The organism is Paraburkholderia sediminicola (genome assembly GCF_902859805.1).
GTDB classification, from domain to species: Bacteria; Pseudomonadota; Gammaproteobacteria; order Burkholderiales; family Burkholderiaceae; genus Paraburkholderia; species Paraburkholderia sediminicola.
Genome location: NZ_CADIKC010000009.1, coordinates 345,146 through 402,816 on the forward strand (window position 1 = coordinate 345,146; position 57,671 = coordinate 402,816).

50 protein-coding genes and 3 tRNA genes (2 of these 53 running past the window's edge) are annotated in these 57,671 nt (G+C 63.1%); 25 read left to right on the forward strand and 28 right to left on the reverse strand.

The features are described from left to right. On the forward strand, positions 1–552 hold the 3' portion of the coding sequence (locus R8871_RS28610) for an SDR family oxidoreductase (protein WP_175053483.1). Its footprint begins 180 nt before the window's first position; 552 of the gene's 732 nt are visible here — the last part of the coding sequence; its start codon lies beyond the left edge, outside the window; the stop codon is at positions 550–552. Positions 553–702: 150 nt separating this feature from the next. Here the strand turns inward: R8871_RS28610 and R8871_RS28615 are convergent. Both R8871_RS28615 and R8871_RS28620 read right to left on the reverse strand, forming a co-directional pair. Next, a tRNA-Leu gene (locus tag R8871_RS28615) sits at positions 703–789 on the reverse strand. Between the two features lie 261 nt (positions 790–1,050). Then, positions 1,051–1,137: transfer RNA gene (locus R8871_RS28620), tRNA-Leu, on the reverse strand. 304 nt (positions 1,138–1,441) lie between these two features. Here R8871_RS28620 and rnr point away from each other — a divergent pair. Next, entirely contained in the window at positions 1,442–3,958 is a 2,517-nt protein-coding gene (gene rnr / locus R8871_RS28625) for a ribonuclease R (RefSeq protein ID WP_175053484.1), read from the forward strand. Between the two features lie 198 nt (positions 3,959–4,156). Continuing rightward, positions 4,157–4,903: a 23S rRNA (guanosine(2251)-2'-O)-methyltransferase RlmB gene (gene rlmB, locus R8871_RS28630; protein ID WP_175053485.1), complete on the forward strand. Its 747-nt coding sequence runs from the start codon at positions 4,157–4,159 to the stop codon at positions 4,901–4,903. Between the two features lie 61 nt (positions 4,904–4,964). Here the strand turns inward: rlmB and R8871_RS28635 are convergent, their stop codons facing one another. Continuing rightward, positions 4,965–6,203: a glycosyltransferase family 4 protein gene (locus R8871_RS28635; RefSeq protein WP_175053486.1), complete on the reverse strand. Its 1,239-nt coding sequence runs from the start codon at positions 6,201–6,203 to the stop codon at positions 4,965–4,967. A 295-nt stretch (positions 6,204–6,498) separates the two neighbouring features. On the opposite strand from R8871_RS28635, the gene rpiA reads away from it, so the two are divergent. Continuing rightward, positions 6,499–7,194 carry a ribose-5-phosphate isomerase RpiA gene (rpiA, locus tag R8871_RS28640; protein ID WP_175053487.1) on the forward strand — a complete coding sequence of 232 codons (696 nt, stop codon included), beginning with the start codon at positions 6,499–6,501 and terminating at the stop codon, positions 7,192–7,194. A gap of 77 nt (positions 7,195–7,271) precedes the next feature. Here rpiA and R8871_RS28645 read toward each other — a convergent pair whose 3' ends face one another. Further along, positions 7,272–8,570, reverse strand: a complete 1,299-nt coding sequence (locus R8871_RS28645) for a glycosyltransferase family 4 protein (protein WP_175053488.1) — start codon at positions 8,568–8,570, stop codon at positions 7,272–7,274. 176 nt (positions 8,571–8,746) lie between these two features. Here R8871_RS28645 and R8871_RS28650 point away from each other — a divergent pair, with 176 nt between their 5' ends. From R8871_RS28650 to R8871_RS28660, 3 genes are all read left to right on the forward strand, one after another. Continuing rightward, positions 8,747–9,964 carry a glycosyltransferase family 4 protein gene (locus tag R8871_RS28650; RefSeq protein WP_175053489.1) on the forward strand — a complete coding sequence of 406 codons (1,218 nt, stop codon included), beginning with the start codon at positions 8,747–8,749 and terminating at the stop codon, positions 9,962–9,964. A 219-nt stretch (positions 9,965–10,183) separates the two neighbouring features. Next, the gene (locus tag R8871_RS28655; protein ID WP_175053490.1) at positions 10,184–10,483 is read left to right on the forward strand and encodes a type II toxin-antitoxin system HigB family toxin; all 300 of its coding nucleotides are present in this window, start codon (positions 10,184–10,186) and stop codon (positions 10,481–10,483) included. Beyond that, complete coding sequence (locus R8871_RS28660; RefSeq protein WP_175053491.1) at positions 10,480–10,902, forward strand: helix-turn-helix domain-containing protein; 423 nt, start codon at positions 10,480–10,482, stop codon at positions 10,900–10,902. The genes R8871_RS28655 and R8871_RS28660 overlap by 4 nt, the downstream gene beginning before the upstream one ends. A gap of 91 nt (positions 10,903–10,993) precedes the next feature. On the opposite strand, the gene R8871_RS28665 is transcribed toward R8871_RS28660, so the two are convergent. From R8871_RS28665 to R8871_RS28710, 10 genes are all read right to left on the reverse strand, one after another. Next, positions 10,994–13,381 carry a polysaccharide biosynthesis tyrosine autokinase gene (locus tag R8871_RS28665; protein WP_175053492.1) on the reverse strand — a complete coding sequence of 796 codons (2,388 nt, stop codon included), beginning with the start codon at positions 13,379–13,381 and terminating at the stop codon, positions 10,994–10,996. Positions 13,382–13,404: 23 nt separating this feature from the next. Beyond that, positions 13,405–14,598: a polysaccharide biosynthesis/export family protein gene (locus R8871_RS28670; RefSeq protein ID WP_175053493.1), complete on the reverse strand. Its 1,194-nt coding sequence runs from the start codon at positions 14,596–14,598 to the stop codon at positions 13,405–13,407. A gap of 37 nt (positions 14,599–14,635) precedes the next feature. Then, entirely contained in the window at positions 14,636–15,589 is a 954-nt protein-coding gene (locus tag R8871_RS28675) for a glycosyltransferase family 2 protein (RefSeq protein ID WP_175053494.1), read from the reverse strand. Between the two features lie 2 nt (positions 15,590–15,591). Next, the gene (locus tag R8871_RS28680) at positions 15,592–16,977 is read right to left on the reverse strand and encodes an undecaprenyl-phosphate glucose phosphotransferase (protein WP_175053495.1); all 1,386 of its coding nucleotides are present in this window, start codon (positions 16,975–16,977) and stop codon (positions 15,592–15,594) included. A 45-nt stretch (positions 16,978–17,022) separates the two neighbouring features. Continuing rightward, positions 17,023–17,757, reverse strand: coding sequence for a Crp/Fnr family transcriptional regulator (locus tag R8871_RS28685; RefSeq protein ID WP_097392256.1), 735 nt, complete (start codon positions 17,755–17,757; stop codon positions 17,023–17,025). Between the two features lie 630 nt (positions 17,758–18,387). Continuing rightward, on the reverse strand, positions 18,388–21,012 hold the full coding sequence (locus R8871_RS28690) for a glycoside hydrolase family 2 protein (RefSeq protein ID WP_175053496.1): 2,625 nt from the start codon (positions 21,010–21,012) through the stop codon (positions 18,388–18,390). A 30-nt stretch (positions 21,013–21,042) separates the two neighbouring features. Next, a complete protein-coding gene (locus R8871_RS28695) occupies positions 21,043–22,104 on the reverse strand; it encodes a DUF1839 family protein (RefSeq protein ID WP_175053497.1) in 1,062 nt (353 codons plus the stop codon). Continuing rightward, positions 22,101–23,156, reverse strand: coding sequence for an amino acid--[acyl-carrier-protein] ligase (locus R8871_RS28700; protein WP_175053498.1), 1,056 nt, complete (start codon positions 23,154–23,156; stop codon positions 22,101–22,103). The genes R8871_RS28695 and R8871_RS28700 overlap by 4 nt, the downstream gene beginning before the upstream one ends. A gap of 1 nt (position 23,157) precedes the next feature. After that, entirely contained in the window at positions 23,158–24,456 is a 1,299-nt protein-coding gene (locus R8871_RS28705) for an acyl-CoA dehydrogenase family protein (protein ID WP_175053499.1), read from the reverse strand. Then, a complete protein-coding gene (locus tag R8871_RS28710) occupies positions 24,453–24,704 on the reverse strand; it encodes an acyl carrier protein (protein WP_115782767.1) in 252 nt (83 codons plus the stop codon). The genes R8871_RS28705 and R8871_RS28710 overlap by 4 nt, the downstream gene beginning before the upstream one ends. Positions 24,705–25,013: 309 nt before the next feature. On the opposite strand from R8871_RS28710, the gene R8871_RS28715 reads away from it, so the two are divergent. The 8 genes from R8871_RS28715 (at position 25,014) to R8871_RS28750 (ending at position 35,190) form a co-directional block, all read left to right on the forward strand. Continuing rightward, complete coding sequence (locus tag R8871_RS28715) at positions 25,014–25,547, forward strand: GNAT family N-acetyltransferase (protein ID WP_175053500.1); 534 nt, start codon at positions 25,014–25,016, stop codon at positions 25,545–25,547. Between the two features lie 103 nt (positions 25,548–25,650). Beyond that, positions 25,651–27,168, forward strand: a complete 1,518-nt coding sequence (locus R8871_RS28720) for an O-antigen ligase family protein (protein WP_175053501.1) — start codon at positions 25,651–25,653, stop codon at positions 27,166–27,168. Between the two features lie 11 nt (positions 27,169–27,179). After that, positions 27,180–28,358, forward strand: coding sequence for a glycosyltransferase family 4 protein (locus R8871_RS28725; RefSeq protein WP_175053554.1), 1,179 nt, complete (start codon positions 27,180–27,182; stop codon positions 28,356–28,358). Further along, positions 28,352–29,509, forward strand: coding sequence for a glycosyltransferase family 4 protein (locus tag R8871_RS28730; protein ID WP_407673225.1), 1,158 nt, complete (start codon positions 28,352–28,354; stop codon positions 29,507–29,509). The genes R8871_RS28725 and R8871_RS28730 overlap by 7 nt, the downstream gene beginning before the upstream one ends. A 15-nt stretch (positions 29,510–29,524) precedes the next feature. After that, entirely contained in the window at positions 29,525–31,900 is a 2,376-nt protein-coding gene (locus tag R8871_RS28735; protein ID WP_175053503.1) for an NHL repeat-containing protein, read from the forward strand. A 12-nt stretch (positions 31,901–31,912) separates the two neighbouring features. Further along, a complete protein-coding gene (locus R8871_RS28740; protein WP_175053504.1) occupies positions 31,913–33,040 on the forward strand; it encodes a glycosyltransferase family 4 protein in 1,128 nt (375 codons plus the stop codon). Further along, positions 33,037–34,008: a glycosyltransferase family 2 protein gene (locus R8871_RS28745; protein ID WP_175053505.1), complete on the forward strand. Its 972-nt coding sequence runs from the start codon at positions 33,037–33,039 to the stop codon at positions 34,006–34,008. The genes R8871_RS28740 and R8871_RS28745 overlap by 4 nt, the downstream gene beginning before the upstream one ends. A 24-nt stretch (positions 34,009–34,032) precedes the next feature. Continuing rightward, positions 34,033–35,190, forward strand: a complete 1,158-nt coding sequence (locus R8871_RS28750; RefSeq protein ID WP_175053506.1) for a glycosyltransferase family 4 protein — start codon at positions 34,033–34,035, stop codon at positions 35,188–35,190. Between the two features lie 64 nt (positions 35,191–35,254). Here R8871_RS28750 and R8871_RS28755 read toward each other — a convergent pair whose 3' ends face one another. The 4 genes from R8871_RS28755 to R8871_RS28770 all read right to left on the reverse strand — a co-directional run bounded on the left by R8871_RS28755 (position 35,255) and on the right by R8871_RS28770 (position 40,481). Continuing rightward, positions 35,255–36,715 (reverse strand): flippase, encoded by a 1,461-nt coding sequence (locus R8871_RS28755; protein WP_175053507.1) that lies wholly within the window; start codon positions 36,713–36,715, stop codon positions 35,255–35,257. Between the two features lie 153 nt (positions 36,716–36,868). Next, on the reverse strand, positions 36,869–37,969 hold the full coding sequence (locus tag R8871_RS28760; protein WP_175053508.1) for an acyltransferase family protein: 1,101 nt from the start codon (positions 37,967–37,969) through the stop codon (positions 36,869–36,871). A 21-nt stretch (positions 37,970–37,990) separates the two neighbouring features. Beyond that, a complete protein-coding gene (locus tag R8871_RS28765; RefSeq protein WP_175053509.1) occupies positions 37,991–38,926 on the reverse strand; it encodes a hypothetical protein in 936 nt (311 codons plus the stop codon). Positions 38,927–38,930: 4 nt separating this feature from the next. After that, complete coding sequence (locus tag R8871_RS28770; protein ID WP_175053510.1) at positions 38,931–40,481, reverse strand: MBOAT family O-acyltransferase; 1,551 nt, start codon at positions 40,479–40,481, stop codon at positions 38,931–38,933. Between the two features lie 242 nt (positions 40,482–40,723). Here R8871_RS28770 and R8871_RS28775 point away from each other — a divergent pair, with 242 nt between their 5' ends. The 7 genes from R8871_RS28775 (at position 40,724) to lepB (ending at position 48,970) form a co-directional block, all read left to right on the forward strand. Then, entirely contained in the window at positions 40,724–42,613 is a 1,890-nt protein-coding gene (locus R8871_RS28775; RefSeq protein WP_175053511.1) for an alpha/beta hydrolase family protein, read from the forward strand. Further along, positions 42,610–43,449, forward strand: a complete 840-nt coding sequence (locus tag R8871_RS28780) for a class I SAM-dependent methyltransferase (RefSeq protein WP_175053512.1) — start codon at positions 42,610–42,612, stop codon at positions 43,447–43,449. Before R8871_RS28775 ends, R8871_RS28780 begins: the two co-directional genes overlap by 4 nt. Positions 43,450–43,543: 94 nt before the next feature. Next, positions 43,544–45,166, forward strand: coding sequence for a mannose-1-phosphate guanylyltransferase/mannose-6-phosphate isomerase (locus R8871_RS28785; protein ID WP_175053513.1), 1,623 nt, complete (start codon positions 43,544–43,546; stop codon positions 45,164–45,166). Between the two features lie 100 nt (positions 45,167–45,266). Then, positions 45,267–45,845 (forward strand): flavin reductase family protein, encoded by a 579-nt coding sequence (locus R8871_RS28790; protein ID WP_246287817.1) that lies wholly within the window; start codon positions 45,267–45,269, stop codon positions 45,843–45,845. Between the two features lie 436 nt (positions 45,846–46,281). Next, positions 46,282–46,998 (forward strand): FadR/GntR family transcriptional regulator, encoded by a 717-nt coding sequence (locus tag R8871_RS28795; protein ID WP_175053514.1) that lies wholly within the window; start codon positions 46,282–46,284, stop codon positions 46,996–46,998. Between the two features lie 158 nt (positions 46,999–47,156). After that, positions 47,157–48,155, forward strand: coding sequence for a Gfo/Idh/MocA family protein (locus R8871_RS28800; protein ID WP_175053515.1), 999 nt, complete (start codon positions 47,157–47,159; stop codon positions 48,153–48,155). Positions 48,156–48,271: 116 nt separating this feature from the next. Next, positions 48,272–48,970, forward strand: coding sequence for a signal peptidase I (lepB, locus tag R8871_RS28805; protein ID WP_175053516.1), 699 nt, complete (start codon positions 48,272–48,274; stop codon positions 48,968–48,970). A gap of 27 nt (positions 48,971–48,997) precedes the next feature. On the opposite strand, the gene R8871_RS28810 is transcribed toward lepB, so the two are convergent. The 7 genes from R8871_RS28810 to R8871_RS28840 form a co-directional block, all read right to left on the reverse strand. Next, positions 48,998–49,657, reverse strand: coding sequence for an amino acid ABC transporter permease (locus R8871_RS28810; RefSeq protein ID WP_054034600.1), 660 nt, complete (start codon positions 49,655–49,657; stop codon positions 48,998–49,000). Positions 49,658–49,764: 107 nt separating this feature from the next. Beyond that, positions 49,765–50,559 (reverse strand): cystine ABC transporter substrate-binding protein, encoded by a 795-nt coding sequence (locus tag R8871_RS28815; RefSeq protein ID WP_093632562.1) that lies wholly within the window; start codon positions 50,557–50,559, stop codon positions 49,765–49,767. 118 nt (positions 50,560–50,677) lie between these two features. After that, entirely contained in the window at positions 50,678–51,655 is a 978-nt protein-coding gene (locus R8871_RS28820; protein WP_246287819.1) for a quinone-dependent dihydroorotate dehydrogenase, read from the reverse strand. A gap of 187 nt (positions 51,656–51,842) precedes the next feature. Then, entirely contained in the window at positions 51,843–52,664 is an 822-nt protein-coding gene (locus R8871_RS28825; protein WP_175053518.1) for an arginyltransferase, read from the reverse strand. A gap of 119 nt (positions 52,665–52,783) precedes the next feature. Next, on the reverse strand, positions 52,784–53,521 hold the full coding sequence (gene aat / locus R8871_RS28830; protein ID WP_054034598.1) for a leucyl/phenylalanyl-tRNA--protein transferase: 738 nt from the start codon (positions 53,519–53,521) through the stop codon (positions 52,784–52,786). 9 nt (positions 53,522–53,530) lie between these two features. Then, complete coding sequence (locus tag R8871_RS28835; RefSeq protein ID WP_175053519.1) at positions 53,531–54,076, reverse strand: NUDIX hydrolase; 546 nt, start codon at positions 54,074–54,076, stop codon at positions 53,531–53,533. 321 nt (positions 54,077–54,397) lie between these two features. Further along, positions 54,398–54,474: transfer RNA gene (locus R8871_RS28840), tRNA-Met, on the reverse strand. 270 nt (positions 54,475–54,744) lie between these two features. On the opposite strand from R8871_RS28840, the gene R8871_RS28845 reads away from it, so the two are divergent. Further along, complete coding sequence (locus R8871_RS28845; protein ID WP_154561343.1) at positions 54,745–55,242, forward strand: heme-degrading domain-containing protein; 498 nt, start codon at positions 54,745–54,747, stop codon at positions 55,240–55,242. Between the two features lie 10 nt (positions 55,243–55,252). Next, the gene (locus R8871_RS28850; protein WP_407673224.1) at positions 55,253–55,585 is read left to right on the forward strand and encodes a DMT family transporter; all 333 of its coding nucleotides are present in this window, start codon (positions 55,253–55,255) and stop codon (positions 55,583–55,585) included. Positions 55,586–55,599: 14 nt separating this feature from the next. Here the strand turns inward: R8871_RS28850 and R8871_RS28855 are convergent, their stop codons facing one another. Both R8871_RS28855 and R8871_RS28860 read right to left on the reverse strand, forming a co-directional pair. Next, on the reverse strand, positions 55,600–55,983 hold the full coding sequence (locus R8871_RS28855) for a hypothetical protein (protein ID WP_097393603.1): 384 nt from the start codon (positions 55,981–55,983) through the stop codon (positions 55,600–55,602). Between the two features lie 63 nt (positions 55,984–56,046). Next, positions 56,047–56,238 carry a hypothetical protein gene (locus R8871_RS28860; RefSeq protein ID WP_175053520.1) on the reverse strand — a complete coding sequence of 64 codons (192 nt, stop codon included), beginning with the start codon at positions 56,236–56,238 and terminating at the stop codon, positions 56,047–56,049. 264 nt (positions 56,239–56,502) lie between these two features. On the opposite strand from R8871_RS28860, the gene R8871_RS28865 reads away from it, so the two are divergent. Then, a complete protein-coding gene (locus tag R8871_RS28865; protein ID WP_054034595.1) occupies positions 56,503–56,787 on the forward strand; it encodes a DUF1488 family protein in 285 nt (94 codons plus the stop codon). A gap of 73 nt (positions 56,788–56,860) precedes the next feature. On the opposite strand, the gene R8871_RS28870 is transcribed toward R8871_RS28865, so the two are convergent. Beyond that, positions 56,861–57,671: the 3' portion of an NAD-dependent epimerase/dehydratase family protein gene (locus R8871_RS28870; protein WP_175053521.1), read on the reverse strand. The gene runs 200 nt beyond the window's last position; the window shows 811 of its 1,011 coding nt (coding positions 201–1,011); its start codon lies off the right edge, out of view; it ends in the stop codon at positions 56,861–56,863.

A 57,671-nucleotide genomic window follows, 5' to 3' on the forward strand; every position in this document is an offset into this window, starting at 1 on the left:
GTCGCCAATCTGGATGATCTTGATCGTCTCTATGAGAGCGTCAGCTCGACGGCGCGAAGAATCGACATCGTCTTCGCCAACGCTGGCATCGCTGAGTTCGCCACCTTGGACAATATTACTGAAGCGCATTTCGACAAACTGTTCAGTACCAACGTGAAGGGAGTGCTTTTCACCGTCCAAAAGGCTCTGCCGCTCTTGAACAACGGTGCATCGATCATTCTCACGGGCTCCGTCGCGAGCGCCAAAGGGACGCATGCCTTCTGGGTATACGGCGCGACCAAGGCCGCTATCCGCAATTTCGTGCGAGGATGGACTGTGGAATTGAAGGACCGTGGCATCCGTTCAAACGTCCTTAGCCCGGGGCCAATTGATACGCCGATCATTGACCAGCAACCCCCGGACGCTATTGCGAGAATTTTATCTACCATCCCGATGGGGCGCATGGGGCAAGTCGATGAAGTTGCCAAGGCGGCTTTGTTTCTCGCTTCGGACGATTCGAGTTTCGTCACGGGCATCGAACTTTTCGTGGACGGGGGTAGAGCGCAGATCTGAGCGATAGTGGAGCAGCCAGTTCTCGGTGCAGTTCGGCAGAATCCTCAAGGCGAGCCCGTTCGTTAGCGGAGCGCAAGGAAATTCTGGGCAACAAAAAACCCCGTGAAGCGCTAAGGCTTAACGGGGTGCTTTGTTTCACTTGAAGAGGGGTGGTGCCCAGGAGAGGACTCGAACCTCCACGGTGTTGCCACCGCTAGGACCTGAACCTAGTGCGTCTACCAATTCCGCCACCTGGGCACGTCTTCAAGCTAGACCGCTATTTTAGCGCGCTGATGCAGCGTGTCAATCCCTACATACAAACTGACTATCGCTTCATCAACCGCCCGGTTGGATCATTCAGCGAAGCAAAACTTCACTGCGCAATCACTGCCAACTCGCGTTGACGCAACCGTCCTGCCAACTACCTGACCCAATCGAAAAACCAGAACCGGACCACATAGCCTCACACAAAAAGTAAAGCCGCCGATGCGAAACATCAGGCGGCTTTACTTTTGAATCTGGTGCCCAAGAGAGGACTCGAACCTCCACAGTGTTGCCACCGCTAGGACCTGAACCTAGTGCGTCTACCAATTTCGCCACCTGGGCAGGTGATGAACAGCAAAGAACGCCATTATAGCGACAGATTCAGGGCTGTCAAGCGTTTCTCAAAACTCGCTTAAACATCGCCGCAGCGAGCCTGCGCGCGCCTCACAGCGACTATTGACGGGCCGCTTGGCGCACAAGACGGGTGTTAGAATGCCTCGCAGTAGTTCGTTGGCACGGTGCACACGCCCGTCGGACTCAGACTTGAACGAGCCGGACCCGAGCAGTCATTCCAGTGCAATCGCAAGTGCAACTTAAGCGCTACCCAAGCGCCTCTTAAGCCCAGCCACATCGCCGACCGACGTCCATGCAACGAGAAAAAATCATCGACAAGCCCTTGAGCAAATTCCCGTATCCGATCCCGAGCCGCGAAGAAATCCTGGGCGTCCTGCGCACGAGTGAAGCGCCGCTTGCCGCGAACGACATCGCCGAAGCCCTGTCGATCAAGCGCCAGGAGCGCGAAGGATTTTTCAAGCGCCTAGGCGCCATGGAGCGCGACGGCCAGATCCGGCTCGATCAGCGCAATCTCTATCAGCTGACCCATCCGTCGAACTTCGTCGCGGGCCGCGTGCAGGGTCATCGTGACGGCTACGGTTTTCTGATTCGCGACGACGGTCAGGACGATCTGTTCCTGCCCACCGGCGAAATGCAGAAGGTCATGCACAACGATCGCGTGCTCGCGCGCATTGTCGGCTATGACCGCCGTGGCCGGCCGGAAGGGCATATCGTCGAAGTCACGGACCGCGCCAACAAGCGCGTGATCGGCCGTCTGCTCAACGAGAACGGCGCGCTGATCGTCGCGCCTGAAGACAAGCGCATCGGCCATGACATCCTGATCGCGCAGAACACCAAGAAGGCCAAGGTCGGCCAGGTGGTGGTGGTCGAACTCACTGATTTCCCGAGCCGTCACTCGCAGCCGCTCGGCCGCGTGGTGGAAGTGCTCGGCGATATCGACGACCCCGGCATGGAAATCGAAATCGCGGTGCGCAAGTACGGCGTGCCGCACGAATTCAGCCAGTCCGCGCTCGACGAAGCGGCCAGGCTGCCCGACGAAGTCCGTCCGGTCGACGCGCGTCATCGCATCGATCTGCGCGACGTGCCGCTCGTCACGATCGACGGTGAAGATGCCCGCGACTTCGACGACGCGGTCTATTGCGAGCCGGTTCAGGTCGGCCGTGGCGAAGGCTTCCGCCTGATCGTCGCGATTGCGGACGTCTCGCATTACGTGCATCCGAAGAGCGGCCTCGACGCGGACGCGCTCGAGCGCAGCACCTCGGTGTACTTCCCGCGCCGCGTGATTCCGATGCTGCCGGAAAAGCTGTCGAACGGTTTGTGCTCGCTGAACCCGAACGTCGACCGTTGCGTGCTGGTGTGCGACATGATCGTCACCGCGCGTGGCGAAGTGAAGGCGTATCAGTTCTATCCGGGCGTAATGCACTCGGCGGCGCGGCTCACCTATACGGAAGTGGCCGCGGTGCTGAAAAACACCAAGGGCCCGGAGGCCGCGCGTCGCGCCGCCTTGCTGCCGCAACTGCAGAATCTGTATGGCGTCTACAAGTCGCTGTTCGCCGCGCGCCAGAAGCGCGGTGCGATCGACTTCGATACGACCGAGACGTACATCGTCTGCAATGCGCAGGGCAAGATTGAACAGATCATTCCGCGCACCCGCAACGACGCACACAAGCTGATCGAGGAATGCATGCTGGCCGCGAACGTCTGCGCGGCCGACTTCCTCAAGCGCAACAAGCACCCGGGTCTGTTCCGCGTGCACGCCGGGCCGACCGCCGAAAAGCTCGAGAATCTGCGCACGTTCCTGCGCGGTATGGGCCTTTCGCTCGCCGGTGGCGACAAGCCGCACGCCAGCGATTACGCCGCGCTGATGGCGCAGATTCGCGAGCGGCCGGACGCGCAGATGTTGCAGACCATGTTGCTGCGCTCGATGCAACAGGCTGTCTACAGTCCGGACAACATCGGCCACTTCGGTCTCGCGTACGAGGCCTATGCGCACTTCACGAGCCCGATTCGCCGCTATCCGGACCTGCTCACGCACCGCGCGATCTACGCAATTCTGCAAGGCCGCAAGTATCAGCCGGAGCCGCCGCAAGGCGTCGAGTTGAACACGGCGCTGTCGCCGCGTGCCCGCGCAATGCAGCAGGCCGACGAAGAAAAACACGGCGTTCGCAACAAGTCGAAAGACGTGGCGATCTGGGAAGAACTCGGTCTGCATTGCTCGGCGAACGAACGCCGCGCAGATGAAGCGTCGCGCGACGTGGAAGCGTGGCTCAAGTGCTACTTCATGCGCGACAAGCTGGGTGAAGAGTATGGCGGCATGGTGAACGGCGTAACGTCGTTCGGCATTTTCGTGCAACTCGATTCGCTCTTTATCGAAGGCCTCGTGCACGTCACCGAACTGGGTTCGGATTACTTCCAGTACGACGAGATCAAGAACGAATTGCGCGGCGAGCGCACCGGGATTCGTTATCGTCTGTCGGATCGGGTGCGGGTGCAGGTGAGCCGCGTCGACCTCGATGCGCGCAAGATCGACTTCCGCCTCGTGCGCGATACGCCGATCAAGCCGCCGGCAAGTCGTCCGGCTCTCGCCGACAAGACATCCGGCGAAAGCGGCGGTGCACGCGTGCGCTCGTTGCCGCCGGTGGATAACGGTGCAGGTGGCGCAGCAGCGCCAGGCGGACGGCGCAAGAAGGCCGCGCCGGCGCAAACCGCGGCCGTCAAGGAAGCGCGCGCGGCACGCGGTGCAGCGAAGAAACATGGCGGCGCGCCGGCCAAGTCGGCTTCGAAACCGCAGGCCCGCAAGAAGCGCTGAAGTCGTTTGACGGCTTGAACCGCGCGCATCGGGTACGTTCGAACGTACCGGTTGCGCGCGGTCTTCGTTTCATCGCAATCAAGCCAGGTAGCGAGACACCAGGTAGCAAGACACGCTACTCAGGCATCAAAGTAAGCAGGCTCGTATTCATCACAGCAGCGCGCTTTCAGGGCGCGCTCAATCAAAGGTTTGTCAGTCATGTCACGTCTCAAGGTTCTATACGGTTTCCACGCAGTGACCGCACGTATGCGGCACGATGCGTCGACGGTCGAAGAGGTTTATTACGACGCCACGCGCAAAGACCGTCGCATGACCGAGTTCCTGCACGCGGCGAAAGAAGCCGGAGTGCGTCTGATCGCCGCCGACGAAACGCGTCTGTGGGGCCTCTCGCATACCGAGCGGCACCAGGGCGTGGTGGCGCGTGCGGGCGATATGCCGCTCGCGCAGAATCTGGCCGAGCTGCTCGACGGCATCAACGGTTCGGCGTTGATTCTCGTGCTGGACGGCGTGACCGATCCGCACAACCTCGGCGCCTGCCTGCGCGTGGCCGATGCGGCCGGCGCGCACGCGGTGATCGCGCCGCGTGACCGCGCGGTGGGCTTGAACGCGACAGCTGCAAAAGTGGCGAGCGGCGCGGCCGACACCGTGCCGTACATCACCGTCACGAATCTGGCGCGCGCGCTGCGTGAGTTGAAGGACGCCGGCGTGTGGGTGGTCGGTACCGCCGGCGAGGCCACCAAGAGCCTCTACGAGACCGAACTCGACGGTCCGGTCGCACTGGTGATGGGCGCCGAAGGCGAGGGCATGCGCCGCCTCACGCGCGATACCTGCGACGTGGTCATGCAGATTCCGATGGCGGGTACAGTCGAGAGCCTGAACGTGTCCGTGGCGAGCGGTGTTTGTCTGTTCGAAGCAGTGCGTCAGCGCTCGGTGAAGAAGAAGTAAAGCGGAAATAAAGCGGAAGTAGGGCGCTGCACGCCCGCTCCGCCTTCGAATCCCCGACCCGTCAGCGCGCCGTGTGAGCGATGGCGAGCGTCATCTGCTTCAGATAGCCGTCGAGCGAGAAGTTGCACTGCGCATCGGCGAACGCCTGGTCGGCGAGACGCTGGGCAAACTCCGGCGCCGCGCGCAGCGTTTCAACCGCATCGACAAAGCCCTGCACGTCGCCGGGCTTCACGAGCCAGCCGTTCTTGCGATGCCGCAGGATTTCGGTGACGCCGCCCGCTGATGCCGCGACGACGGGCCTCGCAGCCGCCATGCCTTCGATGATCACGCGCCCGAACGGTTCGGGTTCCGTCGACGTATGCAGGATCACATCCATCGCTTTCATCCACGTCGGCATATCGTCACGGAAGCCGGCGAAATGGACACGGTCTTCTATGCCGAGCTGCTCGGCCTGGCGATGCAGACTCTGCGCATAGGCGTCTTCACCGAACAGCGCGGCGCCGACGAGCACAAGGTGTACGTCCGGCATGCGCGCCAGCGCGGCGAGTGCAATGTGCTGTCCTTTCCACGGCGCGAGACGCCCAAACAAACCGGCGAGCCAGGCCTTCTCCGGGAGACCGAGGCGGCGGCGCAGCATGGTCATGTCGCTGGCGTCGATTTGACTGAATTCACTGGCATCGATGCCGTTGTGGACGACCGGCACCGCGTCGGCGGAGAGACCGGTGAGCGCGATCAGCGAATTCGCCGACGCCCGTGAATTGGCGACCACATGATCGACTGCATGCCGCACGAGCCACTTCACGATAAACAGTTGCACGCGCCCGAAGTGTTCGCGCGACATGATGTCGTGCAAATGCCAGATCACGCGTTTGCGATGCAGCGGTTTGCCGAGCGCGCCGAGTACGAGTGCCTTCTGCGTGTTGAGAAACAGCACGTCGAATTGTCTCGCCTGCTCGGCGATCGCGTGCACCTGCCGCCAGATTCCCGGCAGTGCGCGCAGCCAGTTGAGCTGCATCGCGTCGCGATTGATACCCGAGACGCGCGCCTCGTTGATCACCTGCACACGTACGCCCAACGCTTCGAGCCGTCCGCGAAACGGGCCTTCGGAAAGCAGCACGACCTTGCCGCGAGCGGTACATGCGGACGCGAGCGGTAGCAACGAAAATTCGGCGCCGCCGAGCTGACCGCTCTGGTCGACGAACAGCACGGTGGGCGCTTCAGGAATGTCCTGCGTGGCCGTCTCTGTTTGCGCGGGTTGGGCGAGTGGAAAGTGACTGGTGAGTTCGGAGGCATTCATCATCGGGCGTGTAGGATAGCGAAATGAGTTTTATGGTGCGGTCAACAAGGTGCGACCGTTGTGCCCTCATTATTCGCGGACTGTCACATGTTCAGTGTGGCCGTGCGTACGCACTGTGACTGACATGACCCTTACACTGGCTGGCTGGGCGTGGGGCGATTGACAGGTTGCGGGGTCGTGAACACGGATCGCTCAATGGGAACGCAGTGGTTTTTTTCAGCGAATCCGCCCGATAAATCCAGCCTGGCGGCGCCACTCCGGTAAACTTGTCGTTTTTTACAGCTCGCCTGCATTCCCCATGACCCAAGACGAACTCAAGCAACTGGTCGGCCAGGCCGCCGCCGACTATGTGAACGCCAACGTGCCGGAAGGCTCCGTGATCGGCGTCGGCACCGGCTCCACCGCGAACTGTTTCATCGACGCGCTGGCCGCCAGCAAGACCCGTTATCGCGGCGCCGTGTCGAGCTCGCTCGCCACCACCGCGCGTTTGCAATCGCACGGCTTCAAGGTGCTCGACCTGAACGAAATCGATTCGCTGCCGGTGTATGTGGACGGCGCCGACGAAATCGACCACAGCGGCGCGATGATCAAGGGCGGCGGCGGCGCGCTGACGCGCGAGAAAATCGTCGCGTCGGTGTCGGACGTATTCGTCTGCATCGCCGATGCGAGCAAGCTGGTTGACACGCTCGGCAACTTCCCGCTGCCGATCGAAGTCGTGCCGATGGCGCGCACGGCAATCGGCCGCCGCGTGACGGCGCTCGGCGGCGTGCCGGTGGTGCGTGTGACCAAAGAAGGTGTGCCGTTCATTACCGATAACGGCAACGAGATTATCGACGTCAAGGGTCTGCGCATCAGCGACCCGCGCACGCTGGAAATGCACATCAACGCATGGCCGGGCGTGGTGACGGTGGGCCTGTTCGCGGGCCGCGGCGCGAATCTGTGCATGCTCGGCACGGATACGGGCGTCGAGACGATCGAATACAGCAAGAGCTGATCATCGCAGTAAAGCAGCCGGACGCGAGCCTGCTTAAGCGGGCTCGTTCTGCTGTATTGACCAAACGTCGACCAGCATCAGCGCGCGGCGCGCCCAATCGCTTGCATCATCCGTTGCAAATACTGATCGACTGAAAACTCGGTTTGCGCATCGACCAGCGCCTGATCCGCGAGGCGCTGCGCCATGGCCGGATCGGTACGCAATGCGCCGATCGCATCGGCCAGTGCTGCCACGTCCCCCGGTTTCACGAGCCAGCCATTGCGCTGATGCCGCACGATCTCGGTCACGCCACCTGCGGCCGCTGCAATCACCGGGCGCGCTGCCGCCATGCCTTCAACGATCACCCGCCCGAACGGCTCCGGCTCCGTTGACGTGTGCAAGACCACGTCCATCGCTTTCATCCACGCGGGCACGTCGTCCTGAAAGCCCGCGAAGTGCACGCGATCCGCAACGCCCAGTGCCTCGGCCTGCTCATGCAGGCGTTGCGCGTACGCGTCCTCTCCGAATAGCGGTGCACCGACCAGCACCAGGTGTACGCCGGGCAGCCGCGCCATTGCCTCGAGCGCAATGTGCTGACCTTTCCACGGCGCGAGACGGCCGAACAGACCAGCAAGCCACGCATGCTCGGGCAGACCCAGTTGCCGGCGCAGCGCGGCCATGTCGCTGCCGTCGATGCGTTTGAACGCGTCGGCGTCGATCCCGTTGTAGATGACCGGCACCGAGTCAGCCGCGATGCCCGTCAGCGCAATCAGCGAGCGCTTTGATGCCTGCGAATTCGCAACCACGTGGTCAACCGCGAAGCGCACCAGCCACTTGATGACGCTTAACTGCACGCGTCCGAAATGTTCGCGCGTGAGGATGTCATGCTGATACCAGATCACCGGTTTGCGATGCAGCAGCTTGCCGAGCGCGCCGAGCACGAGCGCTTTTTGTGTGTTGAGAAACAGCACGTCGAAGGTTCGCGCGTGCGCCGCGATTGCGCGGACCTGGCGCAGGATGCCGGGTACAACGCGCAGACAGTTCAACCCGGACGCTTGTCGGGCGATGCCCGCTACGCGTGCGTCGTTTATCACCTGCACGCGTGCACCGTGCGCTTCGAGGCGCGCGCGAAATGGGCCGTCGGAAAGGAGCAGGACTTCGCTGCGTGCGGTGCAACTGCCGGCCAGCTGCAGGAGCGCGAATTCAGCGCCGCCGAGTTGGCCGCTCTGGTCGACGAATAGCACGCTCGGCACGCTCGGCATGATCGGCGATAGGGTTGCCGGGCCTGCCGCCGATACAGATGCCGATGACGCCGGCGCGGCAGATGGATCGATCAGGGCCGGCTGAGGCAGCGGCAAGGAATGGGCGAGAGGCGTAGCGTCGATCGTCGGGCGCATAAAGTGCAAAGTCGGGCGAAGTGATCGGACTCGCCGTTCGCAATAGGCGAATAGCGAGTCTTTATTATTCGCGGACTGTCGCGCGTCGAATGTGGGCATACGCACGCACGGCAAATGATGCGGCACTTACACTCGTTGCTATGGCCATGGGCAGTTAATCAATAGGCGGGGAGATCATGAAAGTGGCGATCGTGCACGACTGGCTCGTCGCACCTGGCGGCGCCGAGAAGGTGCTCGAACAGATCATCGAGTGCTTTCCCGATGCCGATCTCTTCAGCCTCGTCGATTTCCTCGAAGACCGCAGGCCGGTCGGCGGCAAACCTGTCACTACGTCGTTCATCCAGAACCTGCCGTTTGCAAGGCGCCACTATCGCGCGTATCTGCCGTTGATGCCCCTCGCGGTCGAGCAGTTCGATCTCTCGGGTTACGACCTCGTCATTACGAGCTCCTATGCAGTCGCCAAGGGCGTATTGGTTGGCCCTGATCAGACGCATGTGAGCTACGTGCATTCGCCGATGCGCTACGCGTGGGATCTGCAGCACCAGTATTTGCGCGAAGCGAATCTGACGCGCGGACCGAAGTCATGGCTCGTACGTGCGTTGCTTCATTACCTGCGCGGCTGGGATTCGCACTCGGCGAACAGCGTCGATCGTCTGATTGCGAATTCGCAATTTGTCGCGCGGCGCGTGATGAAAACTTACCGGCGTGATGCCGCGGTGATTCCGCCTCCTGTCGACGTGCACAAATTCGAATTGTGCACGCACAAGGAAGACTTCTATCTGACCGCCTCGCGCATGGTGCCTTATAAGCGCATTGATCTGATTGTCGAAACCTTCAACGCGACGCCGCACCGCAAGCTGATCGTGATCGGCGACGGACCGGAGATGGCGGCGATTCGCGCCAAGGCCGGTCCGAATGTGACGATCCTCGGCTATCAGCCGTTCAAGGTTCTCAAGGATCATCTGCAACGCGCGCGCGCCTTCGTGTTCGCCGCCGAGGAAGACTTCGGCATCGTCGCGCTTGAAGCGCAGGCATGCGGCACGCCGGTCATTGCATTCGGCAAGGGCGGGGCGCTCGAAACGGTGGTGCCGATCGGCGAGGCGCAACCTACCGGCGTGTATTTCGCACGCCAAACGGTCGTGTCGATGCTCGACGCGATCGACCGCTTCGAGCGGCAGAAAGAACAGATCACGCCGGCGGCGTGCCGCGCGAACGCGGAACGTTTTTCCGCAGCGGTTTTCCGGCGTGCCTTCATGGCCGAAGTGACGCGCACGATCGCGGCATCGGGTTGGCGTCTGCGGGTCGCGGCGGCAGAGCGCGTCGAGCCCGATCTGGCCACCGAGGATCTCGCCTGGCCTGGCGAACGCGCGCAAGGAAGCAGTTGGGGGCGCTGACGCGGGCGCGCTCGCGTGCCATGCAGCGCGACAGATTATCTCTTTATTCGCATATTGCGAACTTCACAATATGCGAATAAAATGACTTCGTCGTACCGCAGTAAGCCATAGTTAGCTGTTCGGCCTATGCCATCCAGATGACTATCGGTGTTGATCCCGTCCCTTTAGCCTCGCAGGTAGGGCGTGCTTGTTCAGCGCGCGTACATGCGAGGAAATACGATGCGGGTCATTTCAAAGAAGGCTTTGCTGGACTTCATAAAGAGACATCCGGAGGCGCGCAGTGCGTTGTTGACGTGGTACTCACTGGCGCAGGCTTGCCTCGCGTATGGCTATAACGACCTGAAGCAGACGTTCGCGGGCGCGGACTACGTGCCGCCGCAATACACTGTTTTCAATGTGGGCGGCAACCGGTTCAGGATCATCGCGGCGATTCACTACAACAGGCAGTCGTTGTTCGTTCGTCACGTATTGACGCATACGGAGTACGACCTTTGGACGAGGAAGAATCTAAACTCATGAATGCCGATCGCCTTCCGGGAGCCTTTCCCGACATCGCTCAAATCTGGGCCGCCTTGCAAACCCAGTTGCCGATCACGCCCATTCGCAACGAGCAGGACTATCAGAAGATGGTGCGGCTCGCCAACGCGCTCGCCGATCATCTGAACGGTAACGAGGAGGATCCGCTGGCCGATCTGTTTGCGATCGTCACGGACCTGATCGAAAGCTGGGAAGTGAACAACGTGACGATCCCGAAAGCGGAGCCGCGCGAGGTGTTGCGGCATCTGCTGGAAACGCACGGGCTCAAGCAGAAGGACCTGATCGGTATCGCGTCGCCCACCGTGGTGAGCGATATTCTCGCGGGCCGGCGCGCCATCAGCAAAAAGGTGGCGAAGGCGCTGGCCGTGCGTTTTCATACCGACGTCAGCGCGTTTCTGTAAGCGGACGCGGCGCGGCGTCAGCCGTGCTTCATAAAAAAGGGCTGCGCCTCGATCCGGCGCAGCCCTTTCGCGTTACCGCTTATAACCCGATCTATTTTGATTCGTGGCTATCGAGCGGATCGCCGGCGGAGTAGGTGTACGCATACGCGTAGTCGTACGTGCCGTTTCTGTTGTGGCTCTTGAGCGGCACCGCATTCATCACGCCGCCCACCACCCGCGCCCGCGCGCGCCGCAGCTTCTTCAGCGCCTCGGCCACGTGGCTTTCTGTGTGAGCGCCGGAGCGCATGACCAGCACCGTAGATCCGGCAATATGCGCAATCACCGCCGCGTCGGCCACCGCCAGCAGCGGCGGCGTATCGACGATCACCAGATCGAACTCCTGCTCAAAGCGGGCGAGAATTTCGCCGAAGCGCAACGACGTCAGAATCTCGGATGGATTCGGCGGATAAGCGCCCGTCGCGATGAAGTGCAAGCCATCTACGCCCGTGGCGCGAGCCGCGACTTCAAGATCGACCTGACCGGTCAGCAGTTCGGTCAGGCCGCCATTGGGCGAGCGGCCGAGATACTGCGCAAGGCGGCCGCGCCGCAGATCGGCGTCGATCAGCAGCACGCGTTTGCCCGATTCCGCAATCAGTGCCGCCAGATTCGCGCATAGAAAGCTTTTGCCGTCCGAGGGCGCCGGGCTTGTTATCGCCACGATGCGGTTGGGCGCGTCGACCAGGCCGAACTCCAGCGTCGCGCGCAATCCGCGCAGGCTCTCCACTGTCGAGTCGTACGGATGGGTCTTCACCAGCAGCGGCCGCATGGGTATCTTGCCCGACGCAACGACCGTTTGCGTGCCGACTTGCACTTTGTCCTGGCGACCCGCCGCCGAACCGGACCGAAGTATTCGCGTCCTGGCCGACGCCCGCGCCGACACTTCGGTCGGCGTCGACTTCGGACTAGGCAGAGCCGCGGCGCGCGCGGCAGTCAACTGCCGGTCGCTACGCGCCTGTTCCGGGCTGAAGGCGATCGAGCCGAAGATCGGCAACTGGAAGCGCCGCTCGACGAACTCGGGGTCGGCCACGCCGGTAAAGAACGTGCGGCGGCAGAACGCGAACAGGATGCCGGCGATGACACCGAGTACCGTGCCGGCCGAAATGATCAACGCCGACTTCGGCCGCACCGGCGATGACGGCAGCAACGCCTCATCGATGATATGCACGTTGCCGATCGTTCCGGCACGCGAAATCGACAGCTCCTGGGTTTTGTTCAGCAACGCCACGTAGATTTCCTCGGCGACCTTCGCATCGCGCTGCAAGGCGAGGGCGTTTCGTTCGGAACTCGGCAGCGTGGTGAAGTGATCTTCGAAACGCGCTTTTTCCCGCATCATTGCCGCTATTTGCGAGTCGATCTGCAGCACTTCCGGGCTCTCTGCGGTGAAGCGTTGCAGCAATTGCGCACGCATGATACGCAGCGACGCAATCTGCTTTTCGTAGTCCAGACCGCCGGCGAGGTAGACCCCGGCTTCCTGGGTCGGCTGGAACGAACCGACTTTCGACTGGTATTCCGAAAGCGCGGTTTCGGCCTTTTTCACTTCAGATCGCAGATGCGGCAGTTCGCTGTTCAGAAAGCTCAGCATGCGGCTCGCTTCTTCCTGGGCGCGGTCGGTGCGCTGCTTCAGATACGACGCGGCCACCGCATTGGTGATCGCCGTGATTGCGTGCGGATCGGTGCCCATGTATGACAGTTGCACCACACCGGTTTCACGGCCTTTCTCGCTGACCTGGAGACCGGAGGAGAGTCCCGCCACGGCGTCCAGCTGGTTGAAGCGCGTGACGTAGAACTCCGTGCCCGGGCGCGCCACCAGCGTCGTGACGAGCAGCGTCACGCCGCTGCCGCTGGCTTCCTGGCCGGCCACGCCGGTCAGGATGTGTTGACCGAACGCGTCGGTCAGTTCATAGCGGCCGTAGTCGAGCGCGTGCAGTGTCAGTTGCGCGCCTTCGAGCGACTTCGGCACCGTGATCGAATTGACCGCGAATTGCTCGCCGCCCCAGGCATACGAAGTCATGCCGAACGCCGCGCCAAGCGGATGGCCCGGACGCGCGAAGAAAGACGAGATCTTGCCGAGTACCGGCATGGTCTTCGGCGCCACACTGAAGTTCAGCTTGAACTGCTCGACCACCGGCTCCACGACTGCGCGGCTCTTGATGATTTCGATTTCCGCGTCGGTGTGCATGGGGCCCACAGACGGCATGAGCGACAGCGCAACCTGACTCGGCGTGCCGTTACCGGTCTGCGGGTCGACCTGAAGCAACGCGTCGGCGGAATAGATCGGCGTAGCAATCTTGCTATAGACCACCGCGGCCAGGATGATGCAGCCTGCGATGCCGATCACCCACCAGATCTGATCGATGACGATGCGCAGCAGGTCGCGCAGTACTGCGTCCTCGTCGCCGCCTGGCGCCGGCCCTTGGTCCAGCATGTCGTACGTACTCATAGTGATACTCCGTCGCGAGCGTTTTATCTGGACAACTGCACCGTGTAGAACAAGGTCTGCAGGGTCGGCGTGATCTGTTCGAGTGCGCGGTTAAAGCGTGCTGCATTCGAGACCTGCACGTACACCACATCCTTCGGCTGTAATTCGAATTTGGTCATCAGCATCAAGGCGTCGACCTGCGTCATGTCGAGCTGATAGACGTCAGGCGTGAGCGTCTTGTCGGCGCCGCGTACCACGTACACAAAGCGCGGGTCGCCGGTTTTGACGTCGAGGCTGCCGGCGCCGGTGAGCGCATCGGCGAGCGTCAGGCGGCCACGGTTCATCGGCAGCGAGGTCGGCTTGTTCACTTCGCCGAGTACGAAAACGCGGCTGTTCGAACGGTCCGGCACGTCGATGATGTCGCCGTCTTTCAGCAGTACGTTCTGTTGCGGATCGCCGGTTTCGAGCAGTGCGGCGACATCGACCGTATAACGCTTGCCGTTGCGGGTCACGCCGACGTTCTGCAGATCCGCATCGGGCAGCGCACCGCCCGCGCGATTGATCGCATCGAGCACGGTGAGCGGCGCATCGGTAATCGCTTCGGAGGAGGGCGTGCGCAGATTGCCGGTCACCTGCACCGACTGGCTGTTGAAACCCGAGACGCGCACGTCGAGCTGAGGATTACGAATCGTCCTCGCGAGGCCCCGCGTGAGCGAATCCTGAACCTGCTGGGCGGTCATGCCGAGCACCTTGATGCGGCCCACGCGCGGGAAAAAGATCGTGCCGTTGTTGGCGACGCGCACGGTCAGCCCGCCTTCGCCGCCGCCTGACAGCGTCGGTGAGACCGGTGTCGCCCCCTGTGTCTGCGTAGGACCCGGCGAAGGTGTTGCGCTGCCGCTGACGCTCGGCAGTGGCGGCACGCCGCCAAGTGTGCCGCCGGTCAGTTCCGGGTGATCCCAGACGATGATGTTCAACTGGTCGCCGATGCCGAGCCGGTAGTCGTAAGCTCCGCGCGTCTGAGGCGTGAGGCAGGACAACGGGCAGGCGGCCGGTACCGCGGCTGCGCGTTGCTGGCGAAAATAGCCGACGTCGATCGTGTGCACCGGAAACTTCTCGGCAGTTTGCTCAGGCGGAGCGGGCTGCTCCAGACGTTTGGTGTCCAGATAGGGGCCCGGCGCCAATGAACAGGCGCATAGCGTTGTGGCCGCGAGCCCTGCGGCAATTGTTTTGATAGTCATTTTGGTGGTCCCTCGCGTGAAGCAGCGCACTGTTCGGTCAGCGCGCCGCCTCCTGCCATGCCCCGCGCATTGCGCGTAAACCCACTCTCCATTTGCGAAGCGCGAGTGCCACGCCGCCGCGCTCGAATGCCAGCGACAATGCGCGCAGGAACCCCGGGTCCGCACGATTGCCGATCAGCGTCGAGTAAACGACGAACGCCCATCGGCCGGGTGGCGTCAGGTATTCGCACATGATGAGTCGGAGATTGAATGACGCGTTATAGAAAGCGGCGTCGTTAAATGTGAAGCGCTGGTCTTCGTCGCTGCGCTGGGCCGGAAAGTGATCGACCAGTAGTGACGGGTCGTAGATCAAAGTCCAGCCGCGCCGTTTTACGTCGAGGCTGAAGCCCATTTCGCAATGCACCTGCGCGCCGGTGCCGCGCAAGCGCTCATCAAAACGCACGGTGCCGATCGCCTCGCGGCGAAACGCCATGTTGACGCCCTTGAGCACCTGCACTTCACGTGCGGCGCCATGGCCAATGTGATGATTCCCGATAGTGCGGCCATACCAGCGCACGAGGCCGACGCACGGCTTCTGCCCCTGCAGGATGCCATTGCGTTCATGCACGATGTCGCGTCCGCCAAGGCCGCCGAGTGCCGGATCGTTTCCGAACGCGCGGGCGATCCGCGCGATCCAGTCGGAATGCGGCGCGGCGTCGTCGTCGGTAAAGCAGAGCACGTCGCCGCTGGCGCTGTCGATGCCGAGGTTGTAGGCGGCGACCACGCCCGGCTTGTGCACCAGCACGATCCAGCGGCGCGGGTCCGGCCGGTTCGCTTCGCTCGTGCGCAGCCAGTCGAGCGTCGCGTAGTCGTCGTGACGTGCGATCACGATCACTTCGTCGGCGCGGCGCTCCTGTGCGTCGAGCGCCGCGAGGCAGCGTGCGAGATCGGCGGTGCGCCGGTACGTCGGCACGATCACGGAGACTTTCAGGGACGGTTTCCGGAATGGCATGATCAGAATGCGTTTCGCCCGACGAAACCCTTGAAAATCGTGATGAACACGATCTTCATGTCGAACCAGAACGACCAGTTATGGATGTAGAAGAGATCGAACTTCACGCGCGTCTCCATCTTTTCAACCTTGGTGGTGGCGCCGCGATAGCCGTTCACCTGTGCCCAGCCGGTAATGCCCGGCTTGATCCGGTAGCGGTTCATATAGCCGTACACCTGATCCTTGTAGAGATCGTCGTGTTCGACCGCATGAGGACGCGGGCCGACCACCGACATCTGGCCGAGCAGCACGTTCAGGAATTGCGGCAGTTCGTCGAGACTGGTGCGGCGCATGAAGCCGCCGAGTTTCGTGATGCGCGCGTCGTTGCGCGCGGCCTGTGTGACCTGGCCGTGCGCTTCGTGGTGCACCGTCATCGAGCGGAACTTGTAGATCGCGAACGGCTGGCCATCCACGCCTTTACGGGTCTGGCGGAAGAACACCGGTCCGGGCGAGCTCAGCTTGATGCCGATCGCGAGCGCGACAAACACGGGCGCGAGCGCGAGCAGCGCGGCCGCGGCGAACAGGCGGTCGAAGATCAGCTTGGGCCACATCTGCGGCGAGGAGATAGGCGTGGCGTTCAGGTTGAGCGTCGGTAAACCGACGACATCGACTAGCGCGTGGTTGAACAGCGAGAGGCTGCGGACATCGGGGATGAAGCGCAGGTTCACGAAGTCATGTTTGAACGTACGCGTGAAGCGATAGATTGTGTGTTCTTCCGAGAGCGGCAGAGCGAGCCACACTTCGTTCACATGCTCTTCGCGCACCTTGGCGGCGAACGCTTTCAGATCGGTCAGCACCGGCAGGCGATTGAGACGCGCGCCGTACGTGCCGGCCGCTTCGATACTGGTATCGAAGACGCAGACGGGCTTGAAGCCGGCTTGCGGCGCACGGTCCAGATGCGCGAGCAGCGTGCGCGAAAAACCGGGTGCGCCGACGATCGCGACCGTGCGGAAGTTCATGCCGCGCCGGCGCACGCTGCGCAGGCCAACATGCACGAGGCACTTGGTAAGAATGATCAGGGCGCCGGAGATCAGCGTCGAGTAGCCGAACCACAGCCGCGAAACGGCATCCATGCGGTGCAAGGTGAAGGCCAGCACGAGGGCGGTGGCGACCACCACCAGCCACGCGGCGGCAACTCTCAACAGCATCGAAGGCAGCGCCTTGCCGCGCCACGTTTCATAGACGCCGAAGCCGGGAAACATCAGCAGCACGAGCACGCAGTTGAAGGCGATCAGCAGGCGCTCGGTGTCCGACAACGCAATCGGCGTTGAAAAGCGCATCCCGTGAGCGAGCAGCCCGCCCGCAATCACAAAGAGTGCGTCGAGACATCGCGCAGTATTCCTGAACATGATGATCTACCCCGTAATCGAACAATGCAGCCTTCTGTTGACTGCTTACTCGACAGTTTCAGCCTGACGCAGACGCGGCAGCAGGCGGTCGAATTCCCGCTTGACGAGGCCGTAGCATTCGCAGGCGCGCGCTTCGAGACCTTTGCGGTCGAGGATCCTGATGTGGCCGCGGCTGTGATGAATCAGGCCTTCGTCGTGCAACTTGCCGGCTGCTTCGGTGATGCCTTCGCGGCGCACGCCGAGCATGTCAGCGATCAGTTGCTGGGTAACCGTCAGATCATTCGATGCCACACGGTCCACTTCGATCAGCAGCCAGCGGCACAGTTGCTTGTTCAGCGCATGGTGGCGATTGCAGGCGGCGGTCTGCGCGACCTGCGTGAGGAGGGCGTGCATGTACAGCAGCATCAGGCGGCGCAGGAAGTCCGAGCGTGCGAATTGCTGCTTGAGCGCTTGTGCGCTCATCCGGTAAGCGAAGCCGGCGCATTGCACCTGCACGCGGTTCGGCATGGTTTCGCCGCCCGTGAGCACCGGCACGCCGGTCATGCCTTCGCGGCCGACCGCGGCGATTTCGACCGAGCTGCCGTCTTCCATCGTCGAGAGCATCGAGATGATTGCAGTGGTCGGGAAGTAGACGTGATGGATCCGTTGACCTGAGTCGCACAGCAGTTGCTCGGTGCGCAGATGAACCAGTTCGAGATGAGGGGCAAGTGCTTGCCATTCGTGGGACGGCAACGCGCCGAGCAAATGGTTGCCGTGCAGATCTGATTGAAGTGTCAACATGATCGGTCCTCGCTGAAGCCGCGCGCAGCGCGACCTCGTGTTTTTGATCCGATGCCTGCATCCTTGAATGAACGACGTGCCGCCTGGCGAGCAGCGATGGATGAACAGGTACGGCCCCGTATTGGCCTGATGCGCCGCCGCCGTTCTTGTAGATCTCGTCACGGCGCCGCAGTGTTGCGCTCTCTCTTTAGCGAGGAGCGTGCCAACCTTGGGGAAAACGAGTGCTGGTGCGGCGCAGCGAAGAAACCCCGAGCAGCGCGGGGAGCCAAAAGTGGCTTTTTGTTTCAATTCTGTACAACGCCCGCTTAACGCACGACCCCGGTGAGGGGCATTTTTATTCGAGCCAAGTCCTTGATGGGATTGGGTTGGCGGCTGATGGGCGCCCCTTTGCGGGGGCTGTCTCACGGATGAACCAGCCTTTGTGTGTGCGTTATCGGGGGCCGTCCGGGTTGTGCCGGATTTGATTCAGATGTGTTCCATGTGTTGCGTACGGTGGCGTACGCAACGCCTTTTTTGCAGACCAGAACGTCGCAAAAAAACCAACAGTGATTCAGCAGACCAGACAGATGGATTCGCGCAGCGCGAGGTTCTGCGCGCCTTGCGAAGGAGCGGCTAGTGCAGCGACGACAATCAACCGTAGAGGATGGCGGATATCGCATTGATCGCGCGGACTTCGCCTGCGGGCGCCAGACATGTTGCATCAGCTTTAAACGCCGCGTTAGATGCGTGCGCAACGAGTTTTTCAACGGGGACGAGCGGCACGACGCAGGGGCGGTTAGGCGGCAGATGAAACCAGTCGTGCGCGGCGCGGTAATGCGTGTCAATGATATGAACGAAGCGCGCAAAGCGCTTCGCTTCGATAATCAGTTGCCAGCCGTCGGCGCTACGCTCGACGCGCACCGTCAGACCGAGGTCGTATCGTTCGCGGGCGCGCCGCTCCGGCAGATGAACCGCTTCTGACACGATCCTGCCGCTCGCCGGATCGCGCAGTGTCGCAATCGTGACGTCGTGGGCGCGCGGCCCGAAGCGGTAGGCGTGCGTGAAATCGAAGAACTGGCCAAGGTGCGCTGCCGCGCCGATACGCTGCGCGCTGTGCGGCGCCAGTTCGACCGCGTGGCTGGCCGACGCGACCTTGACGCTGCCTTCGCGCAGGCAGACCAGATCCAGCTGGGCGTGCAAAGGTTCGGCACGTTCGTTCAACAGATGAATATCGAGGCCGTTGAGGCCTTCGTCGGTCATGACCATCTGGATGGGTTGCAGCGTCCGCGCGAGGCCGTGCAGGGCGCTTTTAGGCCGTCCTGTGGCGTCGATCAAGCCCCAGCCTGCGCCCGGGCGCAGATCCTGAAGCTGCCAGACCAGTGCGCCGCCGCACGTCGAGCCGGCGCGCCGCCATTCGGCGAACACGTCGCTCATCAGGTCGGCGACCACCGCGCGCGACAGATCCAGGTAGCGCTCAGGGTCTTCGTAACGCAACTGCGCCGGCTCGATGCCGTAGAGCGTCTGCAGATAATGGTCGCGTACATCGTCGAAGTCCCAGCCGGCGCCGGGGTCGCGCGGCACGGCTCGTTTCCAGCGCGGATCGTGCAGATGGATCGTGCCGAGTGCTTCGTGCAAGGTGGCGTCGTCGGGCACGTTGGCGAAGGCGAGGCATTCGGCGGCGAAGCGGACCTGCGCGCGGCGCACGTCGTCGAGCGGGCGTTGATAGGCGCCAACTCCGTAGTAGTGCGTGATGCCTTCGTTAGTCGAAAACGGCCACGCGCCACCCGAGGGCGAGTTGCTCACATACGGTACATCCGGCCGCTCGCGGGCGGCGATGGCGGGCAGCTGTTCGGTAAACAGTGGTTGCGTGCGCATCGAAGCGGGCAGGCCGAACATGGCCGCCTGCTGGTCGACTTCACTGCCGCCGCACAACACCGCGAGCGAGGCGAAGCGCCGTGTGCGGGTCAGAAATTGCGTTGCTTCGCGCTCGATGGAAGCCGTAAAGGCGGCATCGGTCGGGTAGTCGAAATTCGCCAGCGCGAAGTCTTGCCAGATGAGGAGGCCGTACGCGTCAGCCAGTGCGTAAAACGCGTCGGACTCGTACACCATCGTGCCGCCTACCCGCAGCATGTTCATGCCGGCATCGCGAGCGAGTGCGAAAGTGTGGCGCAGCTGAGCCTCGGTGCCGGTCAGCGTGACGAGATCCGCGCTGGTCCAGCAGGCGCCACGGCAGAACACCGCCGTGCCATTTACGCGCAATGCGAAGCCCATGCCGTCCGCGCCGCGATCCACTTCGATGCTGCGAAAGCCGACAGATCCCAATGAGTGGGATATCGCGTCTTCGTCATCAAGCTGCAACGTCAGAGGATATAGGGTGGGCTCGCCATGCGTGTGGGGCCACCAGCGTTCGGCATGCGGTACACGCACACTGCCGGTCAGTGTATATGCATCACTCCATTGCAAAGACGAAACACAACTGCCGCAATTTAACTTTGCGACGCACGCGTCGACGTCATGCGGATGCACGAAATGTAGCGTTATCGAAACAACGCCGTCGTCGTCTTCGAGACGGCTTGTCAGATCAATCGTGTCGAAGGCGTGCGGCGCGTCGCTCAACATTTCAATCGGCCGCCATGGACCGACGGCCTGCACCGATGGACACCATCCCGGCATATGGCCAAGCAGCGTGGTGCGCACGTTACGCAAAGTGGACGGCGTGACAAGACGCGGCCGCCAGCGCGCGCGTGAGCGTTTGGCCGCCAGCGCCGGGGTCAGCGAGCGAAAGCACAGCGCGAGTGTCGCGCTGCCGTGCAGTTCGATGTCGAGATCGTGCGCGACGAACATCGAATCGGACTCAATGCGTCTGATGCCGTCGATCCAGACTTCGGCGAGCGTGGCGAGGCCGTGCAGGCGCAAGCGGCGTTTGCCTGTGCCTGTCAGCGTGAGCTTGTACCAGTGGTCATCGAAGGCAAGCGGCGGCGGATTGACGGCGTCCAGCAGGCCCGCGGCACGGCGCGCGCTCGCCACCGTACCGGGCACCTGTGCGGCGAGCCAGCCCTGCGCGGGCAAGTCGGTGGGGCAGACGCATGCACCGGCCGGCGTGCTGACGCACTGCCAGCCTGTGTCGAGTTGCTGTGGCCAGAGGCCCTCAGGTGAGGCAAGCGCCGTGATAGCGCAGGCAGCGGCATCAACTTCGGCGGCCTCCGGCGTCTTGGCAAAGGTCGCCGGACGCGAGCCGCCTGCATCCGGTACCAGGTCATTCGTCAGCACATCCACGGCGATTTCCTGAAGCTCGAAACGAGCTCGTTACAGCACAAGCGCGGCAAGTGGCGGCAGCGTCTTTTCATAGGCGCTTTCGAGAACGTCGAAGCAGTCTTCACACGAATCGCGGCGTCCGCGCGTGATCGCCCGCACGAGCCTGAACTGCATCACCATCGACTCCGACGCGATACGCTGCGCCGCCTCCGGGATCGATGCCGGCATGTCGAAACCTTGCGCGGAAAGCCACAACAGATACTTCGAAAGAAATTCGAAGTTCGCGCCGAGCTGCCGCATCAGGTTGAACGAGTAGGGATGAAAGAACGCCTCGCCGCGTTCGAGCAGCGTATCGAGATGTGCGGGAAACGCGGCGCGCCACTGCGAGATCGGATTGGTCAGCGGCCGCCTGGCTAGATGCGCGCACAACAATTCCGCCGAGGCTTCGGCGAGCGCCGTGCCTTCCAGCGCGGGCCGCGCCTGCTTGGCGAATTCAACATACGGAAACAGCAGATCCGGCTGCTGCGCGAATTGCGGCAGCTTGCGGAACACGCCGTCGTAGTCTTCACCGTCCAGCAGGTGATAGCCGGTGTTGTGGAAATAGCCGAGGCGGCGCGCCGGCGGATCGATGAAGTCGATCCCCACCGTGGTTTTCGGATGCTCACGCCGATACGACGTGGCGCGTGTATTCGGCAGATAATAGCCGTCCACTTCCACCAGCACGGTGTGGCCGCGCAAAGTCTGCGCGAGCACGCGGGCTTCGAGCGAGTCGTAGATCGCCAGTTCCTGCACCTGGGTGCCGTACAGCCGCTCGAGGTCTTCGAGCGGAAATTTGAAGAAGGTGAACTGATCGCCTTCGAAGTCCTGCGTGACGGTAAAGCCGAACGCGGCGCGCGGATCGAGTCCGAAGCCGTGCAGCAGTTCGATCCACAGGTCGACGTAGCAGTTGGTCTCCTGCCAGACGCGCTCGCCCTGATGCAGCGCGTGCGGCGCATGCTGGCGCAGCGGCGTGGCAGGCGCGCTCGTGCTGCCCTGAGCCGGCAGGTCGAGCCGGCGGGGCAACGCAAAGGCGGACGAGACGCCCTTCGGCGCGGGGATCAGGGATGGATTCATGCGCTGTCTCCAGCACCCTGTTCCACCACCGTGGATGCCGACTGTATGCCTTGCGCCACGCGCGCCTCCGTGTCGCCCCACAGCAGCGCGCGCACGTCGTCCGGCCATGCGTTGACGTCGAGCCCGTGATGGCGGAATAGCGCCAGCGTGATGCGCTCCATGCCAAAGCCGACGCAGCCCGTGTGCGCTACCGCACCGTCTTCGCACTCGATCTTCCAGATCGCGCCGAAGTGCTCCATGTGATAGTTGAACGAGAGGCAGGCGGTCTTGCCGCGCGGATCGGCGACCGGAATCAGCAGTTCGAACTTGAGCGCCTGGGCACGCTGACTATCGGCGACGATCTTGCCGCCGCGGCCGAAGAACGGATCGTTGGCGAGATCCACTTCCACCGGCAGTTGCAGCAGCGTAATCAGCAGCGAGCCGCGTTCGACCCACATCTGCCGGAATGCCATCACCTGTTCGGCGCTGCCGAGGCGTACGTATTCGCGCTGCCGGAACATCTGCATACGGCCGGGATCGAGCGAAGGTTCATGGCGGAAGCAATACGACAGCACGTCGATAGTGCGGCCGTCTGCGGGCAGCGGGCCGCGCCGCGCCATCACCGGATAGATCGGATAGCAGGCGGCCGGCGTGAGGACCACGCGGGTCGGTTTCTGCTGCGCCATCCATTCGTCGCTGCGATCGTCGTCGCTTTCGGTCATCGCGTCGTCGAGTGCGCGCAACAGACGCTGGTGGCCCATGTCGTTGCCGCAGAACGAGTGGATCGTGCCGGCGAGGTTCGGGAAGCTCTTCAGATACTCGCTGTCTTCGAAATCGGTGCGGCGCATGGCGGGCGGAAAGCGCAGCACTTCGGGCTGCTGGTCCGCGCCGAGATGCGTGATCGCTACGTTCAGACGGTCCACCACGTCTTCGAAAACCTGGCTGCGGCCGTACAGGCCGTTTTCACCGGTATCGATCAGGAGGCCGGCGGCCAGCAGTTCGTCGCGGAAAGTCGGCGCAGTGGATTCCGGCGCTGCAGTGGCCAGCGCGGCGGTATCGGTCATCGTGTTCATGTCAGGCTCTCCCCGGGGCGGCAGGACGTTGTGCGAGCAACAGGCTCGCCGTGTTCTGCGCAATGCGGTCGTTATTGATCATTAGCGGCGCGGAGTAAAGGTCGCGCAGATGCCGTCCCACGCTGTATTCCGTGCCGTTCTTGTAGCCCGCCATGCCGCAGATCATCAGCACTTCCTGCACGACCTGCAGCGCGGTGGTCGAGATGCTGGTCTTCAGCGTGTTCATGTCGGAAGCGAAACCGAGCATCGCCGAGAGCGGCGCGTCGGCCTGGCAGCCGCCGTGTTTCGCATGATGGGCGGTGCGCGCCGCTTCGAGCGCGACCGACAGGCGCGCCTGCATCATCTGCAGCAGGCCGACCGCTTCGGCGAGGCGCAAACCGGCCGGTGGAATCGAGCCGGGCTTCGAGCGGGCTTGCGCACGAAAGAAGGCTTTCGCGCGATTCACCGCGTCGCTGGCCACGCCGGTCCATACCGAAGCCCACAGCGTGTGCGAGACCGGCAGCATGGTCTGATCCGCGATATCGGCGAAGGGCGTCGGCAGGATCTGCTCGGCGAGACCTGTGGCGACGAGCCGGAAGCCCTCGCTGCAGGTGCCGCGCATGCCCATCGAATCCCAGCCGCCGCGCTTTTCCAGCTGCGTTTCTTCGCGTAACGCGACGATCAGCACCTGGTCGGCCGCGGCCGACTCGGCGGTGCGGCGCGCGGTGACCAGAATGCCGTCGGCGTGCGCGCCGTATGAGATCGTCGGTGCGAGCTTTTCGATGCGAAAGCGCTGCTGGCCGTGCTCTCCATCGAGTTCGACTGAGCAGGCGCTGGTGCGCATGTTGCCGCCGATGGTTTCCTCAGAGGTCGCCGAAGCCAGCAGCCATTGATGTTCAACCAGTTGCGCGAGCAACTGCCTGTGCCATGCCGACTCGCTGCCATACGCCTCGATGCAGGCGACCTGGATCTGGTGCATCGCGTACACCATCGCAGTGGAAGCGCAGCCTTGTGCAAGCGTTTCGCAGATCGCAGCGATATCCGCGAGCGAGAGCCCTTCGCCGCCGAACGCGGCCGGCACCATCACCGACAACAACCGTTCGCGCTTGAGCGCCTCGAATGCTTCGTGGGGAAAGCGCGCTTCGCGGTCCACCGAATCGGCGAACTGCGCGGCCACGGCGGCGCAACGCTGCGCCGCGGCGCGCCAGCCTGGTTCGGTTTCCACCGCGCTCAGCACGACGCTTGCGCTGGCAGGCTGTTCCGCAGCGGGGTCGGCGAGCGGCGCCGCCACCGCGGCCGTGTCCAGCAGCGGGGCGTTCATGCTGCCGCCTTCGCCTGTTGCAACTCGGTGACCGCGGCGGCCATTGAATCGATGCTCGAGAACAGCCGGCGCGTCAGCATGCGGTCCGGAATCTCGATGCCGAATTCGTCTTCGATGGCCAGCATCAGATGCACCGTCGCGAGCGAGGACAGGCCCGCTGCGTATAGATCGGCGTCGTCGGCCAGGGTATCGGGCGAAACGTCAAGACGTGCCGATTCGGAAAGGATGCGTCGCAATGCGCTTTTCATAGTGATGTGCCCCCTTGGTGGGTCGAAATAGTTCTTAACTGTCGCTTGACTCTGTTGTTTGACTCTGTGGCTTAACTCGCACTTGAAGGGTGAAGGGCCCGTCGTTCTCCGGCTCAAGCGCCGCCGTGCTCCGTTGCCTCGTATTTAAGGATCGCGAAAGGCTAGCGTCAGTGCGATTCCGCACGGAACCACGCGGTTTGCGGACGTACCGTGTAGCCATGCAAGACAACGGGGCCTGCCTGTTGAGTTGGCCCATCGAAGGCTGACCCATCGAAGCCTGCGTCGTTAAACACATCGCTAGGGAACGTGATGAACTGGAAAACGCTGGAATTCGAACAGCTCACCGCGCGGGAGTTGTATCTGATATTGCGGGCGCGCAGTGCGGTCTTCGTGGTCGAACAATCGCATGTGTATCTGGACGCCGATGGCCACGACGAAACGTCGTTGCATGTCTTCGCGGTCGAGGACATGTCGCGGCCCATGCCGATCCTGGCGTATGCCCGTCTGCAACCAGGCGACGCCGAAGATCCGGAAATCGTCATCGACAAGGTGCTGACCAGCCCGCTGCGGCGTGGCGATGGCACCGCCGGATTGCTGATCGAACGGGTGCTGCATGCGATCGCCGAACACTGGCCGGGCCGTGCCGCGCACGTCACGGCGCCGATCGGGTTGCGCGGCTTTTACGAGCAATTCGGCTTTCGCAAGACGGAAGGCCCGTATCTCGAACACGGCGAGCCGTTTATCGGGCTCACCCGTCAGCCGCGTGGCGGCCAGCCGCTGTTCGGCAGTCTGCGCCGTGAACGCGATGGGGTTGCGTTCGTGAACACGTTCGAGTTGCTGTGACGATGCGCACGTCTGGCAAGCGACACCAGGAGACGACCGCAAGCCGTGCGATACGACGGACGGCCGGGCGCGTCGCGTGGCTGTCATGGCCGGGGGTTCAGCCATGATGAGCATACCTTCCACGATGGTGCGCCCGCCGCCCGCGCGGCCGGACTCGCCTGCCGCAGCGCCGTCGCGCGCGGCTGCGACGGTGCGCGGCGGCATACGCCATCCCACGTATCTGCCGATCGCGCTGTTCGCCATTACGCTGTTGCTGGTCGTCCTGCACCAGGGGCGGCTGGTCGAAATGTTCTACCCGGTTGGGTCCTTCCTGATTGCGCTGCGCTTCTACCGGCGCTCACCGGCGCACTACCTGGGTTTCGTGTGCTGGTTGTTCTTTCTCTCGCCGGAGGTGCGGCGGCTCGCGGACTTCGTGAACGGATCGTTCAATCCGAAAAGCCCGGTGATGATCGCCCCGATGCTCGCGGTCGCGCTGTCCGGATGCGCGCTCATCACGAATTTCCGTGCGCTCGGGCAGCGTCGCACCATGCCGCTCGTGCTGATCGTGCTCGCGCTGTTCTATTCGTATCTGGTCGGCATGGTGCAGGTGGGACCGGCTGCGGCGACGTTCACGCTGGTGAACTGGCTGTTTCCGGTGCTGGTGGCGTTTCGTCTCGTCGTCACCTGGCAGGACTATCCGGACTATCACCGCGTGCTGCTCAAGACGTTCGTCTACGGCGGTCTGGTGATGGGCCTCTATGGCGTGATCGAGTATCTGTCGCCGCCGCCGTGGGACATCTTCTGGCTGATTGCATCGCAGATGGAATCTGAAGGGCACCCGGTGCCGTTCGGGATGCGCGTAAGCAGCACGATGAACTCTTCAGGCCCGTTCTCGCAGACGATCATGGCCGTGCTGCTGATGTCGCTCGCTGCCCGTGGCAGGATGCGCGTCGCCACCGGACTGATGGGCATCCCGGCGTTGATGTTCACCTCGGTGCGCAGTGCGTGGGGCGGTCTCGCGATTGGCCTCGTGTACCCGCTCACGATGCTGGACGGTCGCAGCCGGCTGCGGCTGATCGGCGGGGTACTGGGCTTTGCGATGCTGTGCGCGCCGCTTGCGATGGTCGATCAGGTCTCCGAAAACTTCATGCAGCGATTCAACACAATCCAGGATCTCGGTCATGACAATAGCTACCAGGTCCGCGCGGAGCTCTACAAGCAGTTCATCTCGGTGGCGTTGACCGACATCGCCGGGCAGGGACTCGGTATGACCGGGCTCGGCACCAAACTGTCGAGCGACGATTCGCTTCAGTTGACCGTGGTCTTCGATAGCGGTCTGCTGGAAGTGCCGTTCGTGATGGGATGGCCGGGTACGCTGCTGTACACGACCGGCATTGTGATGCTGCTGTGGCGGGCCTTCCGGGCAAGCCGACAGCGCGCGAGAGACCGCTTTGCGATTTCCGGCGTTGGCGTCGCGATCGCGATGTTCGCGATGATGGTGTTCGTCAATACATTGATCGGGCTGCCGGGGATGTTCTTTTTCGTCGGCGTGATATTGCCGGTCATCGGCCTGCGTCACGCGCGGGAGGCACACGCTGCCGGGCCGGCTGCGTCGGTGCGACTCGCGGAGGAAGGGCGATGAGCGGCAACGCAATGCGCATCCTGATCGTGACGCACCAGGTGACGAAAAATGACGGCCAGGGGCGCGTCAACTACGAAATTGCCCGCGCGGCGCTTGCGGCCGGGCATGAGGTGACGTTGCTCGCGTCGCGGGCTGCGCCGGAGCTGCTGAATCATCCACGCGTGCGGTTCGTGAAGATCGGTGAGAGCCGGCTGCCGACGCGCCTGATCCAGTATCAGGTTTTCGCGTGGCGTAGCGGTGCGTGGATCCGCGCGCACCGAAAAGCGTTCGATGTGATCCATGTGAATGGTTTTATTGCATGGGCGCGCGCCGACGTGAACGCGGTTCACTTCGTACACGACGGCTGGTACCGCTGCGGCTTCTATCCGTTCCGTTTCTTCCATGGCCCGTATCACGCGTATCAGGTCGTCTACACAAGGCTCAATGCGTGGTGTGAGAAGTGGGCGTTCCGGCATGCCGAGGTCGTCGTGCCGGTGTCGGAGAAAGTCGGCACTGAGGTGTGCTCGCTCGGTATCGACACAGCGCGGCTTCAGGTGATCTACAACGGCGTCGATACCGATGAATTTGCGCCCGGCGCGTCGCAGCGCGAGCATTTCGGCTTACCGCAGGCGCCGTTCATGCTGTTGTTCGCCGGCGATCTGCGTGTGTCGCGCAAGAATCTCGACACGGTGTTGCGGGCACTCACCGCGACACCCACGCATGTGCATCTGGTGGTCGCCGGGATTCTGCGCAACAGTCCGTATCCCGCGCTGGCTGCCTCGCTCGGACTTGAGGAACGTGTGCACTTTACTGATCTGGTCACGGATATGCCCGCGCTGATGCGTTCGGTCGATGCCTTTGTGTTTCCGTCGCGTTACGAACCAATGGGGCTGGTATTGCTCGAGGCGCTGGCGGCGGCGTTACCGGTTGTCACCGTACGGACGGCGGGCGGGGCCGAAGTCATTGCAGCCGACTGCGGCATCGTACTCGAGCATCCGGACGATAGCGTCGCGTTAGCCGCGGCGATCATGCGTCTTGCCGACGATCGCGCGCATGCGCGGCAGATGGGACTCGCCGCGCGCGAACTGGCCAGAACGCTCAGTTGGCAGGCAATGGCGAGCCGCTACCTGTCACTCTATGAACGGCTCGCCGCACGACGTGCGGTGAGCGCAATGGCGACTCCACGTGCCACGGTATCGGTGGAATCATGAGCGCATCGATCGATTCGCTGCAGATCGGCATGCATTGGTTCAACGAACGGCCGGGCGGACTTGACCGCATGTTCCTGGCCTTGATCGAATCTTTGCCAGCGCAAGGCGTCAGCGTGCGCGGCATGGTTGCCGGCACACCCGGCGTGTTCGAGGCGTCGGGCGGCCGCGTGCACGCTTTCGCACAGGCAAACGCACAACTCGGCAGACGTCTGTGGCATGCGCGCGCACAGTCGCAAAAGCTCAGGGACGCGCGCATGCCCGATGTTGTCGCCACGCATTTCGCGCTCTATGCCGCACCGACCGCGGGCGTGTTCAGCGGTGTGCCCAGAGTTGTGCATTTTCATGGACCGTGGGCCTCGGAATCCGGAATGGAAGGGCGCGGGCGGCTGTCACGCATAACGCGGCATGCGCTGGAGCGCATCGTGTATCGAGGCGGAACGCGTCATATCGTGCTGTCGCATGCGTTCGCTGACATTCTGCGAACCCGCTACGGTGTGCGCGAGGACGACATCCGCGTGGTGCCTGGCTGCGTCGACGTCGGCCGCTTCGATACCGGCCTCACCAGACGGCAGGCGCGCAAGCGCCTTGGCTTGCCGCAAGACCGGCCTTTGTTGTTCTGCGTCCGGAGGCTCGTGTCGCGCATGGGGCTCGAAGACCTGATCGATGCGATGTTCGTGGTCAAGCAGACCGTGCCCGACGTACTGCTGACGATTGCCGGAAAGGGGCCGCTCGAACCACAGTTGCAGGCACGCATCGTCGCGCGAGGGCTGGAGCGGCATGTGCGGCTTGCCGGTTTTGTGGCCGACGCTGTGTTGCCGCTGTGGTATTGCGCGTCGGACATGACGGTGGTGCCGACCGTGGCGCTCGAGGGCTTCGGACTGACGACGATCGAATCGCTCGCTGCCGGCACACCAGTGCTTGTTACGCCCGTGGGTGGTTTGCCGGAAGCGGTTATGCCTCTGTCGCCCGATCTGGTGCTCTCGTCGAGCGGATTTCAGGCGCTTGGCGGCGGGATAGCCGATGCCTTGTCAGGAACGCGCGTATTGCCCAGCGCGCAAGCTTGCCGGGACTATGCGCGGGCGCACTTCGATCATCCGGTGGTGGCAGCGCAAGTCGCACAGATCTATCGCGAAGCGATAGACGCGTTCTGACGGCGCGAGGCGCTCATGCGACGCGTCGCCCGACGAACGTTCGAACGGATCGCTTGCGCGGGTGCGGTGTTGTTGCCGGTGCTTGCGTTTTATGTCGCGCTCGGGTCGGGTGAGGCTGCGCTCGGGCCGGCCGTATTCGCACAAGCGGCGGCGAGCGCCACCGTCGCCAGCACGAACCTCGCGCCGGCTTCTGTCGCCGCGCCCTTATCGCTGTCCTATCGCACCTCGTGGATCGGCAACACATGGGGTTTCGCCAATCAACGCTGGGTACAGATCGACGTGCAGGCGCTCGCCGTCACGCCGGAAGGCGACGTGTACACGAATGCGCCGTGGGACGAAGGCGGCGGCGAGATTGGCCACTACCGCGACGGACAGTTGATCGGTTACGGCGGGCAATCGCACGGCTGGGGAATGCTGGGCGGCGACGCGATTGCCGTGAACGACGACTATGTGTTTGCCGCACAACTGGTTGTGAGTCTGGGCAACGACATGGCGGCGCAAAAGCATCTGCCGCCCGAAGGGGTCGTGTGGTACGGCGTGTCGCGTCGCCGCCGTGCTGACTTTCGCGAGGGTGCGCCGTTCGAAGGCGAGGTGAACTGGCCCGGCAGCCCCCTCGCGTTGCGTGTGATCACCCAATCGTCGAGCGCCGAGGACTATGCCATATGCGGTCTCGCGGCGGACTCAACCAGGCTCTTCGTGTCGAATCAGCACGATAACCGCGTCGAGATCTTCGATGCACGCTCGATGCAGCCCGTCGGCAATTTTCCGGTGCGCGAGCCGGGGCGGATTGCTCTCGCACCCGACGGCACGCTGTGGATCATTGAGCGCAGCCGCACAGACGGCGCTCGACGCATCGCTCACCATGCACGCAATGGCGCACTGCTCGGCACGCTGAGCTTGCCACCCGGCGCAGAACCGGCCGACCTGACGCTGGATTCGCACGGCCGGCTGCTGGTCGCCGACAACGGTCCGCGCCAGCAGATCCTGATCTTCACCGCCGTGCCGCGCGCGCCCGCAGGCGCTGCGGCGAGCGCCGCCAACGGGACACACGAGGAGGCTTCCATGCAGTTGTCAGCCACCCTGGGCGAAGCAGGCGGTATCTATGCGGGCCGTGCCGGCGCGCCGGGACCGTTGCGTTTCAACGGGCTGACGGGTGTGGGTGTCGATCGCGCGGGCAACGTGTATGTATCGATGACCGGCGCGGGACCGCGCGGCTTCGTGCCCGGTCCTGGCAACACCGATGGCGCGCTGATCGAGAGCTATACACCCGGCGGCAAGCGGCGTTTCAGCCTGCAAGGGCTGCTGTTCGTCGATGGCGCGCAGTTCGTCGACGGCGATCCGCCTGCCGTGTATAGCGGCACCAAACGCTTCACACTCGACCTGTCCCGCCCGCCCGGGCAGGAATGGTCGTATGCCGGCTATACCGTCGACCGTTTCCGCTATCCGTATGACCCATTCCTCAATCTGCGGCAGGGGCAGCGTGGCATGCCGCTCGTACGCGATATCGACGGACGGCGCCTGCTCTACACAGTCGACATGAACGGCACCTGGTTGCGCATCTATCGTTTTGCGGCTGACCGGGAGACAGCGATTCCATCGGGTTTTGTCACGCAATCGCATATCGACGGCGCATGGCCGCCCAACCAGCCGCCCCATGGTGGATGGATCTGGCGTGATACGGCGGGCGAGGGCCGTTTTGCCGCGAGCGACTTCGATCAGGATGCGGCGCGAGACGATGGGCCGCCGATGTCCGGCTGGTGGGTCGACAGTGCGGGCGCGATCTGGCAGGGCACCCAATCGCAAGGCATTCGCCGCTTTCCGCTGAAGGGCTTCGACCGTAGCGGCAACCCGATCTACCGATACGCGGCGATGCAGCGCTACGCGATGCCTGCGCCTTTTAACCGGATCGCGCGCCTGAACTACTTTCCCGCCGACGACACGATGTTTATCTCCGGTTCGACCCGCGAGCACCCGTTCGTCGAATACAACTGGAATGGCACCGGTTCGTTGCTCGCGCGTTACGACCACTGGACAAGCGGCAAGCCGACCTTGCGTTACGCGATCGAACTGCCCGACCAGGGGCCGCCCACGCCGATATCGTTAAACGGTTTTGCCGTCGCTGGCGACTATATCTTCGGCGTCGAAACCGAGACCGCCACCGTGCGCGTCTACGAGCGCGACACCGGGCGCGAAGCGGGACGTCTGAAACCGGGTCCCGAAGTCGGGGCGGCCAGTGGCTGGATCGATTCGGCGATGCCGATTACCGCGCACCGGCTTGCGAGCGGCGAATACCTCGTGTTCGTCGAAGAAGACGCGCATGGCAAGGCACTGATGTACCGCTTCACACCGGCGGCCCGTGCGCTGACGAGCGCCTCGAACAATCACAACTGAGCTCGCATCGATATGAAAATCGTCCACCTTGCCAATCACGCGCAGAACGTCGGCAACGGCATCGTCAACATGATGGTCGACCTTGCCTGCATGCAGGCGAAGGCCGGTCATGAGGTGACGGTCGCTTCCTCGGGCGGCGGCTTTGAGGCCTTGCTCGAACAGTACGGCGTGCGTCATGTGTTGCTGCCGCAATCGCGCCAGCCGTTGCGGGTGCCGTCGATGCTGGCGGGCTTCAACCGCCTGCTCGCGCAGTGCGATCCGGATGTGGTGCACGCGCACATGATGACGGGGGCGTTGATCGCGCGCTTCGGCGCCGTGCGGCGACGCTATGTGTTGATCACGACTGTGCATAACGAATTCCAGAAGAGCGCCTCGCTGATGCGCTTCGGCGATCGCGTCGTGGCGGTCAGCAAGTCGGTGGCGGCGTCGATGGCGTTGCGCGGGGTGCCGGAGGAACGTCTGTCGGTAGTGCGCAATGGCACCATTGGCACACCGCGTTTCGCCGGCGTGCCGATACCCGCTTCCCCGCAACTGGCACACCCAAGCATCGTGACGGTGGCCGGCATGTACGAACGCAAGGGTATTCAGGATTTGCTGCGCGCGTTTGCGCAGTTATGCGAACGGATTCCGTCGGCGGCGGTGTATCTCGTCGGCGACGGTCCGGACCGCGCTGTCATGGAGACCCTGGCGCAGGAACTGGGTATTGCACATCGTGCGCACTTCACGGGCTTTGTTGCGAATCCGCGCGCGTATCTGGCCGAGGCGGATGTGTTCGTGCTGGCCTCGCATAAGGAGCCAGGCGGTCTCGTGCTGTGCGAAGCACGCGAGGCGGGCTGCGCGATCGTGGCGACCCGCGTCGACGGCAATCCGGAAATGCTCGACGACGGCGAGGCGGGTCTTCTCGTGCCGCCATCGACTCCGCAGGCGCTGGCCGACGCGATCGAACTGCTACTGACGGACCAGGTGGCACACGCCACCCAGGCCGCCCGTGCGCGGCACAACCTTGAGACCTTCCACGTGGAGCACGTATGCGATGCGTATCTGTCGATCTACGAACAGACGCTCGACGCATGCCGGCCGCATCGCCACGTGTTGACGCAAGCGCGGCGCGTTGTGTCGCCTGACGGGGTCGTGCGATGAGTACGATCATGCAACCCGTGGCGCGAGCTGTCGACGCCGAAGCGAGCAGCGCGCAGGATGGCGTCCGAAGCGCGGAACCCATATTCGCCGCCTTCGCCGTCTGCGTGACGACGATGAATCGCACCGAAACGCTCGCTGCGTGCCTCGACACCATCGCGCGTTGTGTGCCGCCCGCCGCGTGTATTGTCGTCAGCGACGACTCGCCAGACCCTGCGATGCGCGCGGCCAACGCGGCCGTCGTCGCGCAGCATCCTGGCGTTATCTGGCTCGAGGGCCCGCGGCGCGGCGTGTGCGCGAATCGCAACAACGCGGTGCGCCATTGCCTCGCCCACGCGCCGCATTGCGAGTACGTGTCGTTCGTCGACGACGACGTGCAGATCGCCCCTGATTTCTTTGCCGTCGCGCGCGCGCATCTTGCCGCGTTGCCGCCTGAGCGTCGTCACAAGGTGATGTTGACGGGTGGTTCGTCGAGCGGCGAGGAACATCCCGCATGTCATCCGTTGAAACTGTCGTTTGCGGGCTATTTCACCGCGGCCGACGAGCCGCAGTGCGTCAACATTCATGCGGCTGTGTTCCCGTTAGCGCTCTTCGAGCGCAACGGCTGGGACGAGAACATTTTCTTCGGCATTGAAGATGCCGAACTGTCGCTGCGCGCGCTCAAGAACGGCTACTCGATCGATCTGTTGCCCGCGCTGCGCACTCGCGACACGCTGCCTGGCGGCGGCGTAATCGAGTGCACCCCTGGCCGGTATGGCATGTCGCGTTATCAGCTGTATTGCGAAGCGGCACGGCTCTACGTGGGGGTGAAGCGCTACCGCGTGATCGATCCGAGTCTGCCGAAATACCTCGCGTTCGTGACACTGTATTTCACTCACCTGACGGTTTATCTGGCGAAGCGCCGCGCACTTTCGTCGCTGCTGCCGATTGTCCGGCTGTCGAATGTATGGCGTGCGACCACGGTCCAATAAAACTAACTTCCTATCTGCCACGCGATGAACATCCTTTTCACGATTCACCATAACCTGAGCCGCAACGCGGGTGCGCCCGGTGTGACCGTCAAACTCGCTGAAGCCTTGCGTGCGCGCGGCCATGACGTACGGATTTTTTCGCACGACGACGTGAAAGGCATCGGCGGCATTGGGCGTACGATGCTGTTTCCGTGGATCGTGCTGGGTCATGTGCTTGCGCATCCCGAGTACGACGTGCTTGACATGTCGTCGGGAGATGGCTGGCTGATCAACCTCGCAAGGCGCGCGAGCGGATGGCGGCGGCACCAGTTGTCGGTGACCCGCAGCCACGGCATGGAACCTGTGGTGCACGAGGCGTTTCTCGATGCCTGGCGCACAGGCAACGTGGAAAAATCATGGAAATACCGCTTCTATTATGGTGGATTGCGGCTATGGGAATGCACGAAGTCGTTCGAGTGGGCTGACGTCGCGATGCTGCTGAACGATACCGAGTGCACGTTCGCAGTATCGAAGCTGCGTTTTAGCGAAACGCGGGTGGTAAAGATCGACAACGGGATCGACGAGACGTTTACGTCAATTGCCCGGACGGCGTTGAATGAAGCGAAGGCCGAGGCGGCGGTCCCGCTAAATCTTGCCTTTATCGGCCGCGCCAACTACTGGAAAGGCATCGATACGCTGGCGACGGCCGTTGGTCCGCTGTTCGAGCGCAACCGCGGCGTCACGCTCACTTTGCTCGGCACCGGCGAGTCCGCTGAACAGACGCTCGCGCGCTTTCCAGAAAGCGCGCGCGAACGGATCACGGTGATGCCGGCTTACGACAACGCAAAGCTGCCGGAACTGCTTGCACCGTGCCACATTCTCGCGTTTCCCTCGATCTACGAAGGATTTCCGCTCTCGCCGCTCGAAGCGATGGCGTGCGGGCTCGTACCGGTGGTGTCGAATATTGGCGGCCTGCGTGCTTATGTGCGCAATGGCGATAACGGCGTGATCGTGCCGCCCGGCGACGCAACGGCGCTCGGCGCCGCCATCCAGTCGCTCCTCGACGACCCCGCGTACTGGGCAGTACTGCAGCGGCGCGCGCGGGAAACAGCGCTCGACTATTCGTGGGCGAACGTCGCGGATCGCTTCGAGTTGCTCTACGCGTCGCGTCTACGGCGGCGTGCTGCGCCAGTCGCCGCATAACGCGCGCTGGCCGACGCTACGGCGTCGGCCGCGCGCGACGACTGACCCACCATCGCGGCGCCCCTTAGCTGGCGAACACCCACAAGCGCGTCCACACTTTGCGCACCATCGCGCGCAGTTCACTCGACACATGCAATGACCAGCCGAGGTTCGCGGCTGCCAGCACGAGGGCCGCCGCAATCAGCACGGGCAGTGCGCCGATCGACGCGGCGAGCACGCCCGCCACCACAAGAAACGACAGATGGGCCAGCATATTGCCGACGATCGCCCCCACATGCAGCCGCGAGAAATACAGAAACGCCGAATAGTCGAACAGCGCTTTGACCACGACGACCGTAGCGGCGCCCACGATGCCGAACGTATGAATCGCGAGCCATAGCGCGCCGACGAACACCGGCAACTGAATCCAGCTCACGCGCGCGACGTCGGCGGGATTTCCCTGCGCCTGAATCAGAATGCCGAGAATGCTCGATTGACCCGCGAGCCACACGCCGATGATGAGAATGCGGCCGACCGGCGCACAGGCCGTCGCCATCGACGCGCCGAGCCAGATCGTGAGGAATGGCTCCAGCGCGAACAGCGCGACGATCACGCACGGCGTGAACGCACCGTTCAGAAACGCCAGCGCGCCACGCGCCAACTGATCGGCGTTTTCCCGCGACGACGCCGACAGACGTGGAAACAGTGTGCGCAACATCGCGCCCGGCAAGATGTTCAAACGGCTTACCAGGTTTTGCGGCGTGGCGTAGTACGCGACGAAGCGCGCGCCGAGCATCGAGCCGACCAGTACGCGATCGAGCGTCTGCGAGATCATGCCGGCGCCGGAAAACAGCAGTAGCCAGCGGCCATAGCGAAACAGCTCGGCAACCGCCCGCCATTCCGGCTTGCCCACCCGCTTGAGCTTCAACGCTCGCCAGGTCGCGATGCCGAGCAGGACGGCGGCGATCAGCCGCGCGCCTACCGCAGCGGGAATCACCACCGCCAGCGAGGGCGAAAAACAGTAGATCGCCACGAGCGGCAATACCTGGAAAAGGATCGTGCCGATTGTCTGATTGGTGTTGTAGCTGGCAAAGCGCTCGACCGCCGTGATCGCGCCGGCGAAGACCCACGACACGTTGGCGAGCGGCACTGAGATTGCGATCCACGGCAGGCTTGCCATCACTTCACGCTGAAACGCCGGTTCGATCTTCACGCCGTGTTCGATATACAGGAACGCGCCGAAGTACACGATCAGGCCGCCAACTATCCCGGTGGCGAGATTCAGCGCGCACGCGCTCCAGAAAATCCGCTCGACTGAACCGTCGTCGGCATCGCGCACTTTGGCAATCTGATTTTCGGTGGCGAGACTGGTGCCCAGATCAAGCACGCTGAAATAGCCGATCAGCGCCCACACCAGGTTGATGACCCCATAGCGTTCGACGCCCATCAGGTGCAGGTAAGCCGGTACGGTCGCGAGCGAGATGAAGGTCGGAACGATCGATCCCGCGAAGTTTATCGCGATGTTCTTCAGAATGCTTTTTTCCATGGCTTGGCTTTGCAGCAGATGATGATGGTGGACGGCGAAGCGGCCCATGCGACTGGGCTGTCAAGGCGATCGCGATGGATCAGCGTGCCCGTCGCAGGGCGCTTTGTCGGTGCGCAGCCGCACACCGTCGGGCTGGCTTTCGCCGGGCCGATGTCAGGCCGTGGTGGATGCCGCAGATGGTGCGGATGGCGTGGACGTGGCCTGCCTCGGCTGCGCCTTGACGAACGCGCGCCTCAGTCGTTCAGACGGCTCGTCGACATAGCGATAGATGAGCCAGGATACCGCGGCTACGGCGACGATCATCAGCACAATCCACGGCATCCGCGCGGCGCGCGACAGATGCAGGCAATGTTGCAGGAAGATCGGCAGGGCCGCGCCATGCACGAGATAGACTTCATACGACAGGTTGCCCAGCATCCGGTCGGAGCGTGTGCCCGCTCGCCGCACGGTCGCCATCGCATAGGGCACGAGCAGTAGCGCGAGCAGGCCGTTAGCCTGCGCGTTGTACTGGCTAAGCGGACCGGAAAAGCTGCCCCACAGGAAGAGTTCGCGTGCGTGCGGCAGCGCGATGCAGCCGACCAGCAGCAGCGCGGCGCCCAGCAGACTGGCCTGCGCCTGGCCGCGGGCCGGCCGCCAGCCATGACGGGCTGCCAGCAAACCGCACAGGAAGAACCCGAGATAAAGCGGCAGCGTGCCGGTTGTCGGACGCAGGCCATAGATCGTGAAGAGCACCGCGAGGCCGGCGGCCGCGAAGCCGTATAGCGCGAGACGGCCTGTCGAGCGATGCGTCGTGCGATCGAGCAGCCAGATGGCGAGCGGGGCGAACAGATAGAACTGCAACTCGATATCGAGCGACCACACCGTCGGCACCACATTGGCAGGCGCGCTGAGCTGCGCATAGCCAAGCAGAACCAGATGCGATACGTAGAAATTGAGCGAAGCCGGCGACCAGTCGCTGGGCAACTGGAACGCCAGCCAGCCGAGCGGATGCACGCACAGCGCAAGCACCGCCAGGGTTGCGTAGAACGCCGGGAACAGCCGCCAGACGCGCGACACGAGGAAGGTGGTGTAGGGACGGTCGAGCGACGCGTACTCGCTATGCCACATCTGATAAATCCAGTAGCCGGAGAGCGCGAAGAACAGGTAGACGGCGGCCGCGCCGAGCGCCAGTGGCAACACGTGACTGACAAAGACAGTGCAGGCGAGTGCGAGACGGAATGCGCCAGGCGGCATAACCAGATTGCGTGTGTTCATCACAAGTCCTCGAGGGGGGCTTCAGGCCGCTGTCACAGGCAGCGAACGGACGAACCAGCGCGTAAAAGTTTCTGCGCCGCAGCGGTTCAGATGCAGGTAGTCGACGAACGAGGTGTCGGCAAGCGCCAGTTCCGTCTGTCCGTAGACGAATTCAATGCCGTGCGTCTGGGCGAATTTTTCGATCGGTTGCCAGAACGTCTTCAGTGTCGTGCCGAATTGCGCGCGTGCGACCGCCTGGACTGGTGTCGAGACGATGATGAAGCGCGCGCCGTCCTGCCTGATCTGCCCGGCAAGCTGGGCAAGGGCGGCATACGCGGCCGGACGCAGGTTGGAGATCGGATGGGTGCGGTACCCATAGACGCGTTCGTCGGTGAGATCGTGTTTGGCGCATGACAGCAGCACGGATCCGCCGTGATCGAAGTCGAGCGAATCGACGTTGCCGGGATGGTCCCGGTCATGCCATCCGGCCGTGACGCGGCGCGTGTAGTAGTACAGATCCGGCGACTGGATATAGGGTTCGAGTTGCGCACCGGACAGATAGCGTTCGAACGCATGCCAGTCGATGTCCTTTTCCCAGTGATCTTCGAAATCCACGTAGGTCGTCGCGAGAATCACCGTGCGGAATTTGCAGCGTTGCGACAGATGCGTGTAGAACGTCGGCAGATCTTCGATGTTCAGCCCCCACGAGGCGGCGTTGATGACGCTCGAGGCCTTCAGGCTGCGCGCCAGTTGCTGGCCGTCCATGTCGTTCAGGGCAACCGACGAACCGATCACCAGCACATCGCAATTCGTCGGTGTGAGCCGTTCGCGCAACCATGCGCTCTTTTCGTTGAACGCTTCGCTTGCGGAGATGCGTGGGGCAGGAATGCGCACGCCTGCCGCAAACGACGCGACGATCGCTGCCACGAAGAGCACGATCGGAACGCAGAAACCGGTGAAGAAGGTGCGGGCGTTCATGATTTTAGAATTGGAAGTAGAGAAATTCGGCTTTACGGGCGAGAAACAGCAGGCAGAAGATGAACGTCACTCCGCAACTGAGTCCACTTGCCAGCACGAGCGAGCGCGCCGGACGAGCCGGCAGCGTGCCGCCGGGTTGCGCGAGACGCGCGACGATCTGCTGCGAGTTCGGGCAGCCCCAGACGATGGCCGCGCTCGCGACCAGCAACAGCACACATTTCTTGGCTTCGGCGATGCCGTAGGGCTTCAGCGCGCGCCACGGTTCATCGAATTGCAGGAGCGAGGCGTAGTGTCCGCTGAGCTTTGCGACGAACGGCTGGAGTTGCGCGGGCAACGTGATGCCATGCAAACCGGTCATGCCGGCGAGCACACCGAAGGCCGCATGAAACGATGGCGCACGGAAGAACACCCACGCGACCATGACGGCGAGACACGTAAGGACCGTGCTCAGCACGCGATAGTGTGTGCGCGTTTCCCACCGAACCAGCGTCTTTCCCATGGCAAAACGCCACGCGTGGTTGACGCACAGGAACAGGCCGTGCAGACCGCCCCAGATCACGAAGGTCCAGTTCGCGCCGTGCCACAGACCGCCGAGCAGCATCGTGATCATCAGGTTCAGGTAGCGGTGCGTGGCGCCGTCGCGGTTGCCGCCGAGCGGAATGTACAGGTAATCGCGCAGGAAACGCGACAGCGTCATATGCCAGCGCCGCCAGAATTCGACAATATTGGTCGATTTGTACGGCGAATTGAAATTGAGCGGCAACACGATGTTAAACATGCGCGAAATGCCGATCGCCATGTCCGTGTAGCCGGAAAAATCGAAGTAAAGCTGAAACGTGTAGGCGAGCGCACCGGTCCAGGCGGCGAGCAGATTCAGCGGGACGCCATGGTGAGCCGCATCGAAAACCGGCGATACGTAGGGGCTCAGGTTGTCGGCGAGCAGGATTTTCTTGGCCAGCCCGATCGTCAGGAACAGCACACCGGTGGCGACATTGGCGGGCACGATCCGGTAGCAGTCACGACTGGCGAACTGCGGCATCATTTCCTTGTGATGCAGCACCGGTCCGGCGATCAGATGCGGAAAATACGTGACGAATAGCGAGTAGTGGACGAAGTTGAATTCGGTCGCGATGCCGCGATATGCATCGACGAGAAACGCAATCTGCGTGAACGTGAAGAACGAGATGCCTAGCGGCAACACGATATCCAGCGTGCTGAGATGCGCCCCCAACGCCTGGTCGACAGAGGCGATGAAGAAGTTGCTGTACTTGTAGAGCGCCAGCACGCCGAGGTTGCACGCGATGGCCAGCGCAAGCAGTCGCTTGCCGCCCGGAGTCTGGTGGCGTCGCGACAGTTCGCGACCGGCCAGATAGTTGCCGCTGATCGAAAGCATCAGGAGCAGGACGAAATGCGGATTCCACCAGCCGTAGAAGAACAGCGACGCGAGCGCCAGCCAGCCGGCGGCGAGTAAGCGGCTGTAACGCCCGATCGCAAAGAAAACGACCAGAACGATCGGAAGGAAGGCGAAAAGAAATTCGAAGCTGTTGAAGAGCATGCTCGACTCGCACCCGGTGACTGGGCCACCGCTCGCAGCACGGTGGACGATGGCCCAGATGGTGCGCCAGGACAGGCTTTGAATGTGTGCGCGTGCGTACAGATTAGCGCGGCCCGCGGGGGTTTAATGAGCCTCGTGCACGGTGACACGGGTTGCGTGATCGCCGGCAACGCTAAAAGAAGAAGCCGGTCCGCGCTCAGGCGAGTGCGGGTGTCAGGCCTGGCCATCTGCGAGGGTAGGCAATGAAACCTGTCGTCTTTGACGACTGCTTTGGCTGGCTGCATCCTGCGCCGGGCCGGAGCGGCGTCGTGCTGTGCAATCCGTTTGGATACGATGCGCTGTGTACGCATCGTGGCTGGCGTAAGCTCGCCGAGCGAATTGCCGCGGCGGGCATGCCGGTATTGCGTTTCGACTATCCGGGCGCCGGCGATTCGGCGGGTGTGGAAGACGATCCGCAGCGCCTGAACGCGTGGCTCGATAGCATCGTTGCCGCCGCCGGACGGCTGCGCGGATGGACTGGTGTGACGCGCGTCTCGCTGGTCGGTCTGCGGTTTGGCGCGACGCTGGCGGCGCTGGCGGCCGAACGGATCGGCGACATCGATAACATCGTCTTGCTGGCGCCACCGATTCTTGGACGCAACTATCTGCGTGAGCTGCGCGCGCATCGGCAAAGCTGGCTCAGCACGCCTGCTGGCATGAACGCCGACGCGATCGCCGACCCTGATAACTATGTCGAAGCGTTCGGCTTCGGACTATACGGCGACGATATCGCCCAGATCGGCGCGCTCGATCTGCGACGCGATACGGCGAAGCCCGCCCGCCGCGTACTCCTGCTCGATTCGAGCGACCGCAACCGCGCGCAGGCGTTGGCCGAACACTATGTTGCCAATGGTGTGACGGTGGAGCGTCAAAGCTTCGACGAGTGCGACCGGTTTGTGGTCGAGGCGCTGTATAGCGAGGAACCGGTCGAAGCGTTTTCGCGTGTCACTGCGTGGCTCGCTGAAGAGCTGCCGGCCGAACATGCAAACGCCAGTGCGGACACGGACGCGTCGGCCCCGGGCGATCCTGAACCACCCGAACTCGCGCTCGCACCGTACAACGCCGTCGAGCGGCCCGTGGTGTTCGGAAAATACTTTGGCGTCTATTGCGAACCCATTGCGCCGCGCGCCGATACACCCGCGATGTTGTTCTTCAACACCGGCGCGAGTCATCACATTGGCGACGGCCGCATCTTCGTGCTGTTCGCGAGACGTCTGGCGGCGCTTGGCATCGCGTCGCTGCGCATGGACCTGGGCGGCCTCGGTGACGCAGTGCCGGCCGCCACTGCCATCACCCTCGACACGATCTATTCCGACACTTCCTGCAATGACGCGGGCGCCGGCGCCGACTGGCTAGTTGCGCAAGGCCACGCTCGCATCGTCACGTTCGGCGTGTGCGGAGGCGCGTTTGTCGGGCTGCATGCGTGCGCGCGTCATCCAAACATCGTCGGCGGTTTTGGCGTGAATCTGCAGAAATTCATCTGGGACGGCGCGGCGCGCGAGCCGGGCGCCCATCAGTTCGCGTCGTCGAAGGTCTATTGGCGTTCGGCGCTGACGCGCGAGAAATGGTTGCGCGCGCTGCGCGGTCAAAGCCATCCGTTGCGTATTGCGAGCGTACTCGGAAAGAGAGTTGCGCGATCTTGCTGGCTAGCCGCGACCAGCCGGATCGAACGCCTTACCGGCTGGCCGCTCACCACCAACGAAGTGCGCGATATCGTGCGCACGCTTCACGCCAAAGGGGTGCATTTGCGGCTCGCCTACGGCGAGTTCGACGTTGGGCTCGACGAGGCGCGCGTGCAGTTCGGCGCGCGGCTAGGCGAATTGCAGCGCTATTCGCGCGTGCGCGCCGTCACGTTGCCGAAGCTCGATCACGCGCTTTTCACGCGCCCCGCGCGGGAAGCGGCGATGGCCGATGCCGAGCGGTGGCTGTTTTCAGAGGTGATCCAGGCGGGAGTTCCTGCTCGCGCTGTAGTCGATACCACCGGCGCAACGACGCCGGCGCTTTTCCAGAGTCAGTCGGCCAACTCGCCGACTGGCGTAACAACGAGTTCCCCGCCCCCGGCACACCCATACCTCGACGGAGTACGTCCGTGAATACACAGTCACTGTCCGAATTGGACCGTATCAACCGCACGGCATGGAATTCGCCGGATGCGACGCGCGAATTCACCATTGAAAAGACGTTCTCCGATAAAGGCGAGCAGGCCGCGCTCGATTGGCTGAGGCCGCGTTGCGCGGGTCTGCCTTTGTTGGATATCGGCATCGGCACGGGCCGCACGATTCCGTTGATGACCTCGCTTTCGAGCGACTACACCGGCGTCGACTACACGCCCAAGCTGCTGGAAATGGCGAAGTCGCGCTATCCCGAACTGGACTTGCGGCATATGGATGCGCGCGACATGTCCGCGCTGCCGTCCGGGCATTACGGGCTGGTGGAGTTCAGCTGGAACGGTATTGACTGCGTCGACTACGACGACCGCGTGAAGATTCTCAACGAGATGTACCGCGTGTTGCGGCCCGGCGGTTTCGTGCTGTTCTCATCGCATAACCGCGGCGGTCCTGGCTATGACGAGAACATCTGGCAGTTGCTGCCGGAATTTACCTTCAACCCAATCAAGCTCGGCTGGCGCACGCTGCGCTCGTTGCGGCGCTTTCAGCTCGGCACGTTGAACTATATGCGCAACATACGGCTGAATCGCGACTATGGCGGCTACGCGCTGAAGACCGCGGCGGCGCACAACTTCGGCATTGTGATCGTTTATACGACGCTCGCCGAACAGCGCCGGCAACTCGCCGAGGTCGGCTTTCAGCGCGATGTTGTGTTTGGCAGTTGCGATGGCGACCTGATCGCCGACGACGTGGAAACGAGCAACGCGTGGTGGTTTCATTTCATCGCGCACAAACCGTTTGCCGCGCGCAGTTTCGATTGACCGCCTTTGATCGGGCGAAGGCGGTGCGCTACGCGCATCGCACACATTAAAAGTACTAACAAACAGACCAGATTGAACATAACGGGAAGCGGACATGAATCGCATCGTTGAACCTGGCAATCCGATTGCGTCGGCTACGGGTGTCACCGGAAAGACCACGCGTCTGTGCGTCCAGCCGGTGATTCTCGCGGGTGGATCCGGCACGCGGCTATGGCCGTTGTCGCGCGAACGCAATCCGAAACAATTGATCGGCCTGATGGGCGACGAATCGCTGCTCGAAGCGACATTGCGCCGGATCTACCTGGCGTTCGCCACCGCGGGGCGCGACGCGGCGGCGGCTGAGAGGCCGAGTGGGCGGCCGACTGAGAGGCCAACCGCGGGCACGCTGAGCATGGCCGCGCCGCTCGTGGTGTGCTGCGAGGATCTTCGTCTGCAAACCCTGGAACGGCTCGAAAAGTGCGCCCGGCCGGTGCGGATGGTGCTCGAGCCGGTACCGCGCAATACCGCACCGGCGTTGACTGTCGCGGCGTTGGCCGCGCGCGCGGCAGCCGCGGCCGGCGACGATCCGATCATCGTCGCGTTGCCGGCGGACCATCTGATTGCCGATCATGCGGCGTTCGGCGCGGCGCTTGTAGAAGCGGTCTCCCATGCCGGGCGTGGCGCGATCGTGACACTCGGTGTGCCGCCGCAGCGCGCGGAAACCGGTTACGGCTATATCCGCACGGGTACGCCGCTCGGCGCGCACGGAGCGCGTGCGATCGAACGCTTCGTCGAGAAGCCGGATGCGGAACTCGCCGCACGCTATGTTGCCTCCGGTGAGTACTGGTGGAACAGCGGCATGTTCGTGGTACGCGCCTCGGTGTGGCTCGCGGCCATCGAGCTATGCCGGCCCGCGATCGCGGCGGCTTGCACGGCGGCTTTCGAGCATGCCGCCGTAGATGGCGACGGCACGCTGCATCTGGCGCGTGAAGCCTTCGCTGTCTGTCCTTCCGACTCGATCGACTACGCCGTAATGGAGCGCGTCGCGACCGACGCGCGCCTCGTCGGCGTCGCGGTGCCTTTGGTCGCGGGCTGGTCGGACGTGGGCGCCTGGGATTCGGTCTGGGAAGCGTCCGATAAGGACGCGTGCGGCAACGTTGCGCGTGGCCGCGTGATGTTCGAGGACTCGACCGACAGTTTCGCGCATTCCGAAGGACGCCTTGTGGCGTGTGTCGGCGTGAGCGGCGTGGTGGTGGTCGAGACCGCCGATGCGGTGCTGGTTGCCGCCAAAGATCGCGTACAGGACGTCAAGGCGATCGTCAGCCGCCTGAAGGCGGAGCACGGCACGGAGGCGCAGGAGCATCGCAAGGTCGGCCGGCCGTGGGGCTTTTATGACTCGCTCGAACGCGGGGAGCGCTTCCAGGTGAAGCGCATTGTCGTCAAGCCGGGCGGGCGTTTGTCGCTGCAGATGCATCACCATCGCGCGGAACACTGGATCGTGGTGCGTGGCACCGCGCGCGTCACACGCGGCGACGAGTGCTTCCTGCTCTCGGAGAATCAGTCGACGTATATTCCGCTCGGCGTCACGCACCGGCTCGAAAATCCGGGCAAGACGCCGCTTGAAATGATCGAGGTGCAATCAGGCGGCTATCTCGGCGAAGACGACATCGTGCGCTTCGACGATCAATACGGCCGTGATCAGGAGAGCGGCCATGCAGGCACGGGTACTTCACACTGACGCGCCGCAGGCGGCGCGTGCCACGACGTTGCAGGAGCCTGTGGCGGGCAGCGCAGGCGGCGCAACCGGTTCAGGTACAACCTGTCCGGGCACGGCCGCCATGATCGCGGCGGGCTCAAACGCAGCGGACCAGAACGTGGCGAGCTTCGACGAGCGCCGTTTCCGCCATGCGCTGGGGCGTTTCGCGACCGGCGTCGTGGTGATTTCGACCGGCAGTGGCGACGGGATGCACGCGATGACCGCCAATGCCTTCATGTCGGGTTCGCTCAAACCGCCGTTGATCGTAGTGTCGGTCGGGCATCGCGCGCGCATGCACGAGCGTCTGATGAACAGCGCGCGGTTCGGTGTGAGCGTGTTGTCCGACGCCCAGGAACCCCATAGCCGCCACTTCGCCGGTGAGCCGCAAGGCCGGCTTGCGCCTCGCTTCGCGCCGGTGGACGGCTTGCCGGACGTGGTGCTGCTCGAACACGCTGCGGCCCGCTTCGCGGCACGCATGGTGGACCGGCATCCGTGCGGCGACCACACGCTTTTTGTTGGCGAAGTGCTGGTGTTCTCGCTCGACGAACACGCGCCGCTGATCTTTTTCGGCGGGCGCTATGCGTCGGTGGCCAAGCCGTTGGAGGCGCCGGTGACGCCGGCCGCAACGCCGGTCACGATCAGCCCGCTGCTGAAGCGGTGAGCGCCGGTTTTCCTTTCAATTCGCCAGCGTTCTCCGCTCGCGTTTTCCATCCGCATTTTCCACCGTCAACCACCAACGACGCCCGGCACCTGAAACGCCGCGTCGTTGCGCCAGTGTTTTCACGCCTGTCCATAACCGCCCAGGCCGTGTCGATCAGACAATTCGATTCGCTACGTGCGTCTTCGCACTATGCAAATTTTGCAACGCAGGCACGCTTGAGACGCAAGCTTATGGCCCGTCAAAACATGCGGCGTTACACGAACGAAACAATTCTTCAGAGGGATAACCCTCTCAGGAAGTTTCCCAACTGGCGCAACCGTTTCGAAGCTAGCAACGTATCGTAAAAGAACAACCAGACCTATATAAAACGACACATGAGGGCTGCTTGATCAACAGGCTACGCGGGGGCAAACACCGCTTCGGGGAGAGTATCAAAATGGAACAGGCAAACAAGGATCGATCGCTGGTCAGCAAAGTCATGGATGGACTCGTGACCGGCATCGTCGAAGAGAAGTACGGCGCCATCCTGCCACCGCAGGATGTGCTGTCCAAGGAGTTCGACGTCAGCCGCACCGTCATGCGCGAGGCGCTGTCGATGCTGCTCGCGCGCGACATGCTGGACGTGCGGCCGAAGATCGGCACGCGCATCCGGCCGATGAGCGATTGGCGAATGATCGACGAAGACGTCGTGAACTGGCGTTTTCGCGCGAAGCCGGATCCGCTGTTTCTGCGCGACGTGATCGAGTTCCGCATCCTGATCGAACCGCGCGCCTCGGCGCAGGCGGCCGCGCGGGGCAGTGCGGCCGACATCGCGGCGATTCGCGAGGCCTTCGACGCGTTCCGCGTGATCCGGCCGGGCGAGGCCGGCTATCAGGCCGCCGACGAACTGTTCCATGCGCGCATCGTGGTGGCGAGCGGCAATCAGTTCTTCAAGCAGATGGCGGCCATCATTCGCGGCGCGCTGTCGACGGTCAACCCGATCGTCAATCAGAAGGAAGGGCTGTGGGAGAAGGCCGTGAGCACGCATCAGCGCGTGGTCGAAGCGATTGAGCGGCGCGATCCGAAGGAAGCCGAAATTGCCTCGCTGGCGATGATCGACTACACCGCGGAAGAGATCGGCAGCAACTTTACGTCTGAACCCCCGGTGCGCTGAGCGCGGCCGCTACGGCGGCAACCGGGGTGCTTGCCTGCAGGGACTTTGCATGACGAACGGCGCGGCAGCATGCCTGCGCATGCGCGCGCGGCCTGTGTCACTTGAGTTACTTGAGTCACAATAGCGCCTGTTCTGAACTGCACGGACCCGAAGGAACGATGACAATTGCAACGCAGGAAGCCCCCGCGGGCGGCATGGTTCGCTGGGGGATCGTCGGGACGGGCCGCATTGCCCGTCGCTTCGCTCTTGGACTCACTCATGTGCCGCAGGCGTCGCTGAGCGCGCTGTGGTCACGCCGCGTTGAACCGGCCATGGCCTTCTCCGCGGAATTCGGCGGCGAGGTGTGCGCGAGTTTCGACGCGCTGCTCGCAAGCGGTATCGACGCGCTATATATCGCCACCGTCCAGGACAGTCACGCCGATTACGCGATCGCCGCGCTTAAAGCCGGTCTGCACGTGCTGTGCGAAAAACCTGCCACCATCAACAAGCCGCAACTCGAGCGTGTACTCGAGGTCGCGCGCGTCGAGCAACGGCTTTTCATGGAAGCCATGAAGCCGCCGTTTTATCCGCTCTACAGAAAGTTGCGCGCGCATCTGGATGCCGAGCCGATCGGCGAGGTGGGGCTCGTGCGCGCCGGCTGCTCGGTGCCGGGCGTGCCGGACGATCATCCGTCCCTGTCGTTCGAGCATGCGGGCGGCGCGCTGCTCGATATCGGCGTCTACGAGATGTTTCTCGCGGTCGACTGGCTCGGTGCGCCGCGCGAGGTACAGACGCTCGGGCGTCTCGGCTCGACCGGCGTCGATACGTTCGCGAGCCTGAACAGCCAGCATGAACGCGGCATCTCCCAGCTGTTCTGCGGGCTCGATCTTCACGGCAAGGGCGACGCTTTGCTGATGGCCACGAACGGCCATGTCACGATTCATGAACCCTGGTGGAATCCGGCACGCGCGACGATCCGCTATGGCGATGGTCGTGTGGTCGAGCTCGACGAGCCGTTCGAAGGCGGTGGTCTGAACTACGAGACCGCGCATTTCTGCGAGCTGATTCGAGCGGGGCAGATTGAGAGCCCGCTGATGCCGCACAGCAAGTCGCTGCAGATGATCGAGATGGCCGATGCGGCGCGCGCCGCGTTGGGGCTCAAGTTCGCGGGGGAGTGAGCGTCCGTTGCCGCGTTGCTTCGCGCGGCGGTGGTACGATTTGCAAGGGCGCGCGGACTCGAAAAAAGGGCCGCGTGCCCACAGCTTTCGATCACCTTCCATTGGAGCCGCCTGCGATGCGCATGCTTGGAAAACTGTGGCGCGACAACAAGAGCCTCGTCGCCTTTCTGTTCCTGATGGTGCTGTTCCGCAGCGCCGTGGCCGACTGGAATGTCGTGCCGAGCGGCTCGATGTTGCCGACGATTCGCGAAGGCGACCGGATTTTCGTCGACAAGATGGCCTACGATCTGCGCGTGCCGCTCACCCACATCACGATCGCGCATCTGCACGATCCGCAGCGCGGCGACATCGTTACGATCGATTCTTCGGCCGCGCATGAATTGATCGTCAAGCGTCTGATCGGCTTGCCCGGCGACAGCGTCGCGATGCGCGACAACGTGCTGTATGTGAACGGCGTACGCGCTGATTATCAGCCGCTGAAACTCAAGCCGCTGCCCGGTGATGCGGCATCTCCCGGCGACTATCTGACCGAACGCTTCGACGGCGTGACGCACACGGTGCGGCTGGCGCCTGACGCGCCGAGTCCGCGTAATTCGTTCGGCCCGGTGGTCGTGCCGCAAGGCGAGTATCTGATGCTCGGCGACAATCGCGACGACAGCGCCGATTCGCGTTACTTCGGCTTCTTTCCGCGCAAGGAACTGATGGGCCGCACGCGCCATGTCGCGTATTCGCTCGACCCGGATCACTACTACAAACCGCGCTTCGAGCGCTTCGGCGCGCCGCTGGATACGGCGTCGCTAGCCGCCGGCCGGTAGGCCGCACGGCGGCGTAATCAGTTCAGTTCAGTGACGTGACGGCAGCGCCAGGCGCTTTTCGTACCAGTGCTGCACCCACTCGAGCACCTGGCACAGCACCCAGTAGACCGCGGCTGCCGCGAGGTACAGCGGCAGCGGCTGATAGGTCGATGCGATGATTTCCTGCGCGCTGCGCAGCAGCTCGGTCACGGTGATCACCGACACCAGCGACGTGTCCTTGATCAGGCTGATCAAACTGTTCGACAGACTTGGCACGGCGATGCGCAGGGCCTGCGGCGCGATCACGTAGCGCAGCGTCTGGCGTCGCGAGAGCCCGAGACTATAGGCGGCCAGCCACTGGCCGTTGGGAATGCCGAGAATCGCACCGCGCATGCTTTCCGACAGATACGCCGCCACGTTCGCCGACAACGCGATCACGCCCGCGGGCGTGGGGTCGAGCGAAATACCGAGACTCGGCAGCCCGTAATAGATCACGAAGATCTGCACCAGCAGCGGCGTACCGCGGAACACGCTCACATAAACGCGCGCGATCCAGTTCAGCGCGCGGTTGTGGCTGACGCCCATCACCGCGAGCACGGCGCCGGCAATCAGGCCGAAGATCATCGACAGAACCGCGAACTTGACCGTCAGGACGGCGCCCTGTGCGAGCACAGGAAGCGATTGGACGAGCAGGGAAGTGGTGGACATGAGCGGTGGGTAAGGTTGGCGCGCAAGCTGCGCATGGGCGCACATGATAGACAAAAGCGAAGGGCGGCATCGCCGACGATGCCGCCCTTCGTTTCATCCGGCGTGCGTTACTTGATCGGCTTGCTGACGTCGATGCCGAACCACTTGTCCGAAATCTTCGAGAACGTGCCGTCCGCTTCGAGCTGGGTCATTGCGTCGTCGATCGCCTTGGCGAACTTCGGATTGCCCTTCCTGAACGGAATGCCCGACGGGTTACCCGCGCCGACCGTTGCGCCCGTGCGCAGCGGCAACTGCGAGTTCTTCATCAGATACGCGAGCATCAGGCGGTCGTTCAGCGCCGCATCCAGACGGCCGGAGGCCAGATCGCGCAGGTACTCAGGCGCGCCCGGATACGTCTTCACGTCGATGCCCGGCACCGACTTCGCCATGTCCATGTAATTCGTGCCCAGACCGACGCCGAGCTTCTTGCCCTTCAGATCGTCGAGCGATTTGAACTGGCGCGTGTCGTCCTTACGCTGGATCAGTTGTGCGGCCGAGTACGTGTACGCCGGCGAGAAGTCGAGTGCCTGCTTGCGTGCATCGGTGATACCGACCTGATTCACGATCACGTCGAACTTGTTCGCCTGCAGACCGGCGATGATGCCGCTCCACTCGGTCGTGACGAATTCCGGCTTAACGCCGAGCTTGGCGGCAACGGCTTTGGCGATGTCGACGTCGTACCCGACCAGTTCGCCCGACGGCGCTTTCGAATTGAACGGGGGGAAGGTGCCTTCCAGACCGATGCGCAACGTGCCGCGTTGCTTGACCTGGTCGAGCAGGTCGTCCGCGTGGGCGGTGACGGCAGTAAACGACGCGCCGATCAGGCCGGCGACGAGCATCTTTTTCAGCAAGCCAAATTTCATCGAGTTCCTTTTTGTTCGTCTGGCGTTTTAACAGACGAAAGCATAACAAAGCAGACTATCGAAACCTAAATACCGTTTGTTTATGTCTATATTACGGGCGCGAACCGGGGCCGGCGGCTTAGCGCAGCGCCTGCGCGCATTCGGCCACCAGCGCGGGTCCGCGATAGATGAAGCCGGTATAGAGCTGCACCAGCGAAGCGCCGGCCGCGAGCTTGGCGCGCGCGTCTTCGCCCGAGAAGATCCCGCCTACGCCGATGATCGGCACCGTTTCGCCGACTTCGGCGCGCAGCTTGCGGATCACTTCGTTCGACGCGTCGAACACGGGCTTGCCCGACAGGCCACCGGCTTCGTCGCCGTATTGCATGCCTGTGACGGCGGTGCGCGACAGCGTGGTGTTGGTGGCGATCACGCCTTCGAACTTGTGGCGCAACAGCGTATCGGCGATCGACTTGATCTGTTCGTCGTCGAGATCCGGCGCGATTTTCAGGGCGAGCGGCACCAGCTTGCCGTGCATGTCGGCCAGACGCTGCTGCTTGTCCTTGAGCGCCGCGAGCAGCGCGTCGAGTTCGCCCGCGCCTTGCAACTGGCGCAGATTCTTCGTATTCGGCGACGAGATGTTGACCGTGACGTAGCTCGCGAACGGGTACACGCGTTCGAGGCAGTAGAGATAGTCTTCGGCGGCGCGCTCGATCGGCGTGTCGGCGTTCTTGCCGATGTTCAGCCCGAGAATGCCGCGATAGCGCGCGGCCTGCACGTTCTTGACGAACTGGTCGACGCCCGCGTTGTTGAAGCCCATCCGGTTGATCACGGCATTCGCCTCGGGCAGGCGGAACATGCGCGGGCGCGGATTGCCCGGCTGCGCGCGCGGCGTGACCGTGCCTACTTCGATGAAACCGAAGCCGAGCGCCGCCAGACCGTCGATGCACGCGCCATCCTTGTCGAGGCCCGCGGCGAGCCCGACCGGGTTTCTGAACGTCAGTCCCATCACGGTGCGTGGCGAATCCGGCACGCGTGGCGCGAGCGCGCTTGCAAGGCCGGTGCGGCCCGCGGCGCCGAGCGCGCGCAAAGTCAGGTGGTGAGCGTCTTCCGCGTCCATGCGAAAGAGTTGGGCGCGTACGAGCGGGTAGAGGGAACTGAACACGGGACGAAGCCGGGCGGCCGGAAAATGGGAACCCGCCATTTTACCGGCTTTGCGGCGTTAATGAGACTAACTGGCTGGGACCGTTGCGGCCAGGCTTTGGCTGCCTACCGTCTGGTCACCTTATGGCGAGACCAAGGTCCAATTAAGGCCGCAGTGGCCCGCGCCTGCCCTGAATCGCCAGATCGACCGGCGGCAGATCCACGCTGGTTGGATCGAGCACCTTCCAGACACCGTCGATCAAACCTTCGAGCGGCCGGAAATTCGCCTTGTACGCCATTTTCGGGCTCTCGCGAATCCAGTAGCCGAGGTAGACGTACGGCAGCTTGAGGCTCCTGGCCTGCTCGATCTGCCAGTAGATGTTGTAAGTGCCGAAGCTGGTGTGCGGCAGGCCCGGTTCGAAGAACGTGTACACCGACGAGAGCCCGTCGCCGAGGATGTCGATCATGCTGATCATGCGCAGAATGCCCGGCGCTGACGGATGGTCCGGCAGCGGCTCGCGGAACTCGACCAGCCGCGAGTTGATCCGGCTCTGCAACAGGAACTGTTCGTACTGGTCGCGGCTGTCGCGGTCCATGCCGCCGCCGGCGTGCCGTGCCGACTGATAGCGCATATAGAGCGCGTAGTGCTCTTCGTCGTAGTGCAGCGGGGCGACCGTTGCGATCAGCTCGCCATGCTTCTTCCAGACCCGGCGTTGTGTGCGGTTCGCCTCGAAAAGATCGACCGGTACGCGCACCGGCACGCAGGCGCGGCAGCCGTCGCAATACGGGCGGTAGGTGAACACGCCCGAACGACGGAAGCCGGCTTTGACGAGGTCGGTATAGACGTCGGAGTTGATCAGATGACTGGGTGTGGCGACTTGTGAACGCGCGATGCGTCCATCCAGATAACTGCAGGGATAGGGCGCCGTTGCATAAAATTGCAGCGCCGAAAGCGGAGAAAGAGGCAGCTCGTTGGGATGAGTCACGTTGGCAGCTCTCGTCGAAGCGTCTCTGGTATTGCAAACCCGGCGCCTTGCGGTTTGAAACCCGCGGCTCGTGATCCGCGGCTCGGTAGGCGACGGATCCGGATTCGGCCTGATTCTTCCTACGCCGCCGGCGCGACGACATCGCGCAAGACGGTCTTGTCGAAACGCCACGGAATCGGCGGTGCGTCGACAGACGCGCGAACATGCGCGATGAACGCTTTGCGCGCTATCTCGCGACCGCCCAGCGACGCCAGATGCGACGTGTTCTGCTGGCAGTCTATCATTTCTATTTCGTGACAGCGCAAGTGTCCGACAAGCGCGGCCAGCGCCATTTTCGACGCATCGGTGACCTCCGCGAACATCGATTCGCCGAAGAACATCCGGCCGAACGACACGCCGTATAAACCGCCTACGCGCTTGCCTTCGAACCAGGTCTCGATGCTGTGCGCATCGCCCACCCGGTGCAGCGACGAATACGCTTCGACCACGTCCGCGGTGATCCACGTGCCGCGCTGACCGCGCCGGGGCGCCTGCGCACAGGCGCGCATCACGGCGGCGAAATCATGATCGACACGGATTTCCCACGCGTCCTCGCGCAGCACGCGCTTGAGCGTTTTACGCAATGACGGCGAGAGCTTGAACTCGGCGGGGCGCAGGATCATGCGCGGATCAGGACTCCACCACAAGACCGGCTGGCCGTCCGAATACCAGGGGAAAATGCCGCGCCGATAGGCGTCGATCAGGCGCGACGGCAGCAGGTCGCCGCTGGCGGCGAGCAGGCCGGGTGCGCCGCTTGCCGCGCCGAGCGCGCGCTCGACGGAGGGAAACGGATCGTCAGGTCCGAGCCAGGGAACCATGCGCGCCGCTCAGCCTTCGCGCAGCGAGCGGAAGATGTCGCCCGTATGCAGGCCGTAACTGCCGGCGGCGCGGTCGGCGAAAAAGAAGCGCAAGGTCTGGCCGACGGTGGGAAAGGCGATCTCGTCCCACGGAATCTCGTGTTCCTCGAAGAGCTTCACTTCGAGGCTTTCCTCTCCGGCTTCGATGTCGAGGTCGAGCAGGCGCGCCATGTAGAACAGGTGCACCTGATGCACGTGCGGCACGTTCAGCAGCGAGAACAGGCTCTGCACCTCGACGCGCGCGCCGGCTTCTTCCAGCGTTTCGCGCGAAGCCGCTTCGGCGGTGGTTTCACCTATTTCCATGAAGCCTGCCGGCAGCGTCCAGTAACCGTAGCGCGGTTCGATCGCGCGACGGCACAGCAGCACTTTGTCGTCCCAGACCGGGACGGTGCCGACCACGTTGCGCGGATTCTGATAATGCACCGTGCCGCAACTTCCACACACGAAGCGCTCCCGGTTGTCACCCGGCGGAATGCTCAGGCTGACGCCGTGGCCGCAGACAGAACAGAATTTCATAGGAAGGGGACGAGAAAGGGTGATGGGAGTTTATCACTGGGGCGAGCTTTCCCGGCAGCGGGTCATGGCGGTGTGGGCCAGTCGGTGGGAGGCGGGGAGATTTCGCCGATCAGGCGCCCGTCGACGCGACGGTATTGCGAATACCGTAGAGGAAAAATGCGGATATGTTTGGAGTCCGGATCAACGAGTGCGAAGCACGAGCGGGAGTCTGGGTGCGTGCAATCTCGAAGTGGAAAACGGGAGGCAGAAAACAAAAAAGGCCTGCCGGTTGGGCAAGCCTTTGAAGTTTTTTCGACGTCTTCGAACCAGTTTAGTGCTACTTGGTTGCGGGGGTAGGATTTGAACCTACGACCTTCGGGTTATGAGCCCGACGAGCTGCCAGACTGCTCCACCCCGCGTCCGTCGAAGAAAAGATTATAGAACAAAGCAGAGGCCAACGCAATAGCTAGTTAAGAACCGGCTTCGATAGGCGCCGCTTATGTATCGCTACGGGCGAACTTCAAAGCGGAATGCCAAAACGCAGCAACCTCCAAAGTCGCGGCATGCATTGCCGGCGTCGTATGCCGGAAGGCCCGCGTTGCACGCTGCGCTAGAATCCAGGTTCTCTTCGCGCGCCGGATTGCATGTGCAACGGCCTGCGCTTCACTTCTTACCTTGTTCAGAACTCCATGGATATCGCTCACGACCTACAGGTGATTGCCGCTCAGGAACAAGCGCTGGTGTTCCCGCAGTTCGATGCCGACCGCGCATGGCAGATCGGCGCCTATCTGCACGAGGTCGCGAAAGCACGCGGCATTGCAGCGGCCATCGACGTGCGCACCTTCGGTCAACCGCTGTTCTTCAGCTTGCTCGAGGGCGCGACGCCGGACAACGTCGACTGGGCGCGTCGCAAGGGCAACACGGTCGCGCATTTCCGGCGCAGTTCGTATGCGATTGGTTTGAAGATGCAACAGGCGGGCAGCACGCTCGCCGACAAGCACGGCTTGCCGGTCACGGAATATGCGTCGCATGGCGGCGCGTTTCCTTTGACGGTGGCGGGTGCCGGTGTGATCGGCTCGATCACGGTGTCCGGTCTGCCGCAACGCGCCGATCATGAACTGGTGGTGGAAGCGCTGTGCGCGCACCTCGGCCACGACTACAGCAAGCTCGCGCTTGCAAAGGCCTGAGGCGATGCGGATGCCTCCTTATGCATTGCTCGCCATTGCGATCGTTGCTGAAGTCATCGCGACCTCCGCCATGCGGGCCTCGGAAGGTTTTTCGCGGCTGGTGCCCGCAGCGGTTGTGGTGATCGGCTACGGCATCGCGTTCTATTGCCTGTCGCTCACGCTAAAGACCATTCCCGTGGGTATCGTCTACGCAGTGTGGTCAGGCGCCGGCATCGTGCTGATTACGCTGGTCGCGGTCGTGATGTACCGGCAGGTGCCGGATGTGCCGGCCATCATCGGGCTCGGGCTGATCATTGCCGGGGTCGCCGTGCTCAACATGTTTTCGAAGATGCAGGCGCACTGAGCGCCCACTGAGCGTTACTTGCAGCGCACGATCATCGAACGGTTTTTCACGTTAGCCGAGACGACGTTCGTGACGCTGCCGCCCGCGGCGCCGCCTTCGTCGTTGTCTTTCGACACGATGTCGTAGCCGGTCGCGCCACATGCCTTGCCGGCCTGCACGTAGCAGGAGGCCCAACTGGACGCGGCGTCAGCGCCGCTACAGTTCACCGCAAAGCCGGTCTGGCCGTTCGGCAGATTGATCAGCGAGGTGGTGTTCGACGATGCGCAGCCGGCGAGGCCCGCGCCGAGCAGCACGGCGGCGGGCAGGGCGGCAGACAGGGACGCCCTGCGGACTAAAGCAAGCGCGGCGCTGCTGGGTCGGAAGCGGCCGGAGCGGCGCAGTTGCGTCATGAAATGCATCGTGATGTTTCCTTTCAAATAGGTATCGAGACTCGCCACGCACACCGGAGTGCGCCCACAAGGTTAAGGCGTTTCGATCGTGATGCCTGCCGCGCTGACCATTTGGCGGCTTTCCGAGCCGCTTTCGGTCGCTGCGTCTTCCCAGATGCTGATGGCTTTCGGAATGTCGATGCCATGGCTTTCGGCGTAAGCAAACCAGCTGTTTGCCGCATCAGGTTCAGGCAGTTCGTGGTTCTGCAGAAAATATTTTCCCATACTGTGCTCGTTGACTTCGAAATGACGTCATTGCGTCAGCACGGATCGTGCCGGTGAACCCTTTCGACAGAGGTAGTCGGGACAAGTGCAATCCGGTGTGTCGATTTGCCTTCATAGCTTACGGGTATGGGGCACGACGCTGACCGGGCGGCCGCTGAAGGGTGGACCGCGGTCCAGCCGCGCGAGTACCATATCGGGCATATCCGGGGGCGGCCGGTTCTCCCCGGTGTCCATTTCCTGCCGGATCCTTCTGATGAGGCGACCATGGAAATTCGGTTTCCCGCGGACGCGCCCGCTTACCGCGACTCCAATCTGACGGTGGTCTTTCGCGCGCTCGTGGACGGCGAACCGGTGCCGTGCGCGATTTCAGTCGAGGCGCTCGAAGACCACTTCGGCGCGTACACCGAGGATCTCGAAGGCTGGATGCGCGCGTTCGACGCCGGGCGTCCGCGTATCGAGGCGGTCGCGCGTGAGCATTTACAGATCAGCAATGGCACGCCTGTCCTGCTCAAGAGCGGCCACTTTCCGCCCGGCAACGTGGCGGGCTGATCCGGTTCGTTCGCACACCCACGAATCACGTGTTTCAAACCCGCTCGCTTGCGAAAACCGTCCACATCGGCAATCAGGCGGTTTTCGCGGTGTCCCGGTGCGTATCCGTACTCGCCGATGCCGCTGCGCGCGCGGCGTCGAACGCATGCCGGATACCGTCTTTGTACGAGGTTTTGGCGATCGGGCCGATCAACTGTGTCAGTGCCGAGTCGTCGAGCACAACCGGCTCGGTCATCAGATAGTTCATCTCCACCAGTTCCCGCATCAGCGGATTGAAGAGGCCGAGCACGCGTAGCAGCGTCTTGCCGGCGACCATCAGCTTCGGCTCGCGGCCCGCTAGCGCATAGGCCTGTCTCGCCACTTCGCGCTGTGTGATCGTGCCCGTGCCGGCCAGATGCCACCAGCGGCCGTACGCTTCGGGCGTACGTGTGAGTTTCTCGACCACCGGACCGATATCCGGCAGGTAGATGAATTCGTGCTGCACATCCACCGGTCCGATCACCTGCGCGCGCTTGCCGTGTGCCGCGCCCTCGAATATGCCGTTGATCAGACTGCGCTCGATGCCGGGACCGTAGAAGTCCGGCAGGCGCAGCAGGAGCGTCGACAAACTGGTCGACCCGCTCGCGCGCCCATGTGCCGCCAGCACCAGTTTTTCCTGTTCGAGCCGCATCTTGCCTTTGAACGTATGGGGCTCACGCGGATGATTTTCGCTAATCGGATTGCCGCGCGCGCGGCCGTACGGATACACGGTGCCGATCAGAATGAAGCGTTCGACGCCTGCCGCCGTCACGCCCTCGAGCGTTTTTTGCATGAGCGGCGGATGCGAGGCGAACTGATCGTAGGGCACGCCCACCAGATAGATCACCGTCTGCAAGCCGGACGCC

What these genes read in the sequence shown, in the direction of transcription:
- rnr (WP_175053484.1), top strand. Translation starts at nt 1,442, where the DNA reads ATGCAACGAGAAAAAATCATCGACAAGCCCTTGAGCAAATTCCCGTAT.
- rlmB (WP_175053485.1), top strand. Translation starts at nt 4,157, where the DNA reads ATGTCACGTCTCAAGGTTCTATACGGTTTCCACGCAGTGACCGCACGT.
- R8871_RS28635 (WP_175053486.1), bottom strand. Translation starts at nt 6,203, where the DNA reads ATGATGAATGCCTCCGAACTCACCAGTCACTTTCCACTCGCCCAACCC.
- rpiA (WP_175053487.1), top strand. Translation starts at nt 6,499, where the DNA reads ATGACCCAAGACGAACTCAAGCAACTGGTCGGCCAGGCCGCCGCCGAC.
- R8871_RS28645 (WP_175053488.1), bottom strand. Translation starts at nt 8,570, where the DNA reads ATGCGCCCGACGATCGACGCTACGCCTCTCGCCCATTCCTTGCCGCTG.
- R8871_RS28650 (WP_175053489.1), top strand. Translation starts at nt 8,747, where the DNA reads ATGAAAGTGGCGATCGTGCACGACTGGCTCGTCGCACCTGGCGGCGCC.
- R8871_RS28655 (WP_175053490.1), top strand. Translation starts at nt 10,184, where the DNA reads ATGCGGGTCATTTCAAAGAAGGCTTTGCTGGACTTCATAAAGAGACAT.
- R8871_RS28660 (WP_175053491.1), top strand. Translation starts at nt 10,480, where the DNA reads ATGAATGCCGATCGCCTTCCGGGAGCCTTTCCCGACATCGCTCAAATC.
- R8871_RS28665 (WP_175053492.1), bottom strand. Translation starts at nt 13,381, where the DNA reads ATGAGTACGTACGACATGCTGGACCAAGGGCCGGCGCCAGGCGGCGAC.
- R8871_RS28670 (WP_175053493.1), bottom strand. Translation starts at nt 14,598, where the DNA reads ATGACTATCAAAACAATTGCCGCAGGGCTCGCGGCCACAACGCTATGC.
- R8871_RS28675 (WP_175053494.1), bottom strand. Translation starts at nt 15,589, where the DNA reads ATGCCATTCCGGAAACCGTCCCTGAAAGTCTCCGTGATCGTGCCGACG.
- R8871_RS28680 (WP_175053495.1), bottom strand. Translation starts at nt 16,977, where the DNA reads ATGTTCAGGAATACTGCGCGATGTCTCGACGCACTCTTTGTGATTGCG.
- R8871_RS28685 (WP_097392256.1), bottom strand. Translation starts at nt 17,757, where the DNA reads ATGTTGACACTTCAATCAGATCTGCACGGCAACCATTTGCTCGGCGCG.
- R8871_RS28695 (WP_175053497.1), bottom strand. Translation starts at nt 22,104, where the DNA reads ATGAATCCATCCCTGATCCCCGCGCCGAAGGGCGTCTCGTCCGCCTTT.
- R8871_RS28700 (WP_175053498.1), bottom strand. Translation starts at nt 23,156, where the DNA reads ATGAACACGATGACCGATACCGCCGCGCTGGCCACTGCAGCGCCGGAA.
- R8871_RS28705 (WP_175053499.1), bottom strand. Translation starts at nt 24,456, where the DNA reads ATGAACGCCCCGCTGCTGGACACGGCCGCGGTGGCGGCGCCGCTCGCC.
- R8871_RS28710 (WP_115782767.1), bottom strand. Translation starts at nt 24,704, where the DNA reads ATGAAAAGCGCATTGCGACGCATCCTTTCCGAATCGGCACGTCTTGAC.
- R8871_RS28715 (WP_175053500.1), top strand. Translation starts at nt 25,014, where the DNA reads ATGAACTGGAAAACGCTGGAATTCGAACAGCTCACCGCGCGGGAGTTG.
- R8871_RS28720 (WP_175053501.1), top strand. Translation starts at nt 25,651, where the DNA reads ATGATGAGCATACCTTCCACGATGGTGCGCCCGCCGCCCGCGCGGCCG.
- R8871_RS28725 (WP_175053554.1), top strand. Translation starts at nt 27,180, where the DNA reads ATGCGCATCCTGATCGTGACGCACCAGGTGACGAAAAATGACGGCCAG.
- R8871_RS28735 (WP_175053503.1), top strand. Translation starts at nt 29,525, where the DNA reads ATGCGACGCGTCGCCCGACGAACGTTCGAACGGATCGCTTGCGCGGGT.
- R8871_RS28740 (WP_175053504.1), top strand. Translation starts at nt 31,913, where the DNA reads ATGAAAATCGTCCACCTTGCCAATCACGCGCAGAACGTCGGCAACGGC.
- R8871_RS28745 (WP_175053505.1), top strand. Translation starts at nt 33,037, where the DNA reads ATGAGTACGATCATGCAACCCGTGGCGCGAGCTGTCGACGCCGAAGCG.
- R8871_RS28750 (WP_175053506.1), top strand. Translation starts at nt 34,033, where the DNA reads ATGAACATCCTTTTCACGATTCACCATAACCTGAGCCGCAACGCGGGT.
- R8871_RS28755 (WP_175053507.1), bottom strand. Translation starts at nt 36,715, where the DNA reads ATGGAAAAAAGCATTCTGAAGAACATCGCGATAAACTTCGCGGGATCG.
- R8871_RS28760 (WP_175053508.1), bottom strand. Translation starts at nt 37,969, where the DNA reads ATGAACACACGCAATCTGGTTATGCCGCCTGGCGCATTCCGTCTCGCA.
- R8871_RS28765 (WP_175053509.1), bottom strand. Translation starts at nt 38,926, where the DNA reads ATGAACGCCCGCACCTTCTTCACCGGTTTCTGCGTTCCGATCGTGCTC.
- R8871_RS28770 (WP_175053510.1), bottom strand. Translation starts at nt 40,481, where the DNA reads ATGCTCTTCAACAGCTTCGAATTTCTTTTCGCCTTCCTTCCGATCGTT.
- R8871_RS28775 (WP_175053511.1), top strand. Translation starts at nt 40,724, where the DNA reads ATGAAACCTGTCGTCTTTGACGACTGCTTTGGCTGGCTGCATCCTGCG.
- R8871_RS28785 (WP_175053513.1), top strand. Translation starts at nt 43,544, where the DNA reads ATGAATCGCATCGTTGAACCTGGCAATCCGATTGCGTCGGCTACGGGT.
- R8871_RS28790 (WP_246287817.1), top strand. Translation starts at nt 45,267, where the DNA reads ATGATCGCGGCGGGCTCAAACGCAGCGGACCAGAACGTGGCGAGCTTC.
- R8871_RS28795 (WP_175053514.1), top strand. Translation starts at nt 46,282, where the DNA reads ATGGAACAGGCAAACAAGGATCGATCGCTGGTCAGCAAAGTCATGGAT.
- R8871_RS28800 (WP_175053515.1), top strand. Translation starts at nt 47,157, where the DNA reads ATGACAATTGCAACGCAGGAAGCCCCCGCGGGCGGCATGGTTCGCTGG.
- lepB (WP_175053516.1), top strand. Translation starts at nt 48,272, where the DNA reads ATGCGCATGCTTGGAAAACTGTGGCGCGACAACAAGAGCCTCGTCGCC.
- R8871_RS28810 (WP_054034600.1), bottom strand. Translation starts at nt 49,657, where the DNA reads ATGTCCACCACTTCCCTGCTCGTCCAATCGCTTCCTGTGCTCGCACAG.
- R8871_RS28815 (WP_093632562.1), bottom strand. Translation starts at nt 50,559, where the DNA reads ATGAAATTTGGCTTGCTGAAAAAGATGCTCGTCGCCGGCCTGATCGGC.
- R8871_RS28820 (WP_246287819.1), bottom strand. Translation starts at nt 51,655, where the DNA reads ATGGACGCGGAAGACGCTCACCACCTGACTTTGCGCGCGCTCGGCGCC.
- aat (WP_054034598.1), bottom strand. Translation starts at nt 53,521, where the DNA reads ATGGTTCCCTGGCTCGGACCTGACGATCCGTTTCCCTCCGTCGAGCGC.
- R8871_RS28835 (WP_175053519.1), bottom strand. Translation starts at nt 54,076, where the DNA reads ATGAAATTCTGTTCTGTCTGCGGCCACGGCGTCAGCCTGAGCATTCCG.
- R8871_RS28845 (WP_154561343.1), top strand. Translation starts at nt 54,745, where the DNA reads ATGGATATCGCTCACGACCTACAGGTGATTGCCGCTCAGGAACAAGCG.
- R8871_RS28850 (WP_407673224.1), top strand. Translation starts at nt 55,253, where the DNA reads ATGCCTCCTTATGCATTGCTCGCCATTGCGATCGTTGCTGAAGTCATC.
- R8871_RS28855 (WP_097393603.1), bottom strand. Translation starts at nt 55,983, where the DNA reads ATGCATTTCATGACGCAACTGCGCCGCTCCGGCCGCTTCCGACCCAGC.
- R8871_RS28860 (WP_175053520.1), bottom strand. Translation starts at nt 56,238, where the DNA reads ATGGGAAAATATTTTCTGCAGAACCACGAACTGCCTGAACCTGATGCG.
- R8871_RS28865 (WP_054034595.1), top strand. Translation starts at nt 56,503, where the DNA reads ATGGAAATTCGGTTTCCCGCGGACGCGCCCGCTTACCGCGACTCCAAT.